Here is a 49,636-nt window from a genome sequence, read left to right as displayed (position 1 = left end):
GCGAAAAGGGCGACCGGGGAGACATGCGTCCCGGTCGGCCTCACAAGCCCTGACGGCTGAACGAGCAGCAGCGTCAGCGAATGTTGTCCACGTCGACCAGGTCGACCCGGACGTTGCGACCGCCGAGGGCGCCGACCACGGTGCGCAGAGCGCGCGCCGTACGGCCGCCCCGGCCGATCACCTTGCCGAGGTCATCGGGGTGCACTCGCACCTCGATGGTGTTACCCCGACGCAGGTTGCGCGAGCGCACCTGCACCTCGTCGGGGTGCTCGACGATGCCCTTCACCAGGTGGTCGAGGGCGTCCTCGATCACGATCAGGCCTCGGCGGCGACGTCGGCCTCGGCCTCGGCCTTGTCCGACTTCTTGGCCTTCGGGGTGATGGCGACACCGGTGGTGGCGTCCTCGAAGCCGGCGACGGCCTTCGCGAACAGGTGCGAGAAGTCCTCGACCTTCGGCTCGGCGACCAGCAGCGGCGCCGGAGCCGGCAGGCCCTTGAACTTCTGCCAGTCGCCGGTCAGCTTCAGGATGGCGAGCACCGGCTCGGTCGGCTGGGCGCCGACGGACAGCCAGTACTGGGCGCGGTCGCTGTCGACCTCGATCTTCGAGGGGTTGTAGGTCGGCTGGTAGATGCCGATCTCCTCGATCGCGCGACCGTCACGCTTGGTGCGGGCGTCGGCGACGACGATGCGGTAGTGCGGGGAGCGAATCTTGCCGAGACGCTTCAGCTTGATCTTGACTGCCACGGGAGTGGATTCTCCTGGTGTTGACGTGGGTGAGCGGGCTCGCCATCGCGTGGGGTTGCGCGGCGGACCGTTCAAGGGACACGCCAGCCGTAGGAGAGAGGGGTCCTGCTCGGCTGCCGAGTACTCAGCTGTCCATTCTGCCACATCGGCGAGAACCGGCTGCACGCGGGACCGGGAGCCCGGTCAGGGCTCGACCGGGAGCCCCCGCTCCCGGTCCAACCCGAAGACGTCACCGCTGTCCTGCCGTACCGCTCATTCGGTACCGCTCATTCGGTACCGCTCACTCTGCCGCCCGATGCCGCTCATTCCGGCCGGGCCGCTGCCCGCACAGCAGCCCGCCGGGACGTCGAACGACTAAGCGATCTTGAACGGCTGCTGGCACGCGCCGCAGACGATGGACGCCTGCGCGAGCACCGACGGAACGACCCGGACGTTGCGCCCGCAGCCGCAGACCGCCTTGACCCGCACGCCGCCCCCGGAGGAGCCGTGCCGGGCCGCCGGGCCGCGGAAGGCGCGCGTCGCGCCGTCGCCGGCCACCGCCTCCTGGTGCGCCCCGAGGGCACGGTCCAGGCGCTCGATGGTCTCGGCGTACCGCTCCTGCGTCTCCTTGAGCATGGTCACCTGGGAGAAGCCGCTGCTCGCGTGCGGCTCGACCGGGTGCGCCAGGCCCAGCTCGGAAGCGAGCATCAGGAAGCGCCGGTTGTGGTAGCGGCCGGCCCGCGAGGTGTCCCGGATGTCCCGGGCCGCGGCCAGACCGTGGGCGGCCTCGTGCAGGAGTCGCTCGAAACCGAGCCGTGTCCCGCAGGCCGAGGAGGACTCGCCGATCAGCGCCTCGGGCGAGGCGAGGTCGGGGAGGTCCTGGTGGTAGGCCTGGATGTCACTCCAGGCGGCGGCCAGTTCGGCCGCGAGAACGAGGGGCTGTGTCGTGCTCACGCTAGACCAACGATGGAGTGCGAGCCGATGTTCCGCATGTTCTCGTTCTTGGGAAATTCACAGGGAACTCCCAGGAATGCAAGGCCGCGCGCGAATTGCGCGTTCCGGATCTGACGCAAGACCAACCCCCTGCCGGTTTCGGCCCGTCGCGAGGTCGGCGGGCCTGGTGAATTTCCGTCCGGGGAGCGGGCTGTCGCCACCCAGGACGTACGGCCCGTGGGCCTGCCGGATTGACAGGGCCACGGGCCGTACACCGTACCGCTATTCCGTTAATACCGGGAGTTGACCGGCCAGTAGGGATGTCCACCGCGGGGACGCACCGGAGGAGTTACCGGATTCTTACCCTTCCGCATTCCGGGCAAATGTCGCCGCTGTCGGTCATTACCCGCGGACGACGGACGCCCGGCGGACATCAACAGGACATCCACCGAACACCGAACGCCCGTCGGGGCGCACCCGTGACGGCCGCGCGCCCGGAACGGACGCACGCCCGGGCCGAGCGCGCCCCCGGAGCGGACCCGAACCCGGGACAAGCGGGCCCCGGACGGACGACGGCGCAGCCCGGACGGACGACGGCGCACCCCGGACGGACGTCAGTACGCCCGGGCGACGATCGCGATGTTGCCCTCCTGGTCGTCCGCCGCCGGCACCGAGCCGTCGGCCGCGACGATGCAGCGCACCGTGACGCCCTGCTCGGCCAGCTTGGCCTCGCCCTCCGCGCCGAGCTCGGCCCAGGAGATCCGGCCCCAGCCGGTCGCGGCGGCCTCGATGGCCTCGTCGATGGTCTTGACGTCGACCGTGCGGGACTCGCGGCGCTCGCGGGACTGGCGCAGCAGCAGCGCCTGGTCCTCCTCCAGCACGCCCGGGACCAGCGCGACGAGGGAGTCGATGGAGACCGGCTCCTTGCCGCCCGGGATGCGGCGGGCCAGCATCGCGGTGCCGTTCTCCAGATCCCGCGGGCCGACCTCGATGCGCAGCGGAACGCCCTTGAGTTCCCAGTCGACGGCGCGGCGGCCGAACGGGGTGTCGGTGCGGTCGTCGACCACGACCCGGATGCCGGCGGCCTCCAGCTGGGCGCCGATCTCGCGGACCTTGGCGATGACCGCGTCGTCGCCCTTGATGGCGAGCACGACGGCCTGGACGGCGGCCAGGCGCGGGGGCACCCGCAGGCCGTTGTCGTCGCCGTGGGACATGATCAGGCCGCCGACCATGCGGGTCGAGACGCCCCAGGAGGTCTGCCAGACGTGCTCGCGCTCGGCGCCCTGCAGCTGGTAGGTGGTGTTGAACGCCTTGGCGAAGTTCTGGCCCAGCTCGTGGCTGGTGCCCATCTGCAGGGCCTTGCCGTCGCCCATCATGCCCTCGAGGGTGAGGGTGTTGATGGCGCCGGCGAAGCGCTCCTTGGCGGTCTTGCGGCCGAGCACGACGTCGATGCCGAGCACGTTGGTCATGAAGTCGCCGTAGACCTGGGTGTGGATCATCGACGCGTAGGCGCGGGCGTCCTCGTAGGTGGCGTGGGCGGTGTGGCCCTCCTGCCAGAGGAACTCGGTGGTGCGCAGGAAGACGCGCGGGCGCAGCTCCCAACGGACCACGTTGGCCCACTGGTTGATCAGCAGGGGCAGGTCCCGGTGGCTCTGCACCCACTTCGAGAAGTACTCGTTGATGATCGTCTCGGAGGTCGGCCGGACGACGACCGGCTCCTCCAGCTGCTTGCCGCCGCCGTGGGTGACCACCGCGAGTTCGGGGGCGAAGCCCTCGACGTGCTCGGCTTCCTTGGTCAGGTAGGACTGCGGGATGAACATCGGGAAGTAGGCGTTCTGCGCGCCGGCCTTCTTGATCCGCGCGTCCATCTCCTGCTGCATCCGCTCCCACAGGCCGTAGCCGTACGGTCGGATGACCATGGTGCCGCGCACCGGACCGTTGTCGGCCAGCTCGGCCTTGTTGATGAGGTCCTGGTACCAGCGCGGGAAGTCTTCCGCCTGAGGGGTGAGAACGGGTGCCTTAGCCATGGGGCGAATGGTACGGGGCCCGGGGCCCCGGTTTCGAATCGGTATCACCGGACGGGGGCGCACCACCGCGACACGCGCGCACCACCCTGCACCCCTCTGGACGCCGGGCCCGACCCGCTGTTCGCTGGTGTGGGGCGGGACTTTGGGGGAGCCGTAGCAGCACACCGAAGGACCGGATGGGAGGCCGCCGTGGCTTCAGCTCGGACGACCGGCACGACCGCACGACCGACGGGCGCACGCCCGCACCACCCGCGGACCGGGGTCGCCCGCCCCGCGCGGGCGCGCGACTGGGCGGAGATCCAGGAACGCATGCTGGTGCCGCTCTACGAGGCGGTCTACGACCGGCTGGAGGTCGGCCCGGCGAGCAGTGTGCTGGGCCTGGGCTGCCGGTCCGGGCTGGCCCTGCTGCTCGCCGCCGGGCGGGGCGCCCAGGTCGCCGGGCAGGAGCCGCGGGAGGAGCTGCGCGAGCTGGCCCACGACCGTCGGCTGCGGGTGTGCGCGGGGGCTCGGACAGCGTCCGCCGTCCCCCGCTCGGCCCATTCGCTGGTAACGGTTTTCGAGCAGCTGCCCGGCGCCGCCGGGTCCGGCCCGGTGGTCGCCGAGGCCGCCCGGCTCGCTCTCCCGGGCGGGCACGTGGTGCTGGCCGCCTGGGGCCCGCCGGAGCGCTGCGAGAGCGCCGCGGTGCTGGACGTGGCCCGGCGGATGGCGGGCCGGACCACCGCGCGGGACCCGTTCGAGCTGAGCGTGCCGGGCGCCCTGGAGGACCTGCTCGCCCCGGCCGGCCTGCGCCCGGCCGGCAGCGGCCGGGTGAGCTGCCCGTTCGCGTACGCCGACCTCGACAGCGCCGTTCGCGGCCTGCTCTCCACCGGTCTGTTCGATCCGGCCGAGGAGTTCTCCGGCGCCTCGCTGGTGGCCAAGGAACTGGAGGAGGCGCTCCAGCCTCACCTGCGCGCGGACGGCACGGTGCGGATGGAGAACCTGTTCCGCTACCTGGTCGCCGAGCGGCCGCGCTAGCAGGGGCGGGGAGACGAAAAAAACCGGGGGCGCTCGCCACTCTGGCGCGCGCCCCCGGCATCGGGCGTCACGCCCGGTCGATCGACTTCCCGTCGGAACCGTCGGAACCGTCGGAAGACCCCGCCGACCCCGTGGAAGGCCCTTCGGAAGACCCCGCCGACCCCGCCGAGCCCTCCGCGCCCGCCGAACCCGCCGAGGCCGCCTCCCGCGGCACCCCCGCCGCCCGGTACGCCGCCTCCTCGTCCAGCGTCTCCGCCTCCAGCAGCGCCGCCGCCAGCGCGTCCAGCCGGTGCCGCTGCTCGTTCAGGATCCGCACCGCGTCGCCGTAGCACTCGGAGACGATCCGCCGGGCCTCCTCGTCCACCGCGTCCAGGGTGGTCGGCGCGGCGGAGAGCCCGTACGCGCCCTGCGGGTCGGAGGGCACCGCGGTGAGCCGCCCGACCCGCTCGCTCATCCCCCAGCGCCCGGCCATCCCGCGGGCGATGTTGGTGACCTGCTCCAGGTCGCTCTCCGCGCCGGTGGTGATCACCCCGTAGACCACCTGCTCGGCCGCCATGCCGCCGAGCGCGCCGATGATCCGGCCGCGCAGGTAGGGCTCGGTGTACGAGTAGCGGTCGTTCTCCGGGGTGGAGAGGGTGACGCCGAGCGCCCGGCCGCGCGGCACGATGGTGATCTTGCGGACCGGGTCCGCGCCGGGCTGGAGCATGCCCAGCAGCGCGTGCCCGCTCTCGTGGTACGCCGTCCGCTCGCGCTCCTCCTGCGGCATCACCAGCGGCCGCACCGCACCGAGCTGGACCTTCTCCAGGGCGTCCGAGAGGTCCCGCTCGTTGACGGCGTCCTGCTCGCGCTTGACGGCCAGCAGCGCTGCCTCGTTGACCAGGTTGGCGAGTTCGGCGCCGGTCATCCCGGGCGTGACCTTGGCCAGTTGGTTGAGGTCGGTGCCGCCGGCCAGCGGGACGCTGCGGCTGTGGATGCGCAGGATCGCGGCACGGCCCTCCCGGTCGGGCGGGCTGACGGTGATCCGCCGGTCGAAGCGGCCGGGGCGCAGCAGCGCCGGGTCGAGCACGTCCGCCCGGTTGGTCGCGGCGATCACGATGACGCCCTCGGAGCCGGTGAAGCCGTCCATCTCGGTGAGGATCTGGTTGAGGGTCTGCTCGCGCTCGTCGTGCCCGCCCATGCCGCCGCCGGCGCCGCGCTGGCGGCCGATGGTGTCGATCTCGTCGATGAAGATGATCGCGGGGGCGACCTTGCGGGCCTCGGCGAACAGCTCGCGGACCCGGCTGGCGCCGACGCCGACGATCATCTCGATGAACTCGGAGGCGGAGGCGGAGAAGAACGGCACGTTCGCCTCGCCGGCCACGGCCCGGGCGAGCAGGGTCTTGCCGGTTCCGGGCGGGCCGCTCAGCAGCACGCCGCGCGGCATCTTGGCGCCGAGCCGGCGGTACCGCTCGGGGTTCTTCAAGTAGTCGACGACCTCGGTGAGTTCGGCCTCGACCTCGTCGATGCCGGCCACGTCTGCGAAGGTGGTGCGCTTGCCCTCCTCGGCCATGACCGGCTTGGGCGGGGCCTTGCGGCCGAGCGGTCCGCCGCCGAGTCCGCCGGCCATCCGGCGGGCGAGCAGCACCCAGATGAAGATCAGCAGCAGCATCGGGGCGAGCGAGAGCAGCAGGTTGGTGAGGAAGCTGCGCTGCTGGACGGGCGAGGTGGCGGTGACCTCGACGCCCTGCTGCTGCAGGGTGGCCCAGAGGTTGTCGCCCGCGAAGGAGGGCCGCTGGGTGTCGAACTCGGTGTAGTCGCCCTTGCCGCCGTCCGGTTTGGGCTGGGCGGTCTTGAGGGTGCCCTCGATCGCGTCGCCCTTGGCGTAGATCTTGGTGATGTTGCCCTTGTTCAGCTGGTTGTTGAACTCGGTGTACGAGATCGTGGTGGCGCCGGCGGGGCCGAAGAAGGACAGCAGCAGGTCCGAGATCAGGAACACCACGAGGGCGGTGAGGGCGAGGCCCACCCAGCCGCCGGGCATCCGGCGCTTGGGCGGCGGGGGCGGGGCACCCTCCGAACGCCAGGGCTGTTCGGGGGTCTGACGTGGCGGCACGGGTTCGGTCACCCATCGGACAATACGGACAGCTGCTCGGACGAGCCAATCGCAACGCCGCGCCCGGACCGCCGTACGCCCGCGCCAACCCCTCCCACCAGCGGCTATGCCGTTGCGCCCGGCCACTCCTCGGCGGTCAGGGCGAACCGCTCGTGGTCGCGCCAGTCGCCCTGGAGGAACAGCATCCGCGGCGAGAAGCCCTCGTGCCGGAAGCCCAGCCGCTTGGCCATCGCGACCGAGCGCTCGTTGTCCGGCTGGACGTTGATCTCCAGCCGGTGCAGCCCCAGCCCGTCGGCCGACTGCGGGGCGAAGCAGCGGTCCACGACCAGCCGCATGCCCTCGGTCATCCGGCCGGTGCCGTTGAACGGGAGGTAGGAGTCGTAGCCCAGCGTGGCGTTGCAGAAGCGGCTCATCACGATGTTGGCGACGTTCACCTTGCCGACCAGTCCGCCGGTCTCCCGGTCGAGGATCAGGAAGGTGCGCAGCCCGGAGCCCTGGCGCTTCAGCAGGTCGGGCAGTCCGTCCGGCTCGACCGGGTTCCACCGTCCGATGTGCTCGGCGGACCGCCGGACCGCCTCGGCGTACGCGGCCGTGTCGTCGGCCCTCGGGGCCCTGATCATCACTCGCATGTCCCCATCATCGGACACGCGATCGGCCCGCCGCCCGGAAACACCGGGCGACGGGCCGACCAGAATCGATCAGGACCGACCGCCGTTGATCAACGGATGACCAAGGGCGGCGGCACGTCCAAGGACTACAGCATGTCCTTGAACTCCTTGGGCAGCTCGAAGTCGGCCGGGCCCTTGCCCGCGCCGAGACCGAACGCGCCGCCGTCCGCCGGACCCTGGCCGGCGCCCGGGCCGAGCGCGCGGCGCTCGGCGGCCGCGGCCTCGTCCTGCGCCCGCTTCAGCGGGTTGCCGCTCTTGCGCTTGCCCTTGGCCTGCGGGGCCTTCTTCGCGGACTTCTTCCCGCCGCCGCCCATGCCGGGGATCCCCGGCATGCCGGGCATGCCCTTGCCGGAGGCCATCGCGGACATCATCTTGCGGGCGTCGAAGAACCGCTCGACCAGGTTCTTCACCTCGCCGACCTGGACGCCCGAACCCTTGGCGATGCGGGCCCGGCGGGAGCCGTTGATCAGCTCCGGCTCGGCGCGCTCGGCCGGGGTCATCGACTTGATGATCGCGCCGACCCGGTTGACGTCCTTGTCGTCGATGTTGTTGATCTGGTCCCGGATCTGGCCCATGCCGGGCAGCATGCCGAGCAGCTTGGAGATCGAGCCCATCTTCTGGACCTGCTCCAGCTGGGACAGGAAGTCGTCCAGGGTGAACTGCTTCGGGCCGCCGCGCAGCTTGGCGGCGATCTTCTCCGCCTCGGCCTGCGAGAAGGTCTGCTCGGCCTTCTCGATCAGCGAGAGGACGTCACCCATGCCGAGGATGCGCGAGGCCATCCGGTCCGGGTGGAAGGCGTCGAAGTCGTCGACCTTCTCGCCGTTGGAGGCGAACATGATCTGCCGGCCGGTGACGTGCGCGACCGACAGGGCGGCACCGCCGCGGGCGTCGCCGTCGAGCTTGGAGAGCACCACACCGGTGAAGTCGACGCCGTCGAGGAAGGCCTGGGCGGTGGTGACCGCGTCCTGGCCGATCATCGCGTCGACGACGAACAGGACCTCGTCCGGGTTCACCGCGGCACGGATGTCGGCGGCCTGCTGCATCAGCTCGGCGTCGATGCCCAGGCGGCCGGCGGTGTCGACGACGACGACGTCGTACTGCTTCTGCTTGGCGTACTCGATCGAGTCCTTGGCCACCTGCACCGGGTCGCCGACGCCGTTGCCCGGCTGCGGGCCGTAGAAGGCCACGCCGGCGCGCTCGGCGACCACCTGGAGCTGGTTGACCGCGTTGGGGCGCTGGAGGTCGCAGGCGACCAGCAGCGGGGTGTGCTTCTGCGTCTTCAGCCAGTGGCCGAGCTTGCCCGCGAGGGTGGTCTTACCGGCACCCTGGAGACCGGCCAGCATGATCACCGTCGGGCCGCTCTTGGCGAACCGCACCCGGCGGGTCTCGCCACCGAGGATCGCGATGAGCTCCTCGTTGACGATCTTGATGATCTGCTGCGCCGGGTTCAGCGCGCCGGAGACCTCGGCACCGAGGGCCCGCTCCTTGACCTGCTTGATGAAGGCCCGGACGACCGGCAGCGCGACGTCCGCCTCCAGCAGCGCGATGCGGATCTCGCGGGCGGTGGCGTCGATGTCCGCCTCGCTCAGGCGGCCCTTGCCCCGGAGGTTCTTGAACGTCGCTGCGAGGCGATCGGAAAGGGTGTCGAACACGTCGTCGCGGGTCCTCTGCGGCATCGGTATCAGTACGGTCGTCGCCCCCCAGGGTATCCGGCCGCCCCGGGTGAGGTCTCCACCCCCGGTCGGAACTCCTGCCCGTACCCGTGGCCGCACCCCTGCCCGCGTCCTTCCGCGAGCCCGGGCGGCCCGGCCCCGACCAGCCCCGACCGGCCCCGACCGGGCCCGGCGCTCAGCCCAGCGCGGCCCGGACCGCCGCCGCCACGTCGCCGGCCCGCCCGGCGGTCAGCGGCCGCCCCGCCTCGTCGGTCAGGTAGAACGAGTCGACGGCCTCCGCGCCCAGCGTGGACACGTGCGCGGTGCGCACCCGCACACCCGCCCCGTCCAGCGCCCGGCCGATCCGGTGCAGCAGCCCGGGGGCGTCGTGGGCGCGGACCTCCAGCACGGTCGCGGTCGCCGAGGCCACCGCCGGCGCCACCGCGACCAGCGGCGGCGGGGTGGGGATGCCCCGGCGGCGCGGGGCGGCGGCGTCCCGCTCGGCGAGGCGGCGGGCGACGTCCAGCGAGCCGTCCAGCGCCCGGCGCAGGTCGGCCCGCAGCCGGGCCGCCTCCGGCAGCTCGCCGTACTCGGCCGCCACCCGCCAGGACAGCACCAGCACCGGCCCGGCGCCCACCGGGTCCAGCTCGCGCAGCCCGGCCGAACGGACGGCCAGCCGGTGCAGCGCGAGCACCCCGGCGGCGGTGCCGAGCAGTCCGGGACGGTCCGGGACCGCCAGGTTCAGCTCGACGCCCATCGGCTCGGCGCCCGGCTCCGCCCCCTCCGACCGGGCCCGCAGCGACAGCGCCGGCTGCCCGGTCCGGGCGGCCTCGACCGCCAGCCGCTCCTGCTCGGCGGTCGGCGCCGCCTCGACCGGCGGGACTCCCGCCCCGGCCAGCCGGTCCGCCGCCCGGGCCACCAGCCCGTCCACCAGCGAGGCCCGCCAGCCGCTCCACGCGGCCGGCCCGGTGGCCAGCGCGTCCGCCTCGGTGAGCGCGTGCAGCAGCTCCAGCTCCGGCAGGGTGGTGACCGCCTTGGTGATCGCCTCGACGGTGGCCGGGTCGTCCGGATCGCGCCGGGTCGCGGTGTCCACCAGGGTCAGGTGGTGGCGGACCAGTACCGCCAGGGTCTCGGTGTCCTCGGGGCCGAAGCCCATCCGGGCGCCGAGGTCGCGGACGATCACCTCGCCGGCCGCGCTGTGGTCCCCCGGCCAGCCCTTGCCGATGTCGTGCAGCAGCGCGGCGACCAGCAGCAGGTCCGGCCGGGCCACCCGGCGGGTCATCGCGGCGGCCCGCACCGCCGTCTCCACCAGGTGCCGGTCCACCGTCCAGCGGTGCACCGCGTTGCGCTGCGGACGGCAGCGCACCCGCTCCCAGTCCGGCAGCAGCCGGCGGACCAGCCCCTGCGCCTCCAGCGCCTCCCACACCGGGACGGCCGACTCCCCCGCGCCCAGCAGGGTGACCAGCTGCTCGCGCGCCTCGTCCGGCCAGGGCACCGGCAGCGGGCGGCACTCGGCGGCCAGTCGGCGCACCGTGGCGTACGAGACGGTCAGCCCGTTCTGCGCGGCGGCGGCCGCGGCGCGCAGCGGCAGCACCGGGTCGGCGGCGGGGCGGGCGCCCCGGGCGAGCACCGCCTCGCCGTCCTGTTCGACCACGCCCTCGGCGAGCGGCCGCCGCTCGACCGCGCCCCGGGCCACCGCGCCGGTGCCGCGTCCGGAGCCGACGAAGGGGATGCCAGGCCGGCGCACCCGCCGGCCCCGGCCGCCGCGGGCCGCGAGCACCCGGTCCACCGCCCGCCAGGTGACGTCGCCCGCGTACGCGATGGTGCGGGCGGCCTCGTAGACCTGGCGCAGCAGGGCGTCGGCGTCCAGCACCCCGAGCCGCTCGGCGACCTGGTCCTGGTCCTGGAGGCCGAGCCGTTCGGTGGCCCGGCCGGTGACCAGGTGCAGGGCGTCGCGCACGTCGGCCAGCCGCTGTGCGGCGGCGTCCAGGCCTTCCCGGGGCGCGTCGGCCAGCCAGGTGGCGGCGATCGCGTCCAGCGCCACGACGTCGCGCAGGCCGCCGCGGGCCTCCTTGAGGTCGGGCTCCAGCAGGAAGGACAGCTCACCGTGCCGTTCGGCCCGCTCGCGGCCCAGCTCTCGAAGCTCCGGCAGGCGCGCGGGGGCGCTCGCGCGCCAGTCGGTGAGCACCGCGGAGCGCAGGGCGTCGGTGAGCGCCCGGTCCCCGGCGAGGTGACGGGCGTCCAGCAGGCCGAGCTGGACCTTGAGGTCGGCGGCGGCGACCGAGCGGGCCTGGGCGACGGTGCGCACGGCGTGGTCGAGCCTGGCGCCCGAGTCCCAGACCGGGTACCAGATCCGCTCGGGCAGCTCCCGGGGGATCGGGCCGTCGTGCAGCAGCAGGACGTCCAGGTCGCTGCGCGGGGACAGCTCGCCCCGCCCGTACCCGCCGACCGCGACCAGGGCGACGCGGGGCGGGGCGCCGGCGGCCGCGAGCAGGCCGGCCAGCCAGTCGTCGGTGAGCCGGGCGAGCTCCCGGCGGCGGGGGCGGCCGCCCGGGCCGGGGCCGGCCGGCAGCGCGGCCCGGGCGGCCGCCCTGCCCGCGAGGTCGAAGGGGTCGGCGGGGTCGCAGGAGCCGCCCGGGGCGACGGGGTCGGAGGGCTCGGAGGGGCTGGTCTCGGAGGTCATGCGCGTGGTCCCGTCCGTCGTGCTGCTGAGCCGTCGTGCTGGTGAACCGCCGTGCCGCGCGGGCCACCGGGGCGTGCGAACCGTCGAGTCGTGCAGGCCGTCGTGCCGTGCGAACCGTCGAGTCGCGCGGACCGTCGTGCCGCCGCCCCGACCCGCCGGGCGGGCCGTTCGGCCGGCCGGAGGACGCCGTTGGGCCGTCGGGCGGACCCGCGCACCCGGGGGTGGCAGGTCCGCCGTCCGGCGCGGGGCTACAGGGCGTCCGGGCCGCGCTCGCCGGTCCGGACCCGTACGGCGGTGTCGACCGGAACGCTCCACACCTTGCCGTCGCCGATCTTCCCGGTCCGGGCGGCCTTCACCAGGACGTCGATCAGGTCCTCGGCGTCCTCGTCCTCGACCAGGACCTCGATCCTGACCTTCGGCACCAGGTCCACGGTGTACTCGGCCCCCCGGTACACCTCGGTGTGGCCGCGCTGGCGGCCGTAGCCGCTGGCCTCGGTGACGGTCAGGCCGTGCACCCCGAAGGCCTGGAGGGCGGCCTTCACCTCGTCCAGTCGGTACGGCTTGATCACGGCGGTGATGAGCTTCATCGGGCGTCGACCTCGGTCTTCTTCTCGGCGGGCTTCTCGGCGGGAGCCGCGGCGGCGGACCGCTCGGCGACGGGCTCCGCGGCGGCGGACCGTTCTGCGGCGGGCTTCGCGGCAGCGACGGCCAGGCCCGGCAGGGCCCGGGCCAGGCCCGCTCCCACGGCGCTGAAATCGTAGGCGGACTCGGCGTGTTCGGCCTGGTCGATGCCGGCCACCTCGACCTCCCCGGCGACCCGGAAGCCGACCAGCCGGTCGACCGCCTTGGCCAGCAGCCAGGACAGCACGAAGGAGTACGCCGCGACCACCGCCACGCCCATCGCCTGCTTGCCCAGCTGCCCGATCCCGCCCCCGTAGAACAGGCCCTTGACGCCCTGGCCGACCCCGCCGGTGGCGAACAGGCCGACCAGCAGCGAACCGATCGCCCCGCCGACCGCGTGCACGCCCACCACGTCGAGCGAGTCGTCGAAGCCCCAGCGGTACTTGAGCGAGACCGCGGCGCAGCAGACCGCACCCGCCACCAGCCCGATCGCCACCGCGCCGAGCGGGCTCACCGAACCGCAGGCCGGGGTGATCGCGACCAGCCCGGCCACCGCGCCGGAGGCGGCGCCCAGCGTGGTGAAGGCGCCGTGCTTGAACCTCTCGTAGACCAGCCAGCCGACCAGCGCCGCGCCGGTGGCGACCTGGGTGTTGACCATCGCCATCGCGGCGACGCCGTTGGCCGCCAGCGCCGAGCCCGCGTTGAAGCCGAACCAGCCGAACCAGAGCAGCCCGGAGCCGAGCATCACCAGCGGCAGGCTGTGCGGGCGCATCGGGTCCTTCTTGAAGCCGATCCGCTTGCCCAGCACCAGGCAGAGCGCGAGGCCGGCGACGCCCGCGTTGATGTGCACGGCCGTCCCGCCGGCGAAGTCGATCACGCCGTTGCGGTCGCCCAGCCAGCCGCCGTGGCCGCCGTCGAAGAAGAAGACCCAGTGCGCCACCGGGAAGTAGACGATCGTCACCCAGAGCGCGATGAACAGGCCCCAGGCCGCGAATCTGGCGCGGTCCGCGACGGCGCCGCTGATCAGCGCCGGGGTGATGACCGCGAACATCAGCTGGAAGAGCGCGAAGGCGGTGACCGGGATGGAGCCGGTCAGCTCGTTGAGGCCGAGGCCGCGCATCCCGAGGTGGTCCAGGTTGCCGATCAGCCCGGCGAAGGAGTCGGACCCGAAGCTGAGCGAGTAGCCGTACAGGACCCACAGCACGCTGACGATGCCGAGCGAGAGGAAGCTCATCGCCAGCATGTTCAGCGTGCTCTTGGCCCTGACCATGCCCCCGTAGAAGAAGGCCAGCCCAGGGGTCATCAGCATGACCAGGGCCGCACTGATGAGCACGAAGGCGGTGTCGCCCGCGCTGAAGCCGTCCGGCATCGGCGTCTCCTCTGCGTCCAGGCCGACCCGCGCCCGGGGACCCGTCCCGTGGTGCCACCCGGGGTGTCGGCGTTGAGGAGGAGCGTGCCGAAGGCTGGTTTCGGCCAGTGCGACCGGTTGTTTCACCGCCGTGACGTGTGCGACGCAGGGGTTACGGCTGCGTGAACCGCGGCCCCGCATCCCCGCAGTCCGGCCGCGCGCCGTGCCGTGCCACCGGGCGCCGGACATACCACCGACCGTGGCGGCGGCGGCCGCCACGGTCGGTGGAGCTTCCCTCGGAAGGCCCTCGGCGGGGCCGGGCGGTCCACCGACCGGCGGATCACCGGCCGGGCGGATCACCGACCGGTCAGACCACCGGCCGGGCGGATCACCGACCGGTCAGACCACCGAGACGAACTCCGGGATGTCCTGGACCACCCGCTCCTTGAGCCGGCTCACCGCGTCCACGCCCTTGAACCGGGCCGCCGCGGCCTCCGTGGTCTTGCGCACCCGGGAGTTCAGCCGCTCCGAGCGCACCTTGGTGGCGATGTCCACCGCCTGCTCGGCCATCACCGCGGCCTGCTCGGCCTCCCTCTGCAGCAGGTGGACGCTGGCCATGCCGATCAGGTTGAAGGCGTACGAGCGCACGTGGTCGGCGTCCTGGCGGAACAGGTCGACCGCGCGCTCCATCACCGGCGCGGACATCGAGGCGTAGAGCTGCGCGTTGTCCGAGTGGTACGCGAGGTCGCGGAAGGAGTGCGCGTTCTCGGCGTTCAGCTCGGCCGGCGAGAAGAACTTCAGCCAGTCCGGCTCCTGGTCCCCGTCCCGGATGTCGGTGAAGGTGTCCTCGGCCAGCCGGACCGCCCGGGCGCAGCGGTTGACCTCGCCGATGGTGGCGTAGGCGCGCGCCTCCATCGCGTACAGCAGGGACTGCTGGCGCGGGGTGGCGGTGTCGCGGCTGCCGTACTGGGCCAGGTGGATGAGTTCCAGGGCGTCCTCGCCCCGGTTGAGGTGGATCATCTGGCGGCTCATGTCGGTGAGGATCAGCGCGCCGAACGGGCGGTCGCCCGCTTCCTTGGCCGCGTGCAGGGCGAGCACGTAGTACTTCTGCGCGCTCGGGTGCATCCCGACGTCGTACGACATCCACCCGGCCAGGTGGGCGAGTTCGGCGGTGAGCCGGAACAGCCGCCTGGTGGTGTCCTCGCTGTACGTCTCCTGGAGCAGGTCGGTGACCTCGTGCAGCTGGCCGACGACGGCCTTGCGGCGCAGCCCGCCGCCGTTCTGCGCGTCCCACTGCCGGAACATGACCGTGGTCTGCTCCAGCAGTTCGAGCTCGGGCTCGGAGAGCCGGCCGGTGAACGCCTCGCCGCCGTTGGCCGCGGTGAGGATCGGGGTGGGGACGCCGGTCGGGCCGGGGGTGAGCCAGCGCTGCATCGGCTCGATCAGCGCGGCGCCCGCGGTGAGCGCCAGCGAGGTGCCGAGGAAGCCCCGGCGGTTGAGCATGAGGTCGCTGCGGGAGTAGTCGCTGATCAGCTGGACGGTCTGCGGGCCGCTCCACGGCAGGTCGACGCCGCCGCCCACGGTCGAGACCGGGATCGCGGCGCGCAGGCCGAGGTCCTCGATCGAGACCACCGAGCCGAACCGCTCGGAGAAGAGTTCCGACATGATCTTGGGAATAGGCTCGCGGGGCTGTTCGCCGTCGAGCCAGCGGCGCACCCGAGAGGTGTCGGTGGACACGTGGTGGGCGCCGATCTGCCGGGCCCGGCGGTTGACCTGACGGGCCAACTCGCCCTTGGACCAGCCGCTGCGAGCGAACCACGTGGTCAGCTTCTCATTCGGTTGCTTCTCTGCCATGGGTAACGTCCCCATCCCGCCCGGCCCCTACCGGGGCCCCCGATCGTGACCGCCCGACGGTTGCGGGCTCTTGCCAGACGTGCCGTGCCTGAGGTGCTGCCGTGCCGCGGCGGCGCCGTACCGCAGCGCCCTCGCACTGGTGTGCCATCGTTGCGGACGATCCGTCAGATTCCCAACTCCCGCTCCTCGACGGCCCGGGACAGACTCCTCGACGACATCCGCGTGCTGAACGTAATGCCCCGCGAGGGGCCCGCGGGAGCGGCCCTGGCGAAACGCCACCTTTCGCCACCCCCAGGAGTGAACCGAAGCCCGGGGGCACACGCTTCACTTAGGGAGTCCCGACGGCTCGGCATATGCGGGCCGCCAAGTCCCCCGGCGCATCCCGGAGGCCCCGGCGGACCTCGCAACCCACCGCAGCCACAGGCGAGTTCACCGTCCACTCGGGACGGCGACAGCCCCACGCACCCGACGATCCGGCATCGGCGCCGCCCCCACAAGGCGGCGCCCGAGGCGCACCGGCGGAACAGGCGCACACCACGCGCTGCGCGCCGCCACTGCACTACGCACCACAGAGCTGACAATCGACACACAGTCACCGTCCCGTAACCATCGGCAACGACAACCTGTTGGGGGAGGCATGGACAACCTGTTCGGCGAACTTCGACTGGGGCACCTGCGGCTGGCACCGCTGGGCGCGCGCCGCCGCACCAAGGTCACCGCGTCCCAGGCCGCCGCGGAGTACACCGGCCGCTGGGGCTGGGCGGTCGCCACCGGCGACCCGGTCACCGGTGCCCCGGTCACCGGCGCCACCGCCCCGACCCGCTGTCCCTGCGGCTCCCCCCGCTGCGCCGCGCCCGGCCCGCACCCCGTGCCCGGCCGCGGCGGCCGGGCCCGCGGCGCCCGCGCCGAGGGCTCGGTGCTGTTCCCCACCGGCCGCGCCTTCGACGTCCTGGACGTCCCCGAGCAGGCCGGGCTCCAGGCCCTGGTCCGGCTGGAGCGGATGGGCACCCAGGTGGGCCCGGTGCTCGCCGTCCCCACCGGCCGGCTCCAGTTCCTGGTCGCCGCCGGCACCGCCCGGCGCCTGCCCGACCTGCTGTACCGGATGGGCTGGGACGACGCCGCGCTCGACCTGGTCTGCCACGGCGAGGGCGGCTACGTCGCCGCCCCGCCCACCGTCCTCGGCTCCCTCGGCCCGGTCCGCTGGCTGCGCCGCCCCACCCGCGACAACGCGGGCTGCCCGCCCGAGGCCCGGCTGCTGCTCGGCACCCTCGCCTACGCCTGCCACCGCAGCCGCGAGCGCACTGCCGAGCCGGCCTGGATGGCCTCCTGACCCGAGCGGCCACCGCCGGGCCGCCGCGCCGGGGCCCGCTCCCCGGGCGGCCGTCCGAGCGGCCACCGCCGGGGCCCCGCGCCGGAACCGGCGCCCCACCCGGATCCGGGCACGCGAAAGGGCCCGCCCCCCGAGACGGGGAGCGGGCCCTTCCTGCGCTCTTCGTACGCCCTTCGCGCCTTTCCGGCGCGCGCGGGGCGTCAGTCGCCGATCAGCGCGTCCACGAACGCCCCCGGCTCGAACGGAGCCAGGTCGTCCGCGCCCTCGCCCAGGCCGATCAGCTTGACCGGCACGCCCAGCTCGCGCTGGACGGCGACCACGATGCCGCCCTTGGCCGTACCGTCCAGCTTGGTCAGCACGATGCCGGTGATGTCGACCACCTCGGCGAACACCCGGGCCTGGATCAGGCCGTTCTGGCCGGTGGTGGCGTCCAGCACCAGCAGCACCTCGTCCACCGGGCCGTGCTTCTCGACGACCCGCTTGACCTTGCCCAGCTCGTCCATCAGGCCGGTCTTGGTGTGCAGCCGGCCGGCGGTGTCGATCAGCACGGTGTCCACACCCTCGGCGATGCCCTCCTTGACCGCGTCGAAGGCGATCGAGGCCGGGTCCCCGCCCTCCGGGCCGCGCACGGTGCGCGCCCCGACCCGCTCGCCCCAGGTCTGGAGCTGGTCGGCGGCGGCGGCACGGAACGTGTCGGCGGCGCCGAGCACCACGGTGCGGCCGTCGGCGACCAGGACGCGGGCCAGCTTGCCGGTGGTGGTGGTCTTGCCGACGCCGTTGACGCCGACCACCAGGACCACCGCGGGGCCCTCCTCGTGCCTGGTCGAGCGGACGGTGCGGTCGGCGTCCTTGCCGACCAGCTCGACCAGTTCCTCGCGCAGCAGCGCGCGCAGCTCGTCGGGGGTACGGGTGCCGAGCACCTTCACCCGGGTGCGCAGCCGCTCGACCAGCTCCTGGGTGGGGGCGACGCCGACGTCGGCGGTGAGCAGCGTGTCCTCGATCTCCTCCCAGGTGTCCTCGTCCAGGTGCTCCCGGGAGAGCAGCGAGAGCAGTCCCTTGCCGAGCGAGTTCTGCGAGCGGGACAGCCGCGAGCGCAGCCGGACCAGCCGGCCGGCGGTGGGCTCGGGAACCTCGACGGCGGGCGCCGCCTCGGCCTCGGCGGGCACGACGTCGGGGGCCTCGACGGCCTCGGGGGCCTCCGGCGCGCCGGCCTCCGCCGGGAGTTCCACCTCCTCGATGGTGCGGCGGGGTGCCTCGGTCGGCGGCGCGGACTCCTCGCCGACCTGGGGCTCCTGCGGGGTCGGCTTCGGCGCCGTGATGACCGGCGCCTGCGACTTCGGGGGCAGCTGCTGGCGTCGTCTGCCGGAAACGACGAGGCCGGCGATCGCGCCGACGGCGACCACGGCGATGACTACGGCAAGGATCACGTATTCCATAACTGCTCCAGTATCCGCGACCGGAGCCCGGATGGACCGCAGCCGCCCTACACCGACGCGGTTCGTCCGGCTCGCGGCCGGCGCTCCCGGTGCTCTTCGCGCAGCCGCTGGCTGATCACCTGCGAGATGCCGTCGCCCTTCATGGTCACGCCGTAGAGGGCGTCGGCCGACTCCATGGTGAGCTTCTGGTGGGTGATCACGATCAGCTGGGAGCTCTCCCGCAGCTCCTCCATGATCCCGATCAGCCGGCGCAGGTTGGTCTCGTCCAGCGCCGCCTCCACCTCGTCCATCACGTAGAACGGGCTGGGCCGGGCCTTGAAGATCGCCACCAGCAGCGCCACCGCGGTCAGCGAGCGCTCGCCGCCGGACAGCAGCGACAGCCGCTTGACCTTCTTTCCCGGCGGGCGGGCCTCCACCTCGACCCCGGTGATGAGCATGTTGTCCGGGTCGGTCAGCACCAGCCGGCCCTCCCCGCCGGGGAAGAGCCGGGCGAAGACGCCCTCGAACTGGGCGGCGGTGTCGTGGTAGGCCGAGGTGAACAGCTGCTCGACCCGCTGGTCCACGTCCCGGACGATGTCCAGCAGGTCGCGCCGGCTGCGCTTGAGGTCGTCCAGCTGCTCGCCGAGGAACCGGTGCCGCTCCTCCAGCGCGGCGAACTCCTCCAGCGCCAGCGGGTTGACCTTGCCGAGCTGGAGGTAGGCCTTCTCGGCCGCCCGCAGCCGCGTCTCCTGCTCGGCCCGGACGTACGGGTACGGCTCCCCCGGCTCCTTCCCCTCCTCGGCGGCGACACTGACGGCGACGCCGGCGGCGACATCGGCGGCCGGCGCCGCGGGCGAGGGCGAGGGCGGGACGGGCTGGTCGGGCCCGTACGAGGCGAGCAGTTCGCCGCCGTCGATGCCGAACTCCTCCAGCGCGCGGGCCTCCAGCTGCTCGATCCGCAGCCGCTTCTCGGCCCGCAGCACCTCGTCCCGGTGCCCGGCGTCGACCAGCTTGTCCAGCTCCTCCTTGAGCCCGCGGCCGTGCTCGCGGTGCTCGCGCAGCTCGTGCTCGCGCTCGGCGCGCGCCTGTTCGACGGCCACCCGCCCGGCGTCCGCCCGGGCCAGCGACACCTCCAGGCAGGCCAGCAGCTGCCGGGCGCCCGCCGCGACGGCGTTCGCCACCGAGGCGTCGTGCTCGGCGCGCCGGCGGCGCTCGGCGGCCCGGGCGCGCGCCTCGCGTTCGGCGCGGGCGGCGCGGTCCAGCTGGTCGGCCCGGCCGGCCAGGGCGCGGACCCGTTCCTCGTGGGTGCGCACCGCGAGCCGGGCCTCCAGCTCGGCCTGCCGGGCGGCGCTCGCGGCCGCGGCCAGGCGCTGCTGTTCGGCGGTGTCCGGCTCGTCCTGGCCAGCCCGGGCCGAATCCTCGGCGGCGGCCAGGCGCTGCACCAGTTCCTCGGCTCCGTCGAGCAGTTCGGTCAGCCCCTGCTCGGCCCACGCGGCGGCGGCCGACAGTCGCTCGGCCTCCCCGGCGGCGGCGCGGGCCTGCCCGCCGAGCCGGCCGAGTGCCCCGGCGACCTGGGCCCGTTCCTTCTCCGCCTGCCGCCGCCGATCGGCCAGTTGCTCGACCTCGGCGGCCGACTCCCGCCGTTGTTCGGCGAGTTCGGCCAGCCGCTCGGCCGACTCGGCGCAGCGGTCGGTGAGTTCCCCGATCGCCCGGGCCGCCTCGTCCACCGCCGCCTGGGTCTCCAGCAGGCTCGGCGCACCGCCGGACCCGCCCTGGGCGAAGCCGGCGCCGAGCCGGTCCCCGTCCGCGGTGACGGCGCAGACTCCGGGCCGCGCGGCGGTCAGCCGCAGCGCCTGGTCCAGGTCCTCGACCACCGCCACCCCGGCCAGCAGCCGCCGGACCGCACCGAGCAACTCCTCGGGGCCGTCCACCAGTTCGGCCGCCCAGCGGGCTCCGTCCGGCAACTCCCCCGCCGCCTGGGCCACCTCGGCGGCGCCGGCGATCAGCAGCGCGGCCCGGCCGGCGTCCTCGGCCCGCAGCAGCCGCAGCGCCCCGGCGGCGGCGGACGGCGAGTCGACGGCCACCGCGTCGGCCGCCGCGCCGAGCGCCGAGGCCAGCGGCACCTCGTACCCCGCCTCGATCCGCAGCAGCGCGGCCGCCGGGCCGAGCACCCCGCCCAGCCGCTCCCCGGCCTCCAGCAGCGCGCCGGTGCCGTCCTTGCGGCGCAGCCCGAGGGAGAGCGCCTCGTGCCGCGCGGTGAGGGCGGCCCGCTCGCGCTCGGCGGCGCCGGCCGTCTCCCGGGCCGCGGCCAGCCCCTCCTCCGCGGCGGCCAGCCGCTCGCGCGCCCGCCGGTACCCGGCCTCGGCCTGCTCGTCGTCCCCGGTCGCGCCGTCCACCTGCTGCCGGAGTTCGTCCAGCTCGGCCCGGGCGGACTCGGCGCGCAGCAGCGCCTCGTCCCTGGCCTCGGCGAGCCGGCCGATCTCGGCCTGCGCCGCGGCGGCCCTGGACCGGGCGGCGGCGGCCTGCCCCTGCAGCCGGGCCAGGCCTTCCCGGCGGTCGGCGATGGCCCGGGCGGCGTCTCGCAGCCGGCGTTCCTCGTCGGCCAGTTCCCGCTCCAGCCCGTCCTTGCGCTCGACCGCCTCGGCCAGCGCGTACCGGGCCTCCTCCAGCGCCCCGGTCAGCGCGGCCTCCTCCTCGCGGACCCGTCCGGCCTCCTGTTCCAGGTCCTCGGGGTCGCGCCCGCGCCGCTCCTCGCCGCGGTCCCCGGCGACGGCGTGCCGGGCGCGGGCCTCGGCCAGCCCGATGGTGCCGCGGGTGCGCTCGGCGAGCGCGGAGAGCCGGTACCAGGTCTGCCGGGCGGTCTCCAGGCCGGGTCCGAGCTGCTGGACCTGCGCCTCCAGGACGCTCTCGCGCTGCACCGCGCGGGCCAGTTCCTGCTCGACGGTGGTGCGGCGCAGGCGCAGCGCCAGTTCGTCCGCGATCTCGGCCTCGACGGCCCGGCGGAGCGTGCACAGGTCGTCGGCGAGCAGCCGCAGCCGGGCGTCGCGCAGGTCGGCCTGGATGCCGGCGGCCCGGCGGGCGATCCGGGCCTGCCGGCCGAGCGGCCCGAGCTGGCGGCGCAGTTCGGCGACCAGGTCCTGGACCCGGTTGAGGTTGGCCTGCATCGCGTCCAGTTTCCGCAGCGCCTTCTCCTTGCGCTTGCGGTGTTTGAGGACGCCGGCCGCCTCCTCGATGAAGGCGCGCCGCCCCATCGGGTCGGCGTGCAGCACGGAGTCCAGCTGCCCCTGCCCGACGATGACGTGCATCTCGCGGCCGATGCCGGAGTCGGAGAGCAGTTCCTGGATGTCCAGCAGGCGGCAGGTCTCGCCGTTGAGCGCGTACTCGCTGCCGCCGTTGCGGAACATGGTCCGGGTGATGGTCACTTCGGCGTAGTCGATCGGCAGGGCGCCGTCGCCGTTGTCGATGGTGAGGCTGACCTCGGCGCGGCCGAGCGGGGCGCGCCCGCTGGTCCCGGCGAAGATGACGTCCTCCATCTTGCCGCCGCGCAGCGACTTGACCCCCTGCTCGCCCATCACCCAGGACAGCGCGTCCACCACGTTCGACTTGCCGGAGCCGTTCGGGCCGACGACGCAGGTGATGCCGGGCTCGAAGCGCAGGGTGGTGCTGGAGGCGAAGGACTTGAACCCGCGCAGCGTCAGGCTCTTCAGGTGCACGCGGCCGGTCTCCTCGATCACTCAGGACAGGAACCGACTTTATCCGGCGCCGGACACGACGAAGGGACGCCACATCCGGGCGTCCCTTGCAAGCTGCGTCCCTTTCGGGGCGGCTCAGTGCACAGCGGCGTCGATCTGCGAGGACCGGGCGGGACTCAGGTGAGAGCCGGCTCCCGCTGATCCAGATCGATGCTGTTGAGCAGCGAGTGCTCGTCAGCGACAGCGGTCAGAGCGTCGTTCTCAGCCTGCATCCGAAGGAGCTCGGCTTCAAGGTCCTGGACGCGCTGCTGAAGCCGTCGCATCTCGGAGAGCATTCGCGGGTCGGGGCCGCCGACGTACCCGAGAAGCGCCTTTGCCATGATGAATGGTCCTCCACGCTGAGTGACCGAACCGGAACGGTCCAGGTCTAGGGGGAAGGGGGACGCACGCGCGGCGCGTCACCGGAAGTGCTGGCTGGGCACTACGGCACAACCACCGTGAGCTGGGCTCACGGGGGCATGCGCCTGCCGGGATAACGCGGTCGTGTGCGCGGGCTTCCAGCGTCTCACCAAAGACGGAAAGGGTCAACACGATCACCGCACGCTACCGCGCCCCTGTCACCTGCCCGGCGGTGTCGTCACGCCTGGGGGGTCTCGGGACGGGTCCACCACGTGCTCGTGGATCATCGTTCGATGCGGAGTCAACCACGAGTCTGCCCGGATGGCAACCTCGTGACACCGCCGGTTCCCGATCTTTTCCCGGAACGCCGCACCCCGCTTCGCCGGAGCTCCGGCCCGGGGCGGCTCAGCGGATCTCGAAACCCTCGTAACCGGGGCCGACGGCCGTCCAGATCTCGGTGACCCCGCTGACGTTCCCCGGGGTCCCCGGGCCGCGCAGCCGGGCCAGCAGCTGCTCGCAGTCGGCCGCGAGTCCCTCGGCCACCACCTGCACCCGGCCGTCGCCGAGGTTGCCGGCGTAGCCGGTCAGGCCGATCTCCAGCGCCCGTGCCCTGGTCCACCAGCGGAACCCGACCTGCTGGACCTTCCCCCGGACCCAGGCGGTCACCCGGACCGGTTCCTCACTGTGGGCGTCGCGACCGTGCATGCCCCTGACCTTAGGACACGCCCCGGCGGCCCGCGCGCCCGGCCACCGCCCGGCCGGCCCGCCCCCGCACGCCGGCCGGGACGAGGACGTCAGCGGCCCCGCCGGTGCTCCGGCGGGGCCGCTGAGTCGGACGGTCGGTGCTGCGGGTTACCAGTCCCCGCCGCCGAAGTCGCCGCCACCGCCGAAGTCGCCACCGCCGCCGAAATCGCCGCCGCCGCTGAAGTCGGCCGGGTTGAAGTCGGCGCCGGTGTAGTCGCCGCCCTCGTACTGGTCCTGGTAGCCGCCGCCCATCATCGGCGCCGCCGCGTAGGCCGGGGAGCTCATCATCGAGCCGAGCATGGTGCCGACCAGCAGGCCGGGCAGCAGGCCGCCGCCGAAGCCGCTGTAGTAGCCGCCCGCGTACGGGGCGTACGCCGGGCCGGCGTTCCAGTACGGCTGCGGGCCCTGGTCGGTGTCGACGGTGCGGATCGCCGGGTCGAGGCCGGCCGCCACGCGGTCCGCGTCGGCCTGGCAGACCGGCACGGAGCGGGGGGAGCCGCCGGCCGGGGCCCAGTCCACGTCCTTGACGGACGGGCCGTGCCGCGGGTCCATGAAGCACGGGGGACGGCGCTCGGGCAGCGGCCGCTTGTCCCGCCGGGCGGCCAGGGTGGCCAGCGAGAAGCGGCCGTCCTCGATCGCCTCGGTGACCTGCTTGACGTCCTCGGGCTTCTTCGCCTCGTCCATCAGCCGCTTGGACTTCTCGTACGAGTCCAGGGCGTGGCTGTAGTCGGTGCGCTGGGCGTCGTCGGCGTCGGCCGCGGCCGGGCTGAAGTCGAGCCGCTCCAGTTCGACGCCGAAGGCGGTGATGTCCTCGTCCACGACCCGGCGCAGCTGCTCCAGCTCGGCCCGGGCCTGCTCCTCCTTGCGCTTCTTGGCGCGGCGGAACAGCAGGAAGACGCCGGTGCCGGCGAGCGCGACCAGCACGAGCGGGATGACCACCCAGGCGATCGAGGTGCTGTGGTTGACCCCGGTGCCCTTGGTCTGCGGGGCGGCCTGGTCGACGAAGGAGTTCAGGGTGGCGTCGATGTCGCCGCCGTTCGACCGGAAGGCCGCCCCGGCGATGCGCTGCGGCTGGCCCGCGCCCATCGCGCCGCGGTCGCCGCCGGCGTCGAACTTGTCGCCGTGCCAGACCGCGTAGACGCCGTCGATGCCCACCAGGGTGCGGAGGTCCTGGAGGTTGCTCTTCGCGTAGGCCGCAGAGTCGGGGATCACCGCGATGAAGATCGGCTTGTCGGCCTTGTCGATCTTCTTGGTCAGGGCGTCGGCCCGGTCCTGGCTGAAGCGGCTCGTCATGGCCGGGTCGACGTAGACCCGGCCCTTCTTCAGGGAGGCCGCGGCGTCGCTCAGTCCGCCGGCCGCCGAGGCCGCGGGCGCCAGCAGGAGCAGCAGCCCGAGCAGCGCCGCCACCAGGGCAAGCGGCCCGGCGCCCCGGGAACGTCGTGCAAGGGTTCTCATGCCCCCGACGCTACCGTGACCGGCCCCGGAGCACGCCATACCCTTCGCATACTGGTACTGACAAGGCTCCCCGCCGTCCGCCGGGGCCGCTCCCCTCCTCGGGGATGATGTTTCCCCCAGCCGTCCCCGAGACGGGGCCCGCGCGGGAACCGGCTGCGGCCCCCGGACGTACGTTCCGGCAGGCCCGGCCCGGTTCCGGGGCACTCCGGGGGGCGTGCCGACCGTACCGTGCGAACGGGCATAGTGGTCCCGAACCACCGGCCCCATTGCCCTTTCTTTACTCAGCCAATCCTTGACTCGACTCCCGATCGGAGCACTCGGTGATCATCGGCCTCGTCACCGCCGTGGCGGCATCCGCCTGCTACGGCACCGGCTCGGTCCTCCAGGCCGTCGGATCCCGCCGCTCCGCCCGGGAGGAGGCCGCCAAGGGCGCCACCACATCGACCACCGAGCACGGCGGCCCGAGCCTGTCCTCGACCGCGAAGGCCGCCGTCACCTGGGAGTTCATCCTCGGCACGGTGCTCGACCTGATCGGTTTCGGGCTCGGCGCGCTGGCCGCCCGGCTGCTGCCGCTGTTCCTCTCCCAGACCATCATCAGCGCCAACCTGGTGATCACCGCGGTGCTCAGCATCAAGCTGCTGGGCATCCGGCTCAAGCAGCTGGAGTGGGCCTCGATCGCCGTTCTCTGCTCGGCGCTGGTGCTGCTGGCCGTCTCGGCCGGACCGGAGGGCGGCCACCACGTGGCGATGTCCTTCCACTGGTGGCTGCTGATCGTCACCACCGTGCTGCTGGTCGGCGGCAGCCTGCTGGTGCGGCGGATGGGCGCCAACGGCGCGATCGTCGCCGGCCTGCTCTCCGGCCTCGGCTTCGGCGCCCTGGGCGTCGGGGTGCGCATCCTCAACGGCATCGAGCCGTTCGACATCGGTTCGCTGCTCTCCGACCCGGCGCTGTACGCGGTCCTGGTCGGCGGCATCGGCGGGATGTACATCCACACCGTGGCGCTCCAGATCGGCTCGGTCAACGGCGCGACCGCCGCGCTGGTGGTCGGCGAGACGGTGCTGCCCGGCGCGGTCGGCGTGCTCTGGCTCGGCGACTCCTCCAAGGCCGGCCTGGGCTGGCTCGGCGTGATCGGCTTCCTGCTCGCGGTGGTCGCCGCGGTCGGGGTGGCCTACTTCGGCCAGGACACCCACGGCACGCCCGGGGAGCCGGCCGCCGAGGAGCCCGAACTCACCCGCAAGTAGCGCGGGGCCTCAGCCCCCGCCGCTGGTGCGCGGCACGCGCTGGCAGCGGGGGCAGAAGTAGCTGGAGCGGTTCATCCAGGCCGCCCGCCGGATCGGGGTGCCGCAGCGGCGGCAGGGCTCCTGCTCGCGGCCGTAGGCGTCGAGGTCCCGGGAGAAGTAGCCGCTCTCGCCGTTCACGTTGACGTAGAGGCTGTCGAAGCTGGTGCCGCCGACGGCGAGCGCCGCGGTCATCACGTCCCGGGCGGCGGCCAGCAGCAGCAGGGCCTGCGGGCGGGTGAGCGTCGCGGTCGGGCGGTCGTAGTGCAGCCTGGAGCGCCACAGCGCCTCGTCGGCGTAGATGTTGCCGACGCCGCTGATCAGGGTCTGGTCGAGCAGGGCGCGCTTGACGGTGGTCCGCTTGGCGCGCAGCGCGGCCGCGAAGGCGGCGTCGTCGAAGCGCGGGTCGAGCGGGTCGCGGGCGATGTGCGCGATCGAGACCGGGGTGCCCTCGGGGTCCCCGTCCTCGGCCTCCTCGACCGCCAGGCCGCCGAAGGTCCGCTGGTCGACGAAGCGCAGTTCGCGCCCGCCGTCGGCGAAGCGCAGCCGCACCCGCAGGTGCGTCTCGTCGGGTACGGACGGGTCCTGGACGAGGAGTTGGCCGCTCATCCCGAGGTGGCCGATCAGCGAGAATCCCGCCCCGGTGCCGGCCAGCGGCACCCACAGGTACTTGCCGCGCCGCTGCGCGGTGCCGAGGGTGGTGCCGGTCAGCCGGACGGTGAAGTCGGCCGCGCCGGCCGGCTGGCGGCGCACCGCGCGCGGGTGCAGCACCTCGACGTCGGCGACGGTCCGCCCGGCGACCCAGTTGGCCAGACCACGGCGGACGACCTCGACCTCGGGAAGTTCGGGCACGGGAAGACGCCTCCTGCTCGGTACGGTTCGGCAGGAGTGAAGGCTACTCGGAGGTCACGCCCCGGCGGGCAGCCGGTCGGCGTACTTGTCCTTGATCGCGCGCCAGGCGCTCTCGGCGGCCTTCTGCTCGGCTTCCTTCTTCGAGCGGCCGACGCCGCTGCCGAAGTCCTCGCCGGCCACCCGGGCCGCCGCGGTGAAGGTCTTCTCGTGGTCCGGACCGGATTCCATGACCACGTACTCGGGCACTCCGATGCCCACCGAGGCGGTGAGCTCCTGGAGGCTGGTCTTCCAGTCCAGGCCGGCGCCCAGCTGAGAGGACTCCTCGATCAGCGGGTCGAACAGTCGGTGGACGAACTCGGTGGCCGCGTCCAGGCCCTGGTCCAGGTAGACGGCGCCGATCACGGCCTCGACGGTGTCGGCGAGGATCGACGACTTGTCGCGGCCGCCGGTGCCCTCCTCGCCCTTGCCGAGGCGGATGAACGTGCCGAGCTCCAGGCCGCGGCCGACGTCCGCGAGCGCGCGGGAGTTGACCACCGCGGCGCGCAGTTTGGCGAGCGTGCCCTCCGGGACGTCCGGGTGGACGCGGTAGAGGGTGTCGGTCACCACGAGGCCCAGCACCGAGTCGCCGAGGAACTCCAGGCGCTCGTTGGTGGGCAGCCCGCCGTTCTCGTACGCGTACGAGCGGTGGGTCAGGGCACGCACCAGAAGGGCGCGCTCGAGCGTGTACCCGAGGCGCCCTTCCAGGACGTCGTATTCGGTCGAAGCCGGCCCGCCGGCCTTGCCGCCGCCCGAAGAGGAACCCTTCGGGGCGGTGGACGCCTTGCGGGTGGAGTTACCGTCCGACATCGATCCGTACACCCCGCCGATCAGACCGAGAGGACCTGGCGACGGTTGTACGTGCCGCAGCTCGGGCACGCGATGTGGCCCAGCTTCGGCTCGTGGCAGCGGTCGCACGCCACGAGGGCCGGGACAACGGCCTTCCAGTTGGACCGACGGTGGCGCGTGTTGCTGCGCGACATCTTCCGCTTCGGAACAGCCACGGCTACTTCTCCTGGTTCTCGGCGAGACCCTCACGGGTGTCGCTGTTCTTAGATCCGTCACCCTCGTCGCCGGGGGCGGCGGAGAGTCCCTGCAGAGCCGCCCACCGGGGGTCGACGGCATCGTGGTGGTGCGCCGGGTCGTCGCTCAGGCGCGCTCCGCACTCGGAGCACAGGCCCAGGCAGTCTTCCTGGCACACCGGCTGCAGCGGCAGTGCGAGCACCACCGCGTCACGCAGCACCGGCCGGAGGTCGAAGAAGTCGCCCTCCAGACGGTAAGTCTCATCTTCCGAGTCCTCTTCGAGGTCCTCGGCCCCGGCGGTCCGGGCGCGGTGGTGCTCGTCGGACTCCGGGTAGTAGTACAGCTCCTGGAAGTCCACGTCGATGTCGAACTCGACGGGCTCCAGGCACCGGACGCACTCGCCCTCGACCCGGGTCTCGGCGGTGCCGGTGACCAGCACGCCCTCGACCACGGACTCCAGGCGGAGCTCCAGCTCGATCGGGCTCTTCTCCGGCACGCCGATCACGTCGATGATCCCGAAGCCCTCCGGGGCCTCCAGGGTCCGGCTCACCTTGCGCATCGAGCCCGGACGCCGACCGAGCTCGTGCGTGTCGAACACGAGGGGGTCGCGGTGGTCGAGGCGGTTCACGGTGTCCTGACTTCCATAGGAATCCAACGAAGCGTCCCCATACAAGTCGGCGCTGCGAGGGCAAGCCAACGGCCGGACATGGGGAGGCCGGAGTGGTCAGACTACCGGAGTCTCCCGTCAGGCCCAACTTCGGTCCCGTCGGGAGACTCCCCCGCGGCCGTGCCGGGGCCGGTTCAGCGGCCTCCGAGCTCCCGCAGCCTGGTCATGTCGATCATGCTGGTGTCGAAGAAGCTGGTCTCGTCCAGACCCTGCCCCTGCGCCTGGCCCTGGCCCTGCTGCTGGCCCTGGCCCTGCTGCTGGTGCGGCACGGCCGGCGGGGTGGCCGGAGGCTGGGGGTAGGCGTAGCCCTCGTACGGCTGCGCGGCGTAGCCCTGCTGCTGCTGGGGATATCCGTAGCCGCCCTGCTGCTGGTCCGGGTAGCCCTGCTGCTGGTAGCCGTCCTGCTGTCCGCCCCACTGGGCGTTGTACGGGTCGCCCTGGCCGGCCGGGTCGTAGCCGCCGCCGTACACCTCGGCGTACTGCCCGCCGGGCTGCTGGGCGGCCGCGTACTGGTCGGTGCCGGGGGCCTGCCAGCCGGCCGCGGCCGGGGTCTGCTCCGGCCAGGTCTGCTGCTGCGGGACGTCCTCGCGGTACCAGGCGATGTCCCCGCCGTCGGGGTCGTGGGCGAAGCCCGCCGCCACCGCCTCGGCCCGCTCCTTGGCCTCCTGGGCCTGGTCGGCGGCGGCCAGGTAGGCGCCCAGCTCGTCGATGGGCCGCTTGCCGAGCAGCTTGTCCCGGCCCTTGCCGACCGCCTCCAGGGTGGCGCCGAGCACGTTCTCCAGGGTGGCGAGCTTCACATCGACGTACTCGTCCACCTCGGGGCTCGGGCTGATCCGCTGCGGGCGGAACTCCTCGCCGTCGCCCTCGCCCTCGGACTCGGTCTCGAAGACGCTGGAGTCGCCGCGCAGCTTGGTGCGGCCGCGGCCGACCGCGCCGAGCGTCTTGGTCAGCACGACCTCGAAGTTGGCGAGCTTGCTGTCCACGTAGTCGTCGGCCTCGGCCCGCTTGGCGTCGACCTCGGCGCGCGCCTCGGCGAGGATCCGGTCGGCCTGGGCCTGGGCCTGGCGGACCACCTCGGTGTCCGAGATCAGCGAGCCGCGCTCGGCGTGCGCGCCCTGGATGATCCGCTCGGCCTCGGCCTGGGCACCCGCCACCACCTGCTCGTGGTCGGCCATCACCGACTGGGCCTGGGCGAGTTCGGCGGGCAGGGCCGACCTGAGGTTGTTGAGCAGGCCGATCAGCTCGGCCCGGTTCACCACGCAGGAGGCCGACATCGGCATCGAGCGGGCGTTCTCGACCGCCGCCACGATCTCGTCGACCTTGTTCTGCACGTCCACGGGGCTTCGTCTTTCCGTGTGCCGCCGACGGTCCGGCGGAGGCAGGCCCGACGCGGTGAACCTCACCGCGGGGCAGGAGTACAGACTGTACGGCCCCTGCCGGGCGGGGTCACAACGCCTGCGCCGAACCGGTCTGCCGCCCGCGGGACAATCCATGACGAACCGGCAGAAGCGGACAGACGGCGCCTACTGCTCGGCCTTGCGCTCCGCGATCCGCTCCACCAGTTGGCGATGCACCGTCTCCGGCAGCAGGTGCGAGACGTCGCCGCCGTACGAGGCGACCTCCTTGACCAGCGTCGAGGAGAGGAAGCTGTAGGTCGGCGAGGTCGGCACGAACAGCGTCTCCACCCCGGTCAGGCCGTGGTTCATCTGCGCCATCTGGAGCTCGTAGTCGAAGTCGCTGACCGCGCGCAGGCCCTTGATGATCGCGGGGATGTTGCGCTCCCGGCAGAAGTCCACCAGCAGGCCGTGGTGCGACTCGACCACCAGGTTCCCGAAGCCCGCGGTGACCTCCTCGATCAGGCCGATCCGCTCCTCGACGGTGAACATGCCCTGCTTGTTCCGGTTGATCAGGACCGCGACATGCACCACGTCGTACAGCTTCGAGGCCCGCCCGATGATGTCGAGGTGACCGTTGGTGATCGGGTCGAACGAACCAGGACAGACGGCTCGGCGCATGGCGTGTGTGCTCCCTCGTGGGGTGACGGCTGCTGCGGGCCGCGGCCCGCTACTTCTGCTCACCGGCCGCGGCGGCGGCGCGACCGTACCAGAGCGTGCCCTCGCCGTAGCGGCGGGAGCGCAGTTCCTCGAAACCCCCGGGCCAGTCGAACCCACCGCCGCGGGTGCTGCGCTCCACGGTGACGAGTGCGTCGTCCGCGAGCCAGCCCCCGGCCAGGAGTGTGATCAGCATCTCGCGGACCTCCTCGTCCGTCACCACGTACGGCGGGTCGAGGAAGACCAGGTCGTACGGGCTCTGCGGGGGCGGGCCGGCGATCACCTTCTCCGCCCTGGCGGCCCGCACCTCGGCCCCGGGCAGGCCGATCGTCCGGACGTTCTCCCGGATCACCCGGGCCGCCTGGCCGTCCGCCTCGACCAGCAGGACGTGCTCGGCGCCGCGCGACAGCGCCTCCAGTCCGACCGCGCCCGATCCGCCGAACAGGTCCAGCATCCGGATCCCGTGCAGGGTGCCGCGCAGCGCCTCCAGGGTGGAGAACATCGCCTCGCGGGCCTTGTCGGAGGTCGGGCGGGTGCCCCGGCCGGGCGGTACGGCCAGTCGGCGGCCGCCGGCCGCCCCGGCGATCACGCGGGTCATGGTGGTGGGAGGTCCTTTCGTCGCTGCCCGACCACGCTATACGGCGCAGGCCCCGCCGGGCTTACCGGCGGGGCCTGCGGGGAGCACGGGTCAGCTCGCCTCGGAGCCCGCCGCCTGGGGCGGCAGGGCCGCGCCGAGCAGGGCCGGCGAGGCGTAGCGGGACCAGGACAGGCAGCCGTCGGGCGGGCAGAACTCGGGGCGGCGCGGGTCGTGCCCGAGCTCGCGCAGCTTGGTCCGGACGGAGTCGGGCGTGCGGCCGAACCGGGCGGCGATCCGGGCGATGGTCTCGCCGTCGTGGAAGCGCCGGACCAGTTCCTCCTCGTGCTGCGGCACCCAGGGGGCGCCGTGGCCGGGGTACAGCTCGCGCAGCACGTCGCGGTCGGGGATGGGCTCGGAGACGTCGGCGACGATCGCCAGCGCCCGCAGCGCGCGGTTGAGCGCGATCCGCAGCGAGGCGACGTCCTCGACCGGCAGGCGGAGCTTGCCCGAGGCGAGCGGTGCGGCGGCCGCCCCCTCGCGCCAGCCGGTCAGGGTGAGGGTGACCTCGCGGTCGTCGTCGCTGGCGAGTTCGATCCGGAAGACCTTGTCGCCCAGCGGGAGCTCGTTGAGATGACGGAATGCCATGGCATGACCCCCAAGTGTCGTGCCAGGTACGCACCTTGGAGGTGCGTCCTGAACAACTCCATTCTCTCCCGGGGGTCTGACAATCCGACCCTCGAAGGACCGCTCAGCCCTTCTCCATGTAGGCCGCGCGGTCCTCGTCGAGCAGGCTCTCCAGCGCGGTGCGCAGCTCCGGGTGGGCGGCCAGGTCCGGGTCCTCGGCGACCAGCCGGGTGGCCTCGGTGCGGGCGGTGAGGATGACCTCCTCGTCCTCCAGCACCGAGAGCACCTTGAGCGAGGACTTCACCCCGGACTGGGCCTGGCCCAGCACGTCGCCCTCGCGGCGCTGTTCGAGGTCGATCCGGGACAGCTCGAAGCCGTCCAGGGTGCCCGCCACCGCGTCCAGCCGGGCCCGCGCGGCGCTGCCCCCGGGCATGTCGCTGACCAGCAGGCACAGGCCCGCCGCGCTGCCGCGGCCGACCCGGCCGCGCAGCTGGTGGAGCTGGGAGACGCCGAAGCGGTCGGCGTCCATGATGACCATCGCGGTGGAGTTGGGGACGTTGACGCCGACCTCGATCACCGTGGTGGCGACCAGCACGTCCACCTCGCCGGCCGTGAACCGGCGCATCACCTCGTCCTTGGCCTCGGGCGCGAGCCGGCCGTGCAGGATCTCCACCCGCAGGCCGCTCAGCGGGCCCTTCGCCAGCTTCTCGGCCGTCTCCACCACCGAGAGCGGGGGCCGCCGTTCGTCGCTCGCCGCGCCTCCGTCGCCGCCCTCGTCGCCGACCTCCTCGAAGTCCTCCTCCGCGGCCTTGCGGCGCTTCTTCCCCGGGCCCGCCGCCGGCTCCTCGTCCCCGATCCGGGGGCAGACCACGTACGCCTGGTGGCCCTTGGCGACCTCCTCGCGGACCCGCTCCCAGGCCCGGGTGAGGAAGTTGGGCTTCTCCAGCGCCGGGACGACATGGGTGGAGATCGGCGAGCGGCCGGCCGGCAGCTGGTCCAGGACGGAGGTCTCCAGGTCCCCGAAGACCGTCATCGCGACGGTGCGCGGGATCGGGGTGGCCGTCATCACCAGCAGGTGCGGCGGCTGCTCGCCCTTGGCGCGCAGCGCGTCCCGCTGCTCGACGCCGAAGCGGTGCTGCTCGTCCACCACGACCAGGCCGAGGTCCTGGAACTGCACCTTGTCCTCGATCAGCGCGTGGGTGCCGATGGCGATCCCGGCGTCCCCGCAGGCCATGTCGAGCAGCGCCTGCCGGCGGGCGGGGACACCCATCGAGCCGGTCAGCAGCACCACCCGGGTGCCGAGGTCGGAGCCGCCGAGCATGCCGCCCTCGGCGAGGTCCCCCATCATCTCGACGATCGAGCGGTGGTGCTGCTGGGCGAGCACCTCGGTGGGCGCCAGCAGCACCGCCTGGCCGCCCGCGTCCACCACGGCGAGCATGGCGCGCAGCGCGACCAGGGTCTTCCCGGAGCCGACCTCGCCCTGGAGCAGCCGGTGCATCGGGTGGTCGGTGGCGAGGTCGGCGGCGATCTCGGCGCAGACGGACCGCTGGCCCTGGGTGAGGGTGAACGGCAGCCGGGCGTCGAAGGCGTCCAGCAGGCCGCCCTCGCGGGCCCGGCGCGGCTTGGCGGGCAGGGCGGAGTCGGCGGCCCGGCGCTGCGCGAGGGCGACCTGGAGCACGAAGGCCTCGTCCCAGCGCAGCCGGCTCTGGGCGCGCTCGCGGTCGGCGTGGCCGCGCGGGCGGTGGATCAGTTCCAGCGCCTCGGGCAGCGGGATCAGGTCGTGCCGCTCGCGCAGTTCGGCGGGCAGCGGCTCGCCGACGTCGCCGAGGTGCTTGGTGAGCGCGGTCTCGATGCAGATCGACAGCTTCCAGCTGGGCATCTGCGCGCTGGCGCCGTACACCGGGATGAGCCGGCCGGCGAACTGCCGCGCGGCGTCCGATCCCGTGTCCTCGTCGAGCAGCTGGTAGTCCGGCGAGACCAGCTGGCGGGTCCGGTTGAAGACCCCGACCTTTCCGGCGAACAGGCCCTGGGCGCCGGCCTTGAGCTCCTTCTGCCGCCAGCCCTGGTTGAAGAAGACCAGCGAGAGCCGGCTGCGGCCGTCGGTGACCACGACCTCCAGCCGGTCGCCCTTGCGGCCGCGGAACGGGATCAGGGTGACCTTCTCGATCCGGGCCAGCACGGTGACGTGCTCGTCGACCTCCAGCTCGTCCAGGCTGGTGAGCTGGCCGCGTTCGACGTAGCGGCGCGGATAGTGGTGCAGCAGGTCCCCGACCGTGCGCAGCTTGAGACTGTCGGCGAGCACCTTCGCGGTGCGGTCGCCGACGAGCTTGGTCAGTGGTTCATCGAGAGCGCCCATCAGGCCCCTGTTTACACCAAGGGGCGGACAGAACGGCGGCTACTCCACCCCGATGAGCAGCGGCGCCGGTTCCTGCCCGCCGTGGAAGACCACCGCGTCCACCTCGGGCCGGCGGTGCCGCACGTGGGCGACCAGCCGCTCGGCCAGCGCCTCCTCGGTGCCCTCGCCGAGGATCAGGGTGACGAGTTCGCCGCCCGCCCCGAGCATCCGGTCCAGCACGCTCTCGCCGACCTCGGCCAGCCCGGCGCCGATCACCGCGACGTCGCCGTCGATCAGCCCGAGCACGTCCCCGGCCTGGCAGACCCCGGCCATCGTCCAGGACTCCCCCTCGGCGACGGCCAGTTCCGCGTACCGGGTGGCCCCGGCGGCGGAGGTCATGGCGACCACGTCCTCGTCGAAGCGGCGGCCGCCCTCGTGCACCGCGAGCGCCGCCAGTCCCTGCACCGGCGAGCGGGTGGGCAGGACGGCGATCCGCACCCCCTCCTCGCGCAGCTGGTCGGCGGCGGCCCCGGCGGCGGCCCGCAGCTCCGGGTCGTTCAGCAGCAGGACGACCTCGCGGGCGGCCGAGCGGCGCACCGCGGCGGCGAGTTCGGCGCTGGCCGGCGGGCGGTCCGGGTCGGCGTGCAGGACGACGGCGCCGGCCTGTTCGCAGAGCTCGGCCAGGCCCTCGCCGGAGACCACCGAGAGCACCGCCCGGGCCCGCTCCTCGCGCTCGCCGGGCTCGGCGACGGTGCCGGAGCGGGCGGCGGCCTCGGCGAAGTGGGTGATCCGGATCTGGTGCGGGCGCCCGGCCCCGACGCCGGCCTCCACGGCGGCGCCCGCGTCGTCCACGTGGACGTGCACGTTCCACAGGCCGTCGCCGCCGCCGACCACCAGGGAGTCGCCGAGCTCGCCGAGCCGCTCGCGCAGCGCGGGCAGCGCCTCGTCGGGGGCGTCCAGCAGGTAGATGACCTCGAAGGCGGGGTGGCCGGGGCCGGGCGGCCGCAGGTGCGTCTCGCAGCTCTCGACGGCCCGGACGTCCCCGCGCAGCGCGACCGGCCCCATCGGCTGCTGCCCGGCGACGGCGTCGGCGAGCGCGCCGAGGACGGCCACCAGGCCGCGCCCGCCGGCGTCCACGACCCCGTTCTCGGCCAGCACGGCGAGCTGCTCGGGGGTGTGCCGCAGTGCGTCCCGGGCGGCCCGGTGGGCGGTGTCGGCGACCTGCGCGAGCCCGTCCCCGGCCCGGACGGCCTCCCGGGCGGCGACCCGGGCGACGGTCAGCAGGGTCCCCTCGACGGGCTCCGCGACGGCCTGGTACGCGGAGTCGGCGGCCCGTTGCAGGGCGGCCCGCAGCTGGTCGGCGCCGCCGCCCTCGGCGAGCGTCTCGGCGGTCCCGCGCAGCCACTGGGCGAGGATCACCCCGGAGTTCCCGCGGGCGCCGACCAGCGCGCCGCGGGCCATCGCCCGGACCGTGTCCGCCAGCCCGGGGGCCGTCCCGACGGCGGGGTCGGCGAAGCGGCTCTCCACCTCGGCGGCGGCGGACTCGACGGTCAGATAGAGGTTGGTGCCGGTGTCGCCGTCCGGGACGGGGTAGACGTTGAGCGCGTCGATCTCCTCGCGGGCCTGGCCGAGCGCCCGCAGGGCGAGCTGGCACCAGGTGCGCACGGCCGGGGCGTCGAGCGTGTGCAGCACCAGGTCTCCTCCGGATGGGACGCCGCGGTGGCCCGAGGGGCGGCGGCGAGGGGTGATACCGGCAGGTTATCGGGGGGCGGGCGGGGCCGTCCGGGCCGACGACCGGAGCGATCACTCGGCCGGTCATGGTAGTTTCGTGGGACGGAAGCAAGCGTTGTATGCTCTTCCGGTTGCCTGGAACCGTCCAGGCTCACCCCCTCGTCCGGTCTGGTCCACGCGAGTGTTCTGGTGGTCGAGCGGGGTTTTCGAAAGTATCTGATCTGAAGTCTTGGAGTGACTCCTGTGGCTGCCAACTGCGACGTCTGCGGCAAGGGGCCGGGCTTCGGCAACAGCATCTCCCACTCTCACCGCCGTACCCCCCGTCGTTGGAACCCCAACATCCAGACGGTGCGCGCTGTGATTGGGCGGACGCCGAAGCGGCTCAACGTCTGCACCTCGTGCATCAAGGCCGGTAAGGTCTCGCGCTGACGCGCAGACCGGCAAGCCGGTCCTCCAGTGAGCCGGTTCATCCTCGGATGAGCCGGCTTCACTGTTTCCGTGGCCGGCTCTGCCGTTTTCCGGACCCACCGACAGTGGGCGGACTCCTCCCAGGAGCCCGCCCACTGTCGTCTTCCGGGGTCCTCAGCGCCAGCGCCAGGCGTGGTCGACCGGGCCGATGCCGGCGCCCAGGGCGAAGCCCCCGGCGATCGCGCCGGTGATGTACTCCTTGGCCGAGGCCACCGCCCGCGGCAGCGGCTCGCCCTTGGCCAGTCCGGCCGCGATCGCGCTGGCCAGGGTGCAGCCGGTGCCGTGGGTGTGCCGGTTGTCGTAGCGGGGCGCCCGGAACCAGTGCACCTCGCCGGGTCCGCCGTACAGCAGGTCGGCGGCCTCGCCCGGCAGGTGGCCGCCCTTGACCAGCGCCCAGCGCGGCCCGAGGTCGACCAGCGCCCTGGCGGCGTCCAGCATCTGCGACTCGTCCTCGACGGTCAGCCCGGTGAGCTGGGTCACCTCGTGCAGGTTGGGGGTGGCCAGGGTGGCGACCGGCAGCAGCTTCTCGCGGACGGTGGCGACGGCCTCGGCGACCAGCAGCGCGTCCCCGTGCTTGGAGACCCCGACCGGGTCGACCACCACCGGGGCGTCCACCCCGGCCAGCAGCTCGGCGACGGTCTCGACGAGTTCGACCGAGGCGAGCATGCCGGTCTTCACGGCCTGCACCCCGATGTCGTCCACCACGCTGCGGAACTGCGCCCGGACGGCTTCCGCGGGCAGCTCCCAGTAGCCCTGGACGCCGAGCGAGTTCTGCGCGGTGACGGCGGTGATCACGCTCATGCCGTGGACGCCGAGGGCGAGCATCGCCTTGAGGTCGGCCTGGATTCCGGCGCCGCCGCCGGAGTCGGAGCCGGCGACGGTGAGCACCCGGGGAGGCGCGAGGCGGGCGGTGGCGTCGGAGGGGCCGTGCGAAGCGCTTCGGCCGGGGGCGGGGGTGGGAGACGGGAGGGCCATGGGCCCCAACCTACCGGCGCGCTCTCAGAGCACCGCCTCGGACTCCGCCCAGCGGTCCTTCGGCACCGTCTTCAGCCTGGTCACCGCGTCGCCGATCGGCAGCAGTTCGATGCCGGTCCGGCGCAGCGCGGTGAAGTGTCCGAACGCCCCCTGCTGGACGGCCTCCACCGCGTGCCAGCCGAACCGGGTGGCGAGCACCCGGTCCCGGGCGGTCGGGGTGCCGCCGCGCTGGACGTGGCCGAGGATGACCGGGCGGGCCTCCTTGCCGAGCAGGTTCTCCAGCTCGTGGGCGAGCCGGTTGCCGATCCCGCCGAAGGTCCGGTGGCCGTACTGGTCGACCTCGCCGTGGTCGAAGCGCATGGTGCCGGGCAGCGGGGAGGCGCCCTCGGCGACGGCGATGATGGCGAACTTCTTGCCGCGCGCGAAGCGGTCCTCGATTATCCGGGCCACCGCCTCGATGTCGAAGGGCTTCTCCGGGATCAGGATGCCGTGCGCACCGCCCGCCATGCCCGCGGTGAGGGTGATCCAGCCGGTGTGCCGGCCCATCAACTCGACCACCATGACGCGCTGGTGGGACTCGGCGGTGGTCTTCAGCCGGTCGATCGCCTCGGTCGCGACGTGCACGGCGGTGTCGAAGCCGAAGGTCACGTCGGTGGCGTCGATGTCGTTGTCGATGGTCTTCGGCACCCCGACCACGGGCAGTCCGGCGTCGCTGAACAGCTTGGCGGCGGTCAGCGTGCCCTCCCCGCCGATCGCGATCAGCGCGTCGATGCCGATCTCCCGGGCCAGCGTCTTGGCGTTCTCCACCGCCCAGGCGATCCGGTCCCGCCGCACCCGGGCCGAGCCCAGGATGGTGCCGCCGAGGGTGAGCAGGCCGGTGACGTCGTCGTGCGAGACCGTCCTGGTGCGGCCCTCGATCAGTCCGAGGAAGCCGTCCAGGATGCCGACGATCTCGTGCCCGTGGACGTCGGTGCCCCGGTGCACCACCGAGCGGATCACCGCGTTGAGGCCGGGGCAGTCGCCGCCGCTGGTCAGTACACCGATGCGCATGTCTGGTGTGCTCCCGCTCGCAGTGGGTCGGGCCACCCGCGCCGGGCGGGTGGGCTGGGGTGTCGCAAGCCTACGCACAACGCACCCTCGACACCCGTTCCCAGCGCACCGGAGCGTCACGCGCCGCCCGCCGTACGGGGATCGGCGCGGACCGCCCGCCGGGGCCCGCCTCCCGGGCCCCCGCCGGGGCCGGCGCGATCCGGGGGCGGGCCCTACTCGGCGAAGTGGTCCCAGCCGCCCACCCGGTCCCAGGGGGCGCCGTCCACCGTGACCCGGCCGCTGCGGCTGCCCGTCGGGCGGCCGGTCACCTCGCCCACCACCCGCCAGCGGGCCGGGAGTTGGACCCCGCGCGGGAAGGTGGCCACGATCGCGTGGTCCTCGCCGCCGGAGAGCACCCAGACCAACGGGTCCACGCCGACCGCCTGGCCGATGTCGGCCATCTGCGCCGGGACGTCGAAGTCGGCGGCCTTCAGGTCGATGTCCACCTCGCTGGCCCGGGCCACGTGGCCGAGGTCGGCGACCAGCCCGTCGCTCACGTCGATCATCGAGGTCGCGCCCAGCTCGGCCGCCGCCGGGCCCGCGTGGTACGGCGGTTCGGGCCGGCGGTGCGCCTCGACGAAGGCGCGCGGGGAGCGGAAGCCGCGCTGGAGCACGGTCAGGCCGGCGGCCGACCAGCCGAGCCAGCCGGTCACCGCGACCACGTCGCCGACCTGCGCACCGGAGCGGGTCACCGCCGCACGCCCCTGGAGGTCCCCGAGCGCCGTGATGGCCAGCATGACGGTGTCGCCGCGCACCACGTCGCCGCCGACCACCGTCGCCCCGGCCACCTGGCACTCGTCGCGCAGCCCGTCCATCAACTCGGTGGCCCAGGTGGTCGGCAGGTCCGCGGGGGTGACCAGACCGAGCAGTATCGCGGTCGGCACCGCCCCCATCGCGGCCACGTCGGCGAGGTTCTGGGCGGCGGCCTTGCGGCCCACGTCGTAGGCGGTGGACCAGTCCCGGCGGAAGTGCCGGTTCTCGATCAGGACGTCCGTGGTCGCCACCACCCGGCCGTCCGGAGCCCGTACCACCGCGGCGTCGTCACCCGGGCCGAGGTCGACCGCGTCGGTGAGCGGTACCCGGGCGGTCAGCTCCCTGATGAGGCCGAACTCGCCGAGCTCGCCCACGGTCCCCTGCATCTGCCGTCCTCTCGCGTTTCCATCCGTCTTCGGCCCCCGTCGCGCTCCCCCGCGCGCAGCGTACGCCCTTCCGGGGCCTCGGGGTCTCCCCTCCCCGGCCCGCTGCGAGGTAGCGTGGTGATCAGACTGCCGGTGAGCCCACCCACCCATGCGCCTGACCGGGCGATCACGGCGGCGATCCCCCTCAACCGGCCGCCGGGAGGTCCCCGTGGTACAGGCATACATCCTGATCCAGACCGAGGTTGGCAAGGCCACCGCCGTGGCCCGGACCATCGCCGAGGTCCCCGGCGTACTCACCGCCGAGGACGTCACCGGCCCCTACGACGTGATCGTCAAGGCCGAGGCCGAGACGGTGGACGAACTGGGCCGACTGGTGGTGGCCCGGGTCCAGAAGGTCGAGGGCATCACCCGCACCCTCACCTGCCCGGTGGTGCACCTGTAGGCCGGTGCACCGGTGCGCCCGGGCCCCGGTGGCCCGGCGCACCGGCACGTCCGGCCACCCGGGCCCCGGTTACCATCGGCGGGTGGCCAGAGAACTCCGCGTCCCCGAGGCGCTGACCGCCCTGCCGGCCCCGGTCCGCTGGCTGGCCCTGCCCGTCGCCCTGACCTGCACCGTCGTGGCGCTGGTCGGCAGCTGGGGGCCGGCCGACCCGAAGGTCGAGGTCCCGCAGCCGGGCGGCCGGGCGGCCGGGTACTGCCGGTCGCTGGCCGCCGCGCTGCCGGCCGACCTGCTCGGGCACGCCCGCAACGACCCGTCGCCCGCCTCCCCGTACGTGGCCGCCTGGGGCGATTCCCCCCGGACGGTGCTGCGCTGCGGCATCGACCGGCCGGAGGAGCTGGACGGCGACCACGCCGCGGACTGGTCCCCGAGCGTCGACGGCGTCACCTGGTGGTCGCAGAAGCTCGCCGACGGCGGCTACCGCTTCGTGACGACCATGCGCGCCGCCTACGTCGAGGTGACCGTCCCGGCCGGGGCCGCGCAGAACCCCTTCGACCCGGCGGCCGCCCTGACCGGCGCGGTCAAGGCCAACGTCCCGGGCTGAGCCCGGCGGCGGGAGCCGCGCCCCGGGGGACGCACCGAGGGCGGGCCGGGAGCTCCCCGGCCCGCCCTCCGCGGCAGGACCCGCTAGCGCAGCCCGGTCGAGCGGCGCAGCGCCGTCCCGAGCAGCCGGTCGATCAGCTCCGGGTACGCGACCCCGCTGGCCTCCCACATCTTCGGGTAGGCCGAGATCGGGGTGAAGCCGGGCATGGTGTTGATCTCGTTGATCATCCAGGTGCCGTCCTCCAGCAGGAAGAAGTCCACCCGGGCCAGGCCCTCGCAGCCGAGCGCCTCGAAGGCCTCGACCGCCTGGCGCCGGATCTCGGCGAGCTCCTCGGCGGTCAGGTCCGCCGGGATCTTCACGTCCGAGGAGTCGATGTACTTGGCCTCGAAGTCGTAGAAGTCGAAGCCCTCGCCGACCAGGATCTCGCCGGCCACGCTGGCCCGCGGGCCGTCCTCGAACTCCAGCACGCCGCACTCGATCTCGCGGCCGGTCACGCCGGCCTCGATGATGAGCTTGGGGTCGTGCCGGCGGGCCTCCTCGATCGCGGCGTCGAGGTCGGCCAGGTCCTTCACCTTGGTGATGCCGATGCTGGAGCCGGCCCGGCAGGGCTTCACGAACAGCGGCAGACCCAGCTCGGCGGCCCGCTCGCGCACCGCCGCGCGGCCCGCCTCGGACTCCCAGTCGCGCGGCCGCACGATGGTGTAGCGGCCGACGTTCAGGCCGTGCGAGGCCAGGATCCGCTTGGCGAACTCCTTGTCCATGCCGGCCGCGCTCGCCAGCACGCCGTTGCCGACGTACGGGACGCCGGAGAGCTCCAGCAGGCCCTGGAGCGTGCCGTCCTCGCCCCACGGGCCGTGCAGCAGCGGGAACACCACGTCGACCTCGCCGAGGGCCTTGGGGGCGCTGCCCGGCTCGGTCAGGACCACCTCGCGGCTGCCCGGGGAGACCGGCAGCGCGACCTGGCCGTCGACGCCCTCGGCGACGTGCGCCACGTCCGGCAGCCGCCCGTCGGTGATGGCCATCCGGGCCGGCTCGTCGCTGGTCAGCGCCCAGCGGCCCTCGTGCGTGATGCCGATCGGCAGCACGTCGTACTTGTCGCGGTCGATCGCCCTGAGCACACTGCCCGCGGTGGAGACCGAGATCGCGTGCTCGGAGCTGCGCCCGCCGAAGACCAGCGCGACGCGCGGCTTCCGGTCGGGCCGGTTCGGGGAGGACTGTTCGATGCTCATATCGGGTTTGAGACTACCGTGCGAGGCCCTGCCGGAAGGCAGGCACCACCGGGGAGTCGGCGGTCCCGCGGGGGCCGGGCGGGCGCCGCGGCCCCGGGCCGCGGCCCGCCGGACTCAGCGCCGCTCGGCCTTCGCCGAACGCGACATCAGCGTCTGCAGCGCCTCCTGGGTCGGCCGCCCGTTGTGCACCACGTCCACCACGGCCTCGACGATCGGCATGTCGACCCCGTTGCGCCGGGCCAGGTCCAGGACCGACTCGCAGGACTTGACGCCCTCGGCGGTCTGCCGGGTGGCCGCGATGGTCTCCGCGAGCGACATGCCCCGGCCCAGGTTCATCCCGAAGGTGTTGTTGCGCGACAGCGGCGAGGAGCAGGTGGCCACCAGGTCGCCCATCCCGGCGAGTCCGGCGAAGGTGTGCGGGTCCGCGCCCAGCACCTCTCCGAGCCGGGTGGTCTCGGCCAGCCCTCGGGTGATCAGGGTCGCCTTGGTGTTGTCCCCGAGTCCCATGCCGGCCGCCATGCCGACCGCCAGGCCGATCACGTTCTTGACCGCGCCGCCGAGTTCGCAGCCCACCACGTCGGTGTTGGTGTACGGCCGGAAGTACGGCGTGTGGCAGGCCGCCTGGAGCCGCTTGGCGACCGCCTCGTCGGAGCAGGCGACCACGCTGGCCGCGGGCTGCCGGTTGGCGATCTCCTTGGCCAGGTTGGGCCCGCTGACCACCGCGACGCGCTCCGGGCCGACCCCGGTGACCTCGTCGATCACCTCGCTCATCCGCTTGGCGGTGCCGAGTTCGATGCCCTTCATCAGGCTCACCAGCACGGTCTGCGGCTCGATCAGCGGCGTCCAGGCGGCCAGGTTGTCGCGCAGCGTCTGCGAGGGCACCACGAGCACCGCGAAGTCGGCGCCGGCCAGCGCCTCGGCGGCGTCGGTGGTCGCCCGCACGGTGTCGGGCAGCCGGACGCCCGGGAGGTAGTCCGGGTTCTCGTGGGTGGAGTTGACGGCGTCCACCAGCTCCTGGCGGCGGGCCCACAGCACGACCTCGCAGCCCGCGTCGGCGAGCACCAGCGCGAACGCGGTGCCCCAGGAGCCGGTCCCCATCACGGCGCAACGGATCACTTGCCGGCCTCCTCGGTGCCCTTGCCCCGCTCGCCCTTGGCGCGCCGGCGCTCGGCCAGCGCCGCCGCGGCACGCTCCCGGGCGGCCCTGCGCATGTCGTAGCGCTCGGCGGGCGGTTCCTCGCCGCGGACCTCCGCCAGCACGGCGGTGATCGCCGTCATGATGTCCTCGGTGGCGTCGGCGAGCACCTGGGCGGTGAGTTCCTGCCCCCGGTACTTGCTCAGGTCCACCGCGGGCCCGGCCGCGACGGTGACCCGGTGCCGCGGGAACAGGTTGAACCTGCCCTTCCCGAGACCGGGCCGGCCGTACGGCGGGATGATCTCGTGGGCGCCCCAGTGCGCGACCGGGATGACCGGCGCACCGGTCATCAGCGCGACCCGGGCGACACCGCTCTTGCCGGTCATCGGCCACAGGTCCGGGTCCCGGGTGAGCGTGCCCTCCGGGTAGAACTGCACGCACTGGCCGCTGTTGACCGCGTCGATCGCGGCCCGGAACGCCTGCGCGGCGTCGGTGGACTCGCGGAACACCGGAATCTGACCGGTTTTGCGCAGCATGAATCCGATGAAGGGGACCGAGAACAGCGAGGACTTGCCGAGAATGCGCGGCGGACGTCCGCTGTTGTACTGCCAGTGCGCGTAGATCACCGGATCGATGATCGAATTGTGGTTCACCGCGGCGATGAAGCCGCCGTTCTTCGGAATGTGCTCCCAGCCCCGCCAGTCGGGCTTCACCAGGGCGGTCGTCACCGGCTTCACCAGCACGGCCGCGAAGCGGTACCAGATGCCGTAGTCGGCGTTGCCGAACTTGGCGTACGAGCGGCGGGCCACCCCAGCTCCTTCTCATCCGATGCGGCACGGATTACCGCGGTCATGGCGTCCCGGTGCCGCGCACCGATTCCACCGGTGCCCGGGCCACGGGCGCGGAACAGTGTCGCCCGCCCGATCACCGGCTGTCGAGCAACCGCGCCAACCCGCCCGGCGGGCGTGATCAAACGCACGTCCGCACAGCTCGGACGGCCTGGCGAGGGCTCCGGGACCGGCGCCAGAATGACGCCGATGACCCAGGACACCGTACGCCCCAGCGGGGCCGTCGCGCCCCCCGCACCCACCGCCGGCTGGTCGCTGGTGCTTCCGCTCAAGCCGCTCACCATGGCGAAGAGCAGACTGGCGCCGTACGCCGGACCGCACCGGGCCGACCTGGCCCTGTCCTTCGCCCTGGACACCGTCACCGCCGCCCTGGCCACCCCCGGGGTCGGCCGGGTCCTGGTGGTCACCCGCGACGCCGCGGCCGGCGCCCGGCTGACCGCGCTCGGCGCCCTGGTGGTCGCCGACGAGCCCGACGGAGGCCTCAACCGGGCGCTGGCGCACGGCGCCGAGCGCGCCCTGGCCCTGGCCCCGCGGGCCCCGCTGGCGGTGCTCTCGGCGGACCTCCCGGCGCTGCGTCCGGCCGAACTGGCCCGGGTGCTGGGCGCGGTGCCGGCGGACGGCCGGGCCTTCCTGCCGGACACCCCCGGCCTCGGCACCACGCTGCTCGCCTGCGCCCCCGGCCGTCCGCTCTCCCCCGCCTTCGGGGACGGCTCACGGGCCCGGCACGCGGCCGGCGGGGCGCTCGAACTGCGCCTCGCGGACGTGGAGTCGGTGCGCCGGGACGTGGACACCGGGACGGACCTCGGCGAGGCCGCGGCGCTCGGCCTCGGACCGCACACCAGCGCGCTGTTCGCCCGGCTGAGCCTTTCCTGAGCCCTCCCGGCCGCCGCCCGGGCACCGCCCGGAGCCGCCCCGGCGCGTCCCGGCCCGGGCGTCGACCTGCTCCCGGGCCGGGGCCGGCCCGCTCGCTATGCTGCTCGCATGCAGGCCACCTCGTTCACCTTCGACCCCGCCACCCGGGCCGGCTCCGTGCTGCTCGACGACGGGACCCCGGTGCCGTTCGACGCGGCCGCCTTCGACGCCGGCGGCCTGCGGCTGCTGCGCCCCGGCCAGCGGGTGCGGATCCGCACCGAGGGCACCGGCGAGGCCCGCCGGGTGGTCTTCGTGACGCTCCAGACCTTCCCGGACCCCGCCGAGGGCTGACGGCCCCGTCCGGCGCCGTCGGGCCCGGCCGGACCGGCCCGCGGGCCATCCCGCCGCACCGCCCGGAACTCCCCCGCGCCGCCGCACGCCGTCGATTCCTGACTAAGCGCCCGGAAATCGAAAGAGCCGCGGCGACCCGTCTCCGCGAATTCACGGAAGGGGGTGCCGCGGCTCTGAGCCGAAGGCCGTCCTGGGACGGTCGCGCGGGACTTACTTGGCAGAGGTCTTGCGCGCGGTGGTCTTGCGGGTGGCGGTCTTCTTCGCCGGCGCCGTCTTCTTGGCCGTGGCGGTCGCCTTCTTGGCGGTGGCCGTGGTCTTCTTGGCGGCGGCCGTGGTGGTCGCCTTCTTCGCCGCGGCCGTCTTCTTGGTCGCGGCGGCCTTGGTCGCGGTCGCCGTGGTCTTCTTCGCGGCGGTGGTCTTCGCGGCCGTGGTCTTGGCGGCGGTGGCCTTGACGGCCGTGGTCTTCGCGGCGGTCTTCTTGGCGGTCGCCGTGGTCTTCTTGGCGGCGGCCGTGGTGGTCGCCTTCTTGACGGCGGCCGTGGTGGCCGTCTTCTTGGCGGCGGCCTTCTTGGCGGCCGGGGCGGCGGCGGCAGCAGCGGCGGCGCGCTTGGTGGCGGCACGCTTGGCGGCCGGGGTGGCGGCCACGCCGCTCTTGCCCGGGGTGAGGGAGCCCTTGGGGGCCTTCTTCACCGAGGGGCCTTCCTTCGGCAGCTTCTTGCTGCCGCTGACCAGGTCCTTGAAGCCCTGACCCGGACGGAAGCGCGGGACCGAGGTCTTCTTGACCTTGACCCGCTCGCCGGTCTGCGGGTTGCGGGCGAAGCGCGCGGAGCGCTCCACCTTCTCGAAGGTGCCGAACCCGGTGACCGAGACCCGGTCACCGGCCACAACGGCACGGACCATGGTGTCGAGCACTGCGTCGACGGCCTCTGCGGCAGCCTTGCGACCGCCCAGCTGCTCGGCCACCGCTTCGACAAGCTGAGCCTTGTTCACGTCTTCCCCTTCGGAAACGGGCGCCGGATGATTCCATCCGTTCTTTTCGCACGTTAGGTATGTATCTGCGGACTTTCAATTACCAAACGCGCGAATCACCCTAGTGTCGCAATGGATTTGCGCGTCGGCGACCTCAGTCGAGCGGCGGGGGCCGCTCGTCGAGGTCATGTACAAAGCGACTCAACCGCCTTGCCGCCTCCGGAAGATCGCGCTTGGCGGCCTCGGTGACGATGAGGAGTTGACGGGTGAGAGCGGTCTTTGCATCGGCAGACACGTTCAGCGCATGCACGCGGGCGTGAGCTTGCTTCAACCGCTCGGCCACAAGCGCGTAGAGCGCTGCGACTTCCTGGTCGTCCGGCCCCTCAGCTGGTGCGGAGGTGACGTCCGGCCGATCGTCAATTCGGCGTTCGGATGGCCGGCCCATGGAGTCCTCAGCCGCGGGTTCGCCGCCCGCGTACGGAGGTTCATGGTGCCGGTGCATGTACTGATTGTGCCATCTACCCGCAGTTGTACTTGCGCGGGCCCCTCTTCCGCAAAGCCAAATGGGCAATCCGGGGCGGGCCGCGGCGCTAACTCGTGCTCCGGAACGACGGATGGCCCGGCCCCCCCGAGGGGGGCACGGGCCATCCGGTGGATCGTCAGAATGCTTGTTCTGAGGGGAACTCAGGCGACCGGCAGAGTACGGGGCTTGAAGGCCGGACGGGTCTCCTCGAAGGCCGCGATGTCGGCCTCGTTCCGCAGGGTGATGCTGATGTCGTCCAGGCCGTTGAGCAGCCGCCACCGGACGTTGTCGTCCAGTTCGAAGGCCGCGACGACGCCCTCGGCACGCACTTCGCGCGCCTCCAGGTCAACGGTGATCTCGGCCGAAGGGTCACTCTCCGTGAGCGCCCAGAGCCGTTCCACGGTCTCCTGCGGCAGGACGACCGTCAGCAGGCCGTTCTTCAGGGAGTTGCCCCGGAAGATGTCGGCGAAGCGCGACGAGACGACCGCGTGGAAGCCGTAGTTCTGGAGCGCCCAGACGGCGTGCTCCCGGGAGGAGCCGGTGCCGAACTCGGGGCCGGCCACCAGGACCGTGGCACCCTGCCGCTCGGGCCGGTTGAGGATGAACGACTCGTCCTTGCGCCAGGCCTCGAACAGGCCGCCCTCGAAACCGGATCGGGTGACCTTCTTGAGCCAGTGGGCCGGGATGATCTGGTCGGTGTCCACGTTGCTGCGGCGCAGCGGCACGGCCCGGCCGGTGTGGGTGGTGAACTTCTCCATGGCTCAGGCCTCCACGGCAGCGACGTCGGCGGACAGGTCGGAGGGGGCGGCGAGACGGCCCAGGACGGCGGTCGCGGCGGCGACCTGCGGGGAGACCAGGTGGGTACGGCCGCCCTTGCCCTGCCGGCCCTCGAAGTTGCGGTTCGAGGTGGAGGCGCAGCGCTCCCCCGGGGCGAGCTGGTCGGGGTTCATGCCCAGGCACATCGAGCAGCCCGCGTGGCGCCACTCGGCACCGGCCGCGGTGAACACCTTGTCCAGGCCCTCCTCGACGGCCTGGAGGGCGACCCGGACGGAGCCGGGGACCACCAGCATCCGGACGCCGTCGGCGACCCGGCGGCCCTCCACGACGGCCGCGGCGGCCCGCAGGTCCTCGATCCGGCCGTTGGTGCAGGAGCCGACGAAGACGGCGTCGACCTTCACCTCGCGCAGCGGGGTGCCGGCCTCCAGGCCCATGTACGCCAGGGCGTTCTCGGCGGCCAGGCGCTCCTGCGGGTCGGCGAAGGACGCCGGGTCCGGCACCTCGGCGCCCAGCGGGGCGCCCTGGCCCGGGTTGGTGCCCCAGGTGACGAACGGGGTCAGCTCGCTCGCGTCGATGAAGATCTCGTGGTCGAATACCGCGTCCTCGTCGGTGCCCAGGGTCCTCCAGTACGCGACGGCGGCGTCCCAGTCCTCGCCCTGCGGGGCGTGCGGGCGGCCCTGGAGGTACGCGAAGGTGGTTTCGTCCGGGGCGATCATGCCCGCCCGGGCGCCGGCCTCGATCGACATGTTGCAGACGGTCATCCGGGCCTCCATGGACAGGCTCCGGATCGCCGAACCGCGGTACTCCAGGACGTAGCCCTGGCCGCCGCCGGTGCCGATCTTCGTGATGACGGCCAGGATCAGGTCCTTGGCGGTGACGCCCTCGGGCAGCTCGCCCTCGACGGTGATCGCCATCGTCCGGAACGGCGCCAGCGGCAGGGTCTGGGTGGCCAGCACGTGCTCGACCTGGCTGGTGCCGATGCCGAACGCCAGTGCGCCGAAAGCGCCGTGGGTCGAGGTGTGGGAGTCACCGCAGACCACGGTCATGCCGGGCTGGGTCAGGCCGAGCTGCGGGCCGACGACGTGCACGACGCCCTGCTCGACGTCGCCGAGCGAGTGGATCCGGACGCCGAACTCGGCGGCGTTCCTGCGCAGGGTCTCCAACTGCACCCTGGAGACCGGGTCGGCGATCGGCTTGTCGATGTCCAGGGTGGGGGTGTTGTGGTCCTCGGTGGCGATCGTCAGATCGGTGCGGCGGACCGTGCGGCCGGCCAGCCGCAGCCCGTCGAAGGCCTGCGGGCTGGTGACCTCGTGGAGCAGGTGCAGGTCGATGAAGAGGAGGTCGGGTTCGCCCTCCGCGCGCCGCACGACGTGGTCGTCCCAGACCTTCTCTGCGAGTGTCCGTCCCATCGGATTCCCTCCAGCCGGCCGCGTTGCCGGCCTTCTCGTGTCGTCGAGGTCAAAGCGTGTGCGCCGCCCTGAGACTCCCGGGCCGCTCCCGTCCAGAGTGGCGCTTTTCGCCGGAGATTGAACTTGTGTCTCGCGGAGTGAGACCGCAGTCTTAGCGCATGGACAGCGCTCCGCCCCGTCCGACCCCGGGGCGGCAGGACCCCGCGGAAAGCCCGAAGGGCCCCGTGGAAAGCCGGAAGGGCCCCGCTCGGAACGGAGCGGGGCCCTTCGGGGCATTTCCGGGGAAAGCAAAAAGACCCCGGGGACCGGGGTCTTTCCAATTTCTGGCTGGGGTACCAGGACTCGAACCTAGACTAAATGAACCAGAATCACTCGTGCTGCCAATTACACCATACCCCAACACAAAGCAAGGGCCGATGGGCGAGCCCACCGGCTTCCTGCTCTGAAGTACCCCCGACCGGATTCGAACCGGCGCTACTGCCGTGAGAGGGCAGCGTGCTAGGCCGCTACACAACGGGGGCTTCCTGGCGATCCCTTGCGGGATCAGTACCCCCGACCGGATTCGAACCGGCGCTACTGCCGTGAGAGGGCAGCGTGCTAGGCCGCTACACAACGGGGGCTTGATCTTCTTTTGTGGTGCTGTACTCACGTACTGCGCTGGGGTACCAGGACTCGAACCTAGACTAAATGAACCAGAATCACTCGTGCTGCCAATTACACCATACCCCACCAGAGTTGAACCCTCGCGGGCCCTTCTCAGGCGTTGCGCCTCTCGGTCGGTCCCTTCCGAGGGGCTTTCGTTCCCTCGTCCGTTCCCTCCCGGGCGGCGCAGAAAGAACATTACCCGACGTCGGCCCCGGGTCCAAAATCGATAACCCCAGGCAGCGGCCGGGAGGCCTGCGGACGGCCTCCGGGTACGCCGCGGGCCCGGCACGAAGCCCGGCCCCCGGCCGGCGCGGCGCCCCGCGCAGGCGGCCGGCCGGGCGTGCCGGGCGGCCCCCCGCCCACGC

At 73.3% G+C, this 49,636-nt stretch carries 44 protein-coding genes and 4 tRNA genes; 8 read left to right on the top strand and 40 right to left on the bottom strand.

Features of this window, described 5'->3' with window-relative positions:
• Positions 1-73: 73 nt before the first annotated feature.
• The 4 genes from ACFVHV_RS27270 to proS form a co-directional block, all read right to left on the bottom strand.
• Positions 74-313: an RNA-binding protein gene (locus ACFVHV_RS27270; protein ID WP_030056773.1), complete on the bottom strand. Its 240-nt coding sequence runs from the start codon at positions 311-313 to the stop codon at positions 74-76.
• 2 nt (positions 314-315) lie between these two features.
• The gene (rpsP, locus tag ACFVHV_RS27265; protein ID WP_359900600.1) at positions 316-744 is read right to left on the bottom strand and encodes a 30S ribosomal protein S16; all 429 of its coding nucleotides are present in this window, start codon (positions 742-744) and stop codon (positions 316-318) included.
• A gap of 354 nt (positions 745-1,098) precedes the next feature.
• Entirely contained in the window at positions 1,099-1,677 is a 579-nt protein-coding gene (locus tag ACFVHV_RS27260) for a hypothetical protein (RefSeq protein WP_049650398.1), read from the bottom strand.
• Between the two features lie 593 nt (positions 1,678-2,270).
• A complete protein-coding gene (gene proS / locus ACFVHV_RS27255; protein WP_359900597.1) occupies positions 2,271-3,683 on the bottom strand; it encodes a proline--tRNA ligase in 1,413 nt (470 codons plus the stop codon).
• A gap of 189 nt (positions 3,684-3,872) precedes the next feature.
• Between proS and ACFVHV_RS27250 the strand changes: the two genes are divergently transcribed.
• Complete coding sequence (locus ACFVHV_RS27250; RefSeq protein ID WP_380354234.1) at positions 3,873-4,697, top strand: class I SAM-dependent methyltransferase; 825 nt, start codon at positions 3,873-3,875, stop codon at positions 4,695-4,697.
• 67 nt (positions 4,698-4,764) lie between these two features.
• Here ACFVHV_RS27250 and ftsH read toward each other — a convergent pair whose 3' ends face one another.
• The 7 genes from ftsH to ACFVHV_RS27215 all read right to left on the bottom strand — a co-directional run bounded on the left by ftsH (position 4,765) and on the right by ACFVHV_RS27215 (position 15,612).
• On the bottom strand, positions 4,765-6,798 hold the full coding sequence (ftsH, locus tag ACFVHV_RS27245; RefSeq protein ID WP_380354231.1) for an ATP-dependent zinc metalloprotease FtsH: 2,034 nt from the start codon (positions 6,796-6,798) through the stop codon (positions 4,765-4,767).
• Positions 6,799-6,890: 92 nt separating this feature from the next.
• Positions 6,891-7,415 (bottom strand): GNAT family protein, encoded by a 525-nt coding sequence (locus ACFVHV_RS27240; RefSeq protein WP_359900590.1) that lies wholly within the window; start codon positions 7,413-7,415, stop codon positions 6,891-6,893.
• A gap of 125 nt (positions 7,416-7,540) precedes the next feature.
• On the bottom strand, positions 7,541-9,106 hold the full coding sequence (gene ffh / locus ACFVHV_RS27235; RefSeq protein WP_380354239.1) for a signal recognition particle protein: 1,566 nt from the start codon (positions 9,104-9,106) through the stop codon (positions 7,541-7,543).
• Positions 9,107-9,302: 196 nt separating this feature from the next.
• Complete coding sequence (locus tag ACFVHV_RS27230; protein WP_380354228.1) at positions 9,303-11,789, bottom strand: [protein-PII] uridylyltransferase; 2,487 nt, start codon at positions 11,787-11,789, stop codon at positions 9,303-9,305.
• A 248-nt stretch (positions 11,790-12,037) separates the two neighbouring features.
• Complete coding sequence (locus ACFVHV_RS27225) at positions 12,038-12,376, bottom strand: P-II family nitrogen regulator (protein WP_359829808.1); 339 nt, start codon at positions 12,374-12,376, stop codon at positions 12,038-12,040.
• Positions 12,373-13,779 (bottom strand): ammonium transporter, encoded by a 1,407-nt coding sequence (locus ACFVHV_RS27220; protein ID WP_359900585.1) that lies wholly within the window; start codon positions 13,777-13,779, stop codon positions 12,373-12,375. Before ACFVHV_RS27220 ends, ACFVHV_RS27225 begins: the two co-directional genes overlap by 4 nt.
• Before the next feature lie 378 nt (positions 13,780-14,157).
• Complete coding sequence (locus tag ACFVHV_RS27215) at positions 14,158-15,612, bottom strand: hypothetical protein (protein ID WP_380354225.1); 1,455 nt, start codon at positions 15,610-15,612, stop codon at positions 14,158-14,160.
• Between the two features lie 637 nt (positions 15,613-16,249).
• Between ACFVHV_RS27215 and ACFVHV_RS27210 the strand changes: the two genes are divergently transcribed.
• Entirely contained in the window at positions 16,250-16,942 is a 693-nt protein-coding gene (locus ACFVHV_RS27210) for a bifunctional DNA primase/polymerase (RefSeq protein ID WP_380354222.1), read from the top strand.
• Between the two features lie 200 nt (positions 16,943-17,142).
• Here the strand turns inward: ACFVHV_RS27210 and ftsY are convergent, their stop codons facing one another.
• The 5 genes from ftsY to ACFVHV_RS27185 all read right to left on the bottom strand — a co-directional run bounded on the left by ftsY (position 17,143) and on the right by ACFVHV_RS27185 (position 24,647).
• Positions 17,143-18,378, bottom strand: a complete 1,236-nt coding sequence (gene ftsY / locus ACFVHV_RS27205; RefSeq protein ID WP_359900579.1) for a signal recognition particle-docking protein FtsY — start codon at positions 18,376-18,378, stop codon at positions 17,143-17,145.
• A gap of 47 nt (positions 18,379-18,425) precedes the next feature.
• Positions 18,426-22,070 (bottom strand): chromosome segregation protein SMC, encoded by a 3,645-nt coding sequence (gene smc / locus ACFVHV_RS27200; protein ID WP_380354219.1) that lies wholly within the window; start codon positions 22,068-22,070, stop codon positions 18,426-18,428.
• A 155-nt stretch (positions 22,071-22,225) separates the two neighbouring features.
• A complete protein-coding gene (locus tag ACFVHV_RS27195; protein WP_045702518.1) occupies positions 22,226-22,429 on the bottom strand; it encodes a hypothetical protein in 204 nt (67 codons plus the stop codon).
• 424 nt (positions 22,430-22,853) lie between these two features.
• Complete coding sequence (locus ACFVHV_RS27190) at positions 22,854-23,153, bottom strand: acylphosphatase (RefSeq protein ID WP_359900575.1); 300 nt, start codon at positions 23,151-23,153, stop codon at positions 22,854-22,856.
• Between the two features lie 147 nt (positions 23,154-23,300).
• Positions 23,301-24,647, bottom strand: a complete 1,347-nt coding sequence (locus ACFVHV_RS27185; RefSeq protein ID WP_359900573.1) for a hypothetical protein — start codon at positions 24,645-24,647, stop codon at positions 23,301-23,303.
• A 320-nt stretch (positions 24,648-24,967) separates the two neighbouring features.
• On the opposite strand from ACFVHV_RS27185, the gene ACFVHV_RS27180 reads away from it, so the two are divergent.
• Positions 24,968-25,888 carry a hypothetical protein gene (locus tag ACFVHV_RS27180; RefSeq protein WP_359900571.1) on the top strand — a complete coding sequence of 307 codons (921 nt, stop codon included), beginning with the start codon at positions 24,968-24,970 and terminating at the stop codon, positions 25,886-25,888.
• A gap of 9 nt (positions 25,889-25,897) precedes the next feature.
• On the opposite strand, the gene mutM is transcribed toward ACFVHV_RS27180, so the two are convergent.
• From mutM to ACFVHV_RS27130, 10 genes are all read right to left on the bottom strand, one after another.
• Positions 25,898-26,776 (bottom strand): bifunctional DNA-formamidopyrimidine glycosylase/DNA-(apurinic or apyrimidinic site) lyase, encoded by an 879-nt coding sequence (mutM, locus tag ACFVHV_RS27175; protein WP_380354217.1) that lies wholly within the window; start codon positions 26,774-26,776, stop codon positions 25,898-25,900.
• A 54-nt stretch (positions 26,777-26,830) separates the two neighbouring features.
• Complete coding sequence (rnc, locus tag ACFVHV_RS27170; protein ID WP_359900567.1) at positions 26,831-27,622, bottom strand: ribonuclease III; 792 nt, start codon at positions 27,620-27,622, stop codon at positions 26,831-26,833.
• A 20-nt stretch (positions 27,623-27,642) separates the two neighbouring features.
• Positions 27,643-27,816: a 50S ribosomal protein L32 gene (gene rpmF / locus ACFVHV_RS27165; protein WP_030056747.1), complete on the bottom strand. Its 174-nt coding sequence runs from the start codon at positions 27,814-27,816 to the stop codon at positions 27,643-27,645.
• Between the two features lie 2 nt (positions 27,817-27,818).
• The gene (locus ACFVHV_RS27160) at positions 27,819-28,463 is read right to left on the bottom strand and encodes a YceD family protein (RefSeq protein WP_380354214.1); all 645 of its coding nucleotides are present in this window, start codon (positions 28,461-28,463) and stop codon (positions 27,819-27,821) included.
• A gap of 173 nt (positions 28,464-28,636) precedes the next feature.
• Positions 28,637-29,839, bottom strand: coding sequence for an ATP synthase F0 subunit B (locus tag ACFVHV_RS27155; protein ID WP_380354212.1), 1,203 nt, complete (start codon positions 29,837-29,839; stop codon positions 28,637-28,639).
• A gap of 186 nt (positions 29,840-30,025) precedes the next feature.
• Positions 30,026-30,517: a pantetheine-phosphate adenylyltransferase gene (gene coaD / locus ACFVHV_RS27150; protein WP_359900561.1), complete on the bottom strand. Its 492-nt coding sequence runs from the start codon at positions 30,515-30,517 to the stop codon at positions 30,026-30,028.
• Positions 30,518-30,566: 49 nt separating this feature from the next.
• Entirely contained in the window at positions 30,567-31,151 is a 585-nt protein-coding gene (gene rsmD / locus ACFVHV_RS27145; RefSeq protein ID WP_359900559.1) for a 16S rRNA (guanine(966)-N(2))-methyltransferase RsmD, read from the bottom strand.
• Positions 31,152-31,241: 90 nt separating this feature from the next.
• Positions 31,242-31,775, bottom strand: a complete 534-nt coding sequence (locus ACFVHV_RS27140; RefSeq protein ID WP_359900557.1) for a hypothetical protein — start codon at positions 31,773-31,775, stop codon at positions 31,242-31,244.
• 103 nt (positions 31,776-31,878) lie between these two features.
• Positions 31,879-34,110 (bottom strand): ATP-dependent DNA helicase RecG, encoded by a 2,232-nt coding sequence (gene recG, locus ACFVHV_RS27135; protein ID WP_380354208.1) that lies wholly within the window; start codon positions 34,108-34,110, stop codon positions 31,879-31,881.
• A 39-nt stretch (positions 34,111-34,149) separates the two neighbouring features.
• Positions 34,150-35,781 carry a DAK2 domain-containing protein gene (locus ACFVHV_RS27130; protein WP_359900553.1) on the bottom strand — a complete coding sequence of 544 codons (1,632 nt, stop codon included), beginning with the start codon at positions 35,779-35,781 and terminating at the stop codon, positions 34,150-34,152.
• Between the two features lie 282 nt (positions 35,782-36,063).
• Here ACFVHV_RS27130 and rpmB point away from each other — a divergent pair, with 282 nt between their 5' ends.
• Positions 36,064-36,249, top strand: a complete 186-nt coding sequence (rpmB, locus tag ACFVHV_RS27125) for a 50S ribosomal protein L28 (RefSeq protein WP_014138233.1) — start codon at positions 36,064-36,066, stop codon at positions 36,247-36,249.
• Positions 36,250-36,402: 153 nt separating this feature from the next.
• On the opposite strand, the gene thiD is transcribed toward rpmB, so the two are convergent.
• The 3 genes from thiD to ACFVHV_RS27110 form a co-directional block, all read right to left on the bottom strand.
• Positions 36,403-37,263, bottom strand: a complete 861-nt coding sequence (gene thiD / locus ACFVHV_RS27120; RefSeq protein ID WP_380354206.1) for a bifunctional hydroxymethylpyrimidine kinase/phosphomethylpyrimidine kinase — start codon at positions 37,261-37,263, stop codon at positions 36,403-36,405.
• A 24-nt stretch (positions 37,264-37,287) separates the two neighbouring features.
• On the bottom strand, positions 37,288-38,313 hold the full coding sequence (locus tag ACFVHV_RS27115; protein WP_359900549.1) for an ATP-dependent 6-phosphofructokinase: 1,026 nt from the start codon (positions 38,311-38,313) through the stop codon (positions 37,288-37,290).
• 212 nt (positions 38,314-38,525) lie between these two features.
• The gene (locus tag ACFVHV_RS27110) at positions 38,526-39,491 is read right to left on the bottom strand and encodes a thiamine-phosphate kinase (RefSeq protein WP_359900547.1); all 966 of its coding nucleotides are present in this window, start codon (positions 39,489-39,491) and stop codon (positions 38,526-38,528) included.
• Between the two features lie 208 nt (positions 39,492-39,699).
• Here ACFVHV_RS27110 and ACFVHV_RS27105 point away from each other — a divergent pair, with 208 nt between their 5' ends.
• Positions 39,700-39,933, top strand: a complete 234-nt coding sequence (locus ACFVHV_RS27105; RefSeq protein ID WP_359900545.1) for an Lrp/AsnC ligand binding domain-containing protein — start codon at positions 39,700-39,702, stop codon at positions 39,931-39,933.
• 82 nt (positions 39,934-40,015) lie between these two features.
• The gene (locus ACFVHV_RS27100) at positions 40,016-40,534 is read left to right on the top strand and encodes a DUF3515 family protein (RefSeq protein WP_359900543.1); all 519 of its coding nucleotides are present in this window, start codon (positions 40,016-40,018) and stop codon (positions 40,532-40,534) included.
• Between the two features lie 83 nt (positions 40,535-40,617).
• Here ACFVHV_RS27100 and ACFVHV_RS27095 read toward each other — a convergent pair whose 3' ends face one another.
• The 3 genes from ACFVHV_RS27095 to ACFVHV_RS27085 form a co-directional block, all read right to left on the bottom strand.
• Positions 40,618-41,763, bottom strand: a complete 1,146-nt coding sequence (locus ACFVHV_RS27095) for a D-alanine--D-alanine ligase family protein (RefSeq protein WP_359900542.1) — start codon at positions 41,761-41,763, stop codon at positions 40,618-40,620.
• Between the two features lie 114 nt (positions 41,764-41,877).
• The gene (locus tag ACFVHV_RS27090) at positions 41,878-42,861 is read right to left on the bottom strand and encodes an NAD(P)H-dependent glycerol-3-phosphate dehydrogenase (RefSeq protein WP_359900678.1); all 984 of its coding nucleotides are present in this window, start codon (positions 42,859-42,861) and stop codon (positions 41,878-41,880) included.
• Between the two features lie 14 nt (positions 42,862-42,875).
• On the bottom strand, positions 42,876-43,706 hold the full coding sequence (locus tag ACFVHV_RS27085; RefSeq protein ID WP_359900540.1) for a lysophospholipid acyltransferase family protein: 831 nt from the start codon (positions 43,704-43,706) through the stop codon (positions 42,876-42,878).
• Between the two features lie 228 nt (positions 43,707-43,934).
• On the opposite strand from ACFVHV_RS27085, the gene cofC reads away from it, so the two are divergent.
• Together cofC and ACFVHV_RS27075 are read left to right on the top strand one after the other, a co-directional pair.
• Positions 43,935-44,618 (top strand): 2-phospho-L-lactate guanylyltransferase, encoded by a 684-nt coding sequence (gene cofC, locus ACFVHV_RS27080; RefSeq protein ID WP_359900538.1) that lies wholly within the window; start codon positions 43,935-43,937, stop codon positions 44,616-44,618.
• A gap of 108 nt (positions 44,619-44,726) precedes the next feature.
• Positions 44,727-44,948, top strand: coding sequence for a hypothetical protein (locus tag ACFVHV_RS27075; RefSeq protein WP_359900536.1), 222 nt, complete (start codon positions 44,727-44,729; stop codon positions 44,946-44,948).
• A gap of 210 nt (positions 44,949-45,158) precedes the next feature.
• Here the strand turns inward: ACFVHV_RS27075 and ACFVHV_RS27070 are convergent, their stop codons facing one another.
• The 8 genes from ACFVHV_RS27070 to ACFVHV_RS27035 form a co-directional block, all read right to left on the bottom strand.
• Complete coding sequence (locus ACFVHV_RS27070; RefSeq protein ID WP_359900534.1) at positions 45,159-45,938, bottom strand: HU family DNA-binding protein; 780 nt, start codon at positions 45,936-45,938, stop codon at positions 45,159-45,161.
• 133 nt (positions 45,939-46,071) lie between these two features.
• Positions 46,072-46,419, bottom strand: a complete 348-nt coding sequence (locus tag ACFVHV_RS27065) for a hypothetical protein (protein ID WP_380354200.1) — start codon at positions 46,417-46,419, stop codon at positions 46,072-46,074.
• Between the two features lie 182 nt (positions 46,420-46,601).
• The gene (gene leuD / locus ACFVHV_RS27060) at positions 46,602-47,198 is read right to left on the bottom strand and encodes a 3-isopropylmalate dehydratase small subunit (RefSeq protein ID WP_359900532.1); all 597 of its coding nucleotides are present in this window, start codon (positions 47,196-47,198) and stop codon (positions 46,602-46,604) included.
• A 3-nt stretch (positions 47,199-47,201) separates the two neighbouring features.
• Positions 47,202-48,626, bottom strand: a complete 1,425-nt coding sequence (gene leuC, locus ACFVHV_RS27055) for a 3-isopropylmalate dehydratase large subunit (protein ID WP_359900530.1) — start codon at positions 48,624-48,626, stop codon at positions 47,202-47,204.
• Between the two features lie 324 nt (positions 48,627-48,950).
• Positions 48,951-49,025: transfer RNA gene (locus tag ACFVHV_RS27050), tRNA-Gln, on the bottom strand.
• 49 nt (positions 49,026-49,074) lie between these two features.
• A tRNA-Glu gene (locus ACFVHV_RS27045) sits at positions 49,075-49,147 on the bottom strand.
• Between the two features lie 26 nt (positions 49,148-49,173).
• Positions 49,174-49,246 (bottom strand) — tRNA-Glu (locus ACFVHV_RS27040).
• Positions 49,247-49,283: 37 nt separating this feature from the next.
• Positions 49,284-49,355, bottom strand: a tRNA-Gln gene (locus ACFVHV_RS27035).
• Positions 49,356-49,636: the final 281 nt, after the last annotated feature.

The organism is Kitasatospora sp. NPDC127116 (assembly GCF_042677365.1).
Classification (GTDB): domain Bacteria; phylum Actinomycetota; class Actinomycetes; order Streptomycetales; family Streptomycetaceae; genus Kitasatospora; species Kitasatospora lactacystinica.
This window is presented reverse-complemented; position numbering and strand designations above follow the sequence as displayed.

Coding starts and splice junctions, on each gene's coding strand:
- proS (WP_359900597.1), bottom strand. CDS start 3,683: ATGGCTAAGGCACCCGTTCTCACCCCTCAGGCGGAAGACTTCCCGCGC.
- ACFVHV_RS27240 (WP_359900590.1), bottom strand. CDS start 7,415: ATGCGAGTGATGATCAGGGCCCCGAGGGCCGACGACACGGCCGCGTAC.
- ACFVHV_RS27230 (WP_380354228.1), bottom strand. CDS start 11,789: ATGACCTCCGAGACCAGCCCCTCCGAGCCCTCCGACCCCGTCGCCCCG.
- ACFVHV_RS27225 (WP_359829808.1), bottom strand. CDS start 12,376: ATGAAGCTCATCACCGCCGTGATCAAGCCGTACCGACTGGACGAGGTG.
- ACFVHV_RS27220 (WP_359900585.1), bottom strand. CDS start 13,779: ATGCCGGACGGCTTCAGCGCGGGCGACACCGCCTTCGTGCTCATCAGT.
- ACFVHV_RS27215 (WP_380354225.1), bottom strand. CDS start 15,612: ATGGCAGAGAAGCAACCGAATGAGAAGCTGACCACGTGGTTCGCTCGC.
- ACFVHV_RS27210 (WP_380354222.1), top strand. CDS start 16,250: ATGGACAACCTGTTCGGCGAACTTCGACTGGGGCACCTGCGGCTGGCA.
- ftsY (WP_359900579.1), bottom strand. CDS start 18,378: ATGGAATACGTGATCCTTGCCGTAGTCATCGCCGTGGTCGCCGTCGGC.
- ACFVHV_RS27195 (WP_045702518.1), bottom strand. CDS start 22,429: ATGGCAAAGGCGCTTCTCGGGTACGTCGGCGGCCCCGACCCGCGAATG.
- ACFVHV_RS27190 (WP_359900575.1), bottom strand. CDS start 23,153: ATGCACGGTCGCGACGCCCACAGTGAGGAACCGGTCCGGGTGACCGCC.
- ACFVHV_RS27185 (WP_359900573.1), bottom strand. CDS start 24,647: ATGAGAACCCTTGCACGACGTTCCCGGGGCGCCGGGCCGCTTGCCCTG.
- rnc (WP_359900567.1), bottom strand. CDS start 27,622: ATGTCGGACGGTAACTCCACCCGCAAGGCGTCCACCGCCCCGAAGGGT.
- coaD (WP_359900561.1), bottom strand. CDS start 30,517: ATGCGCCGAGCCGTCTGTCCTGGTTCGTTCGACCCGATCACCAACGGT.
- rsmD (WP_359900559.1), bottom strand. CDS start 31,151: ATGACCCGCGTGATCGCCGGGGCGGCCGGCGGCCGCCGACTGGCCGTA.
- ACFVHV_RS27140 (WP_359900557.1), bottom strand. CDS start 31,775: ATGGCATTCCGTCATCTCAACGAGCTCCCGCTGGGCGACAAGGTCTTC.
- recG (WP_380354208.1), bottom strand. CDS start 34,110: ATGGGCGCTCTCGATGAACCACTGACCAAGCTCGTCGGCGACCGCACC.
- thiD (WP_380354206.1), bottom strand. CDS start 37,263: ATGGCCCTCCCGTCTCCCACCCCCGCCCCCGGCCGAAGCGCTTCGCAC.
- ACFVHV_RS27115 (WP_359900549.1), bottom strand. CDS start 38,313: ATGCGCATCGGTGTACTGACCAGCGGCGGCGACTGCCCCGGCCTCAAC.
- ACFVHV_RS27110 (WP_359900547.1), bottom strand. CDS start 39,491: ATGCAGGGGACCGTGGGCGAGCTCGGCGAGTTCGGCCTCATCAGGGAG.
- ACFVHV_RS27095 (WP_359900542.1), bottom strand. CDS start 41,763: ATGAGCATCGAACAGTCCTCCCCGAACCGGCCCGACCGGAAGCCGCGC.
- ACFVHV_RS27090 (WP_359900678.1), bottom strand. CDS start 42,861: ATGGGGACCGGCTCCTGGGGCACCGCGTTCGCGCTGGTGCTCGCCGAC.
- cofC (WP_359900538.1), top strand. CDS start 43,935: ATGACCCAGGACACCGTACGCCCCAGCGGGGCCGTCGCGCCCCCCGCA.
- ACFVHV_RS27075 (WP_359900536.1), top strand. CDS start 44,727: ATGCAGGCCACCTCGTTCACCTTCGACCCCGCCACCCGGGCCGGCTCC.
- ACFVHV_RS27065 (WP_380354200.1), bottom strand. CDS start 46,419: ATGCACCGGCACCATGAACCTCCGTACGCGGGCGGCGAACCCGCGGCT.
- leuD (WP_359900532.1), bottom strand. CDS start 47,198: ATGGAGAAGTTCACCACCCACACCGGCCGGGCCGTGCCGCTGCGCCGC.
- leuC (WP_359900530.1), bottom strand. CDS start 48,626: ATGGGACGGACACTCGCAGAGAAGGTCTGGGACGACCACGTCGTGCGG.